Below are 53,222 nucleotides of genomic sequence, written 5' to 3' on the forward strand. Positions count from 1 at the left end.
GCACGGGGTTCGCCTCCGGCGGCGCGCAGCGTGCCGGCGGACCACAGGGCCGCGCCGCGCTCGTCGCGCATGCGGAAGGCCATCAGCGAGCCGCCGTCGTGGAGGTTGATGCCGATCCAGTCCCAGCCGCGCGCGCCCTCGGGCAGCAGTTCGCTGGACCACTCGTGGTCCAGCCAGGCGCGGCCCGTCACCGGGACGGTGGCGCCATCCACGCGCAGCGCGCCGCTGACCGCGAGCTGCGGGCGGCTGTAGTAATGGCTCGCATGTTTCGGATCGGTGGCCTTCTGGCTGAAGCCGTTGTCGCCGTTGAGCACGGGCAGCCCGGACGGATCGAATCGCAGGTCGAAGGCGAAGGATCCGGCGTCGATGCGGCTGCGGTAGTGATCCTGCGTCCATGCAAGCTGCCAGTCGCGGATCCATACGCGCGTCGCCCCGGGATCGGCGCCCGCAAGCGGGTCGAGCGCGCGTTCGCTGCGTTCGGCATGAAGGAGGCGCCCGGCGGCGGGATCGGCGATCGCCGCATGGGCGAGCACGAGCTGGCGCGGTGCGAAGCGGCTCGGGTTGTCTTCCCCGATCCCCGTGCGGACGCGGAAAAAGGTGACCTGGAAGCCGCGCTCTACGCCCCGTTCGTCGGTGATCCACCCGGTGACGTACCACCACTCGGTACGGAAGTCCGGATGGGCACCGCCATCTTCGGGAAAGCGCAGCACGGTCCCGGGCAGCACGGGCGGATAGTCGGGCTCCGCCTTCACTGCCGGCATGGCCAGCACGCCGCACACGGCGAGCGCAAGAGCGCGCCAGATCCGCCTCCAGCCCATCACCAATCCTCCCGCACGGCCAGCAGGGCCGAACCGCGCATCGCCTGATAGCCCGACACGCGCGCCGCAAGCCCCGCAAGCGCGATCACGATGGCGGCGAATGCCAGCAACCCGCCGAACGGAACGTGCAGATCCATGCTCCAGTGGAAACTCTGGCGATTGACGACTTCGATCAGGACGAAGGCCACCGCGGTTCCCGCGAGCAGGCCGAGCACGGTGCCTGCCGCCGCAGTGAGCACGCCTTCGAGCGTGATCAGCCGGCCGACCTCGCGGCGCGTCATCCCGAGATGGCGCAGCATGCCGAATTCCTTGCGCCGGGCGATCGCCAGCACCGCAAAGCTGGTGCTGACGCCGAACAGGCCGATGAGCACGGCGACCGCTTCCATCGCGTAGGTGACCAGGAAGGTGCGGTCGAAGATCGCCAGACTCCGGGCGCGAATCTCCCCGGGGCTCGCGATCCGCACGGTGTTCTCGCCGAGGATGTCGCGCACTGCCGCGGCGACCGTGTCGAAGGAAGTGCCCGCGGCGAGGAAGACGCCGACGTCGTTCGCGACCAGGTCCCCGGTCGCTGCACGGTAGTCCGCGAGTTCGATCGCGACCGCGCCCTGCTGTCGCGCGTAGTCGCGCCACACGCCGGCGACGCGGAAGGCTACCGGATTTCCGCCCAGAGGCAGGACGATGCGGTCGCCGGCGCCGAGCGCGAAGAGGTCGGCCATCGCCTCCGACACCCACGCAGGTTTCTCGCCCGCGGAGGGAGGCACGGACAGGCCGACCAGCGGGAGCAGTTTGCCGCCATCCAGCGGCCGCGCGATCAGGGACACCGGCAGATGCCGGTCGTCGAGGCGCAGGGTGTCGAAGCGCACCGGCATGGTTCGCGACACGCCCGGCAGGGCCGCGATCCGCGCCAGCGCCGCCGGATCGAGAAAGCCGCTGGTCCCCTGCGGGGAGGCGCTGACGTAAAGATCGGCGGGCAGCACGGCGGTGAGCCAGCGATCGACCGAGTCGCGGAAGGAGGCGACCATGATCGCCATCGCGACGGCGAGCGCGACGCTCGCAACGACCCCGGCGCCGGCGACGACGCCCTGCCCGGGTGCAGCCGCGAGCCGGGCGTTCGCCAGCCTCCACAAGGCCCGGCGCGGACGCGACGCGACGCGCGTAACGCCCCGCACGAGCATCGGCAGCACCAGCACGGCGCCGACGAGGATCAGGGCGACCGCGAGGTAGCCGAACACGGGCACGCCGGCTAGCGGCGGCAGCAGGCACAGCACTGCGGCGCCCGCCAGGCAGGCTGCGGCGCGGCGCGGGCGCGGATGGAAGCGGAACATGCTGGCCTCGTCGCCGGACTTGAGCGCACGCGCGGGCAGCATGTGCCGCGCCTCGCGCGCCGGCAGCCATGCCCCCGCGAGCCCGGCGAGAACGCCCAGCAGGAGATAGGTGCCGCTCGCGGCCAGGTCGAAACGCAGCGCGGGGCTCACGCCGCTGAAGTAACCCGCGCCGAGATCGCCACCGGCGACATCGAAGGCGACCGCCGCAATGCCGTGCCCGAAGGCGATCCCGAGCAACCCGCCCGCAATCCCGACCACAGCGCCTTCGATCAGCAGTCCGCGCATCAGCGCCCCGCGTCCCAGCCCCAGCGCGCGCAGGAAGGCGAATTCCTGCCGACGGCGCGCAACGGCAAGGAACTGGGTCGAAAAGACGAGGAACCCGCCGGTGACGAGGGCGATCGCGGCCAGCATCGTGAGATTCACGCGGTAGGCGCGCGAGAGGCCGGCCGCCAGTTCCTCGGCCGCGTGCGGGGTGAGCACCGCGACGCCCGCGGGCAGGTCGGCCGCGAGTGCATCGCGTGCGGCCCCGACGTCGATGCCCGGCTTCAGCCGCAGGTCGATGCGCGTGATGCGGCCCGGGCGGCCGAAGAGCTGTTGTGCGGCGGCGATATCCATGACCGCCAGCGCTCGCCCCTGACCCGCCCCGGGCACCGCGCCCGCGACGCGCAGCGACACGACCCGCGCGCCGGCCAGGACGTCCAGCCGCTCGCCGGCCGAGACGCCGAGTTCGGCCTGCGCCGCCGGGCTCAGGAACAGCGCATCGGGCTGCAGCGCGGCGAGCGCCACGTCGTCACGCCGGGCGTCGTCGACCTGCTGCGGCATCAGGGCCGGATGGACGTAAGCGACCCGCAGGGCGTCGAGACCGAATAGGGAGAGCGACCGGTCGTGCGCCGGCAGGCGGACCTCGAGTTCCACGACAGGGCTGGCATCGGCCACCTCGTCGCGCATCGCCAGCCGGCCATATAACGCATCGTCGAAGCCGTCGCGCGATCCCGCCACCTGCAGGTCCGCCTCGCCGGAAAGAAGCCGCATGCCGCGGCCGAACTCGTCGAGTGCCGCACCGTGGATGATCTGCACGGCGAGGCCGAGGGCTACGCCAAGGGCGATTGCGAACAGCGACAGTGCCGTCGCGAGACGGCGACGGGCGAGGCTCGCGACGAAGATCCGGCCGAGTACCCGGCTCACGTGCCTTCGGCCTCCGGCAGCAGACCGACGGCGGACAGGCGCAGGATGCGGTCGGCGCGCAAGGCCGCGGCACGCGAGTGGGTCACGAGGATACCCATCGCTCCCGCGTCGCGAACGCACTCGAGGAGCAGGTCGAGCACGCCCGCGGCGCGGGCGGGATCGAGGTTGCCGGTCGGTTCGTCGGCGAGCACCAGCGACGGCCGATGTACGAGGGCGCGGGCAATCGCGACGCGCTGCAGTTCGCCGCCGGAAAGCTCGCGCGGCCAGTCGCCGGCGCGATCGAGGAGCCCGACCCGGTCCAGCATTCCCCGGGCGCGCCTGTCCGCCTCGGCGTCATCGGCGTCGAGCAGCCACAGCGGCAGGGCGACGTTCTGCACCACGTCGAGGTGCGGAAGGATATGGAAGGCCTGGAACACGAAGCCGAAGCTGCGCCTGCGCAATCCTGCCAGCGCGTCGTCGTCGAGTCCGACGAGTTCGGTCCCGTCGAGACGGATGCTGCCGCCATCCACCGGCTCCAGACCCGCCATGCAGTTGAGCAGGGTCGACTTGCCGACCCCGGACTCGCCCATGATCGCGACAAACTCGCCGCGTTGCACGCGCAGAGACAGCCCCTCGAAGAGCACGCGCGCTCCGGCCGTCCCGAATCCCTTTTTCAAGTCGCAGATCTCGAACATTCCGGCCGCCTCCCCCCCCCCGGCGCGTGGTTCCCCGAACCATGACCGCAAGACATCCGCGGCTGCGGACATGCCGCAGGGCCGCGATGCAAATCCATGCTGCTTATGATGGGCAAATCCGGGATTGACTCGACCCGGCATAAATGGAAAGCTGCACCATTTGACTCGCACAGTGTATACGGCGCGCATGACGCGGATGGAAATCACCCGGGCCATAAGCCCCTCGCGCGCAGCCTCCGCAACGGGAACGAGCACACCGCTCCGACGCGAATCCCGCTGCAAGCATACGCTGCCTGGCTCCCCCGCGACGCGTGTCGCAGGCCACGGATGACATGCTGAAGCGCTTGGTGCGACTCGTCCTTACCCTGTCGGTGCTGGCGCTGCTGGCTCCGTCGGCGTTCGCGCTCGAGGCGGCGATCGTCCTGTCGAAGCGAAGCGACGCGCAGGCTGCTTTCGCGGCCACCCTGAGCAACAAAGTGTCGTCCTCGGCTTCTGTCCGCCTGAACGATGCCGGCAGCACCGGCGAATCGATCAACGAGGCGGCCCTGAAACGCGCCGACGTCGTGATCGCAGTGGGCGCGGAAGCAGCCGACGCGGTCGCCGAACGCAGCACGACCCCCATCCTGGTGGCGCTGATTTCGTCGCCCAACCTCCGGGCGCTGCAGCAACGCCATCCGCGCGCGAAGCTCGGCGGTTTCGTGCTCGACCAACCGCTCGCCCGGCACATCCGCCTGATCCGCGCAACCAACCCGAAGACGGCGCGCGTGGGCGTGCTGCTCGGACCGCAATCCGCGCCGATGCGCAGCGCACTCGCCGAGGCCGGCGCCCGCCAGGGGCTGACGATGAGCTTCGAGACCATCGAGGATATCGACGGCCTGCTGCCCGCGCTCGAACGCCTGCTCGAAGCGTCGGACGCGATTCTCGCGGTGCCCGACCCGGTCGCCTACAGCCCCAGCACCGCGCGCCCGATCCTGCTCACCACCTACCGCTACCGCAAGCCGCTGTTCGGTTATTCGCAGGCCTACGTGACGGCCGGTGCGATCGCCTCCGTCTACACCGCTCCCGAGGATGCCGCGCATCAGGTGGGCGACTGGCTCATCTCGCAGCAGGGCGCGGGTCACGTCGACCTTCCGGTGGCGGAAGCACCCCGGTATTTCAGCGTCGCGGTCAATCGCCACGTCGCCCGTTCGCTGATGTACCCGGTTCCGGACGAATCGACGCTCGTCGAGGCGATCGAGAAGAGGAGGCCGCAATGAAACCGAGCCGCCTTTCCCTGCACAACCGGCTGCTGCTGGTGGCGCTGCTGCCGGCGGCGCTGCTCGCCACGCTGGTGACGGCGCTGGTGCTGTATCGCGGCGCGCAGACCCTGGACCGGACGCTGCACGAGCACGGCAACGCGATCGTCAGCTTCCTCGCCCCCGCGGCGGAATACGGTGTCATTTCCGGCAATCGCACCACGCTGCAATCCCTGCTGCAGGCGGCGACGGCGCAGCGGGAAGTGAGCGCCGCCGCCGTCTATGACGACCGCGGCACCCTGCTCGCCAGCAGGGGGCGCATCAGCGTTCTGGAACCGGAGATGCTGCACCGCGTTCAGGATGGCGCGATTTCGCACGCAGCCCCGGAACTGCTCGCCGTGGTCGCGCCGATCAAGTCGGGCGGCATCGACATCGACGACGAACTTGTCGACGGCTGGCAGACGGGCGCCGCCCACCAGGGGATGCGGACGATCGGCTGGGTTCACGTCGAGCTCGACACCCGTCCGTCTTCTCGGGAGAAATCGCTGATCATCTGGACCTCGTTCGGAATCCTCGCCGCGGGCCTGCTGCTAACCGCGGTGATCGCCGTCAGGCTGGCTCGATCGGTGTCGCACCCCGTGGCACGCCTGGTCCGCGGGGTCGGGCAGATGGCGGCCGGCGCGCTCGACGTGGAGATTCCGGAGCACGCCACCAGCCACGAACTGTCCGCACTGGAACACGGCTTCAACACAATGGCGCGGGCGATCTCCGAGAACCATCGCACCCTGCAGTCGCGCATCGACGACGCCACGGCGCTCCTCGCATACCAGGCACAGCACGATCCACTGACCGGCCTGCCGAACCGCCGCGTGTTCGAACAGAAGCTCGACGAATGCGTCGTGGCGTCCCGGCGGGCGGGCGATCACGGGGCGCTGTGCTTTATCGACCTCGACCGCTTCAAGATCGTGAACGACACCTGCGGCCATGCTGCCGGCGACGACCTGCTGATGCGCATTGCGCTCCTGATCCAGCAGCGCGTGCGCGAACAGGACATCATCTGCCGCATCGGCGGCGACGAGTTCGCGCTGATCCTGCGCGGCTGCAGCCCGTCCGATGCGCTCAACATCGCCGAGGAATTGCGCGAGAGCATCTCCTCGTTCAACTTCGAGTGGCAGGGACGCAGTTTCTCGATCGGCGCCAGCATCGGGATGGCCCATATCGACGGAAGCTGCGTCGATCCGTCGGAAATCCTCATCGCCGCCGACGCGGCGTGCTACGACGCCAAGCGAAACGGCCGCAATCGCGTCGTGCGGTATCCGGCCGAAGCGGAGAGCCGCGAGTCGCCCGCGCTCGAAGGGCCGGACAACGGGCAGACGGCCTGACTCCACCCGGGGAGGCCGACTTCACTCGGCCAGCAACGCCCCGCCACGTGGTTCGTGCGATTACCCCGGCGCGCCATGCGGCGGCGCACGCGGCTTCGCGTATACTCGCGGCGCCCCGATCATGCCCGTCGACCACTACGAAAACTTTCCTGTCGCGTCGCTCCTGCTTCCGGCCCGCCTGCGCGAGCCCGTGGAAGCCATCTACGCGTTCGCACGCACTGCCGACGACATCGCCGACGAGGGCGACATGGCCCCGGTTACGCGCCTTGCGCGGCTCAACGACTACCGCATCGAACTGAATGCGATCGGCGCCGGCCAGCCGCCGCGCGATGCCTCGCTCGCGCCGATCTTCACCCGCCTCGCGACGAACGTCCGCGCCCACAAGCTGCCGCTGCAGTACTTCCGCGACCTGCTCGACGCCTTCAGCCAGGATGTGGGCAAGACGCGCTATGCCGACTTCGCCGAACTGCTCGACTACTGCCGCCGCTCGGCGAACCCCGTCGGGCGGCTGCTGCTGCACCTCTACGACGCAGCGACGCCCGACAACCTGCGCCGCTCCGACCTGATCTGCACGAGCCTGCAACTCATCAACTTCTGGCAGGACGTCGCGATCGACTGGCGCAAGCGGCGGATCTACCTGCCGCAGGCCGACATGACGCGCTTCGGCGTGGACGAAGCCCACATCGACAGCGGGCGCTGCGACGATGCTTGGTGCGCCCTGATGGACTTCGAAGTGCAACGCGCGCGCACGATGATGCTCGAAGGGGCGCCACTCGCACGGCAACTGCCGGGACGCATCGGCTGGGAGCTGCGCCTGATGGTGCTGGGCGGCCTGCGCATCCTCGAACGCATCGAGGCGGTCGGCTACGACGTGTTCCGCCGCCGACCCGCCCTCACCCGCAGCGACTGGCCGCGCCTCGCCTGGCGGTCCGTGCATTACCCGAGAAACCGATGAATCCGCACGATTATTGTCACGACAAGGCTGCGAAGAGCGGCTCCAGCTTCTACTACAGCTTCATGTTCCTGCCGCCGGAGCGCCGTCAGGCCATCACGGCCCTGTATGCGTTCTGCCGCGAGGTGGATGACGTCGTCGACGACTGCCACGACGTGCAGGTCGCCCAGACCAAGCTCGACTGGTGGCGCAAGGAAGTGTCGCAGGCGTATGCGGGCTCCCCCAGCCATCCGGTCGGATTCGCGCTGAAGGACGTCAGCGCGCGCTTCAACCTGCCGCGCGAACAGCTGCTCGAGATCATCGACGGCATGGAGATGGACCTTACGCAGACCCGCTACCTCGACTTCAAGGGGCTGCAGCTCTACTGCTACCGTGTCGCCAGCGTGGTCGGTCTCCTCGCCGCCGAGATCTTCGGCTACCGCGAGCGCCAGACGCTGAAGTACGCGCACGACCTCGGCATGGCCTTCCAGCTCACCAACATCATCCGCGATGTCGGCGAGGATGCGCGCCGTGGCCGCATCTACCTGCCGATCGAGGACTTGCAACGCTTCAAGGTCCCGGCGAGCCAGATCATGGAAGGCCGCCACGACGACAACTTCCGCGCGCTGATGGCCTTCCAGGCCGAACGCGCGGAGAAGTTCTACGACCAGGCGCTCGCCCAGCTCCCCGCCGCCGACCGCAAGAGCCAGCGCCCCGGCCTCGTGATGGCGGCGATCTACCGCACGCTGCTGCGCGAGATCGCCAGCGACGGCTTCCTCGTGCTCGACCGCCGCACCTCGCTGACGCCGGTGCGCAAGCTGTGGATCGCCGGCAAGACCTGGGTGCGCGCATGACGGCGCAGCGGGCCCGGTGATGAACCATCCGGTCGCGATCATCGGTGCCGGCTACGCCGGCCTGGCGTGCGCGGTCGAACTCGCCCGGCGCGGCGTGCAGGTGACCGTGTTCGAACGCTCGCACACGCTCGGCGGACGCGCGCGCGCGGTCTTCAAGGACGGCTGGCGCGTCGATAACGGCCAGCACATCCTGCTCGGCGCCTACGGCGAACTGCTGCGCCTGCTGCGCGTGACCGGCGGCTCGCCCAAGGAGCTCGCCCACCTGCCGCTCACGCTCCACACGCCGGGGCAGCTGCACCTGCAGGCCGCCCGCCTGCCCGCCCCGCTCCACCTGGCCTTGGGCCTGCTGGGTGCCAGGGGCCTGGGCTGGGGCGACCGGCTCGCGATGCTGCGCCTGATGCGGGTGCTGAAGAAGCGACGCTTCCGCGTCGACTCCACGCAGAGCGTGGCGGCGCTGCTGCACGAGCTGCGTCAGCCGCAACGCCTCGTGCATCTGGTGTGGGAGCCCCTGTGCGTCGCCGCGCTGAACACGCCGCTCGCCGAGGCCTCGGCGCAGGTGTTCGCGAACGTGCTGCGCGACAGCCTCGGGGCCGGCGCGGCGGCAAGCGAACTGCTGATCCCGCGCGTCGACCTGTCCGAACTCTTCCCCGTGCCGGCGGCGCGCTACCTCGCCGTGCGGCGCGGCAGGCTGCGCACCGGAACGCCGGTCGAAGCGATCCATCAGGTGCATGGCGGATTCCGGCTGGAAGGCGACCCCGCGCAGCGGCAGATCTATGCGCAGGTGGTGCTCGCGACGGCACCGCACCACGCCACCGCCCTGCTGAACTCTGTCGGCCACTGCGAGCGCCTGTCGGCGATGATCGCCGCGCTGCCGAGCGAGCCGATCACGACTGTCTACCTTGCGCTCGGGCCGACGGTGCGCCTGCCCTATCCGATGATCGGCCTCGCGCGCGGCCCGGCCCAGTGGGCCTTCGACCGCGGTCAGCTCGGCGGGCCGCAGGGCCTCGTCGCCTGCGTCATCAGCGCGCACGGTCCGCACGACGCGCTATCCCGCGAAGACCTGCTGCTGGCCGTGCATGCGCAGCTCGAGCAGGAACTCGGCCTGCGCCTGCCCCCCCTCGAGTGGTCGCAGGTGATCACCGAAAAGCGTGCGACCTTCGCCTGCCGTCCCGGCATCTCGCGGCCCGGCACGCAGACGCCCGTGCCGGGGCTGTGGCTCGCCGGCGACTACCTCGACTCGGATTACCCCGCGACGCTGGAATCGGCCGTGCGTTCGGGAATCAAGGCGGCGTCGCGCGTGCTGCGCCGCATCGCCAGCACCGCGGCCTGAACCCGTCGCCTCAGGCGGGCCGCAGCGCCGCCGGTTCCACGAGACGTCCCGCCTGCATGTGCAGGACGCGGTCGCAGCGCGCAGCGAGCGACTCGTCGTGCGTGACGAGGATCAGCGTGGTTCCGGATTCGCGGTTCAGCGCGAACATCAGCTCGATCACCGCTTCGCCCGTTACCGCGTCGAGGTTGCCGGTAGGCTCGTCGGCGAGGAGCAGCCGCGGGTCGGGCGCGAAGGCGCGCGCCAGCGCGACGCGCTGCTGTTCGCCGCCGGAGAGATGCTTGGGATAATGGCGCAGGCGGCTGCCCAGGCCCACGCGCTCGAGCCATTGCCGTGCCGTGGCCGCGGCATCGCGGGCGCCGGCGAGCTCGAGCGGGAGCATGACGTTCTCGAGCGCGGTCAGCGCCGGCAGCAGCTGGAAGGCCTGGAACACGAAACCGATCGCCTCGCCGCGCAGCGCCGCGCGGTCGTCCTCGCCGAGCGCGAACAGATCCCGACCAAGGATACGCACGCCGCCGCTGCTCGGAACATCCAGCCCGGCGAGCAATCCCAGCAGGGTCGATTTGCCCGAGCCGGAGGCGCCGACGATCGCGACCGACTCGCCGGCCGCGACGTCGAACGTTACATCCTGCAGAATCTTGAGCGTGCCCTGGCCGTCGGCCAGCTCGACGCTCTTCGACAGGCCCGAGACCTGCATCACCGGAACGGAGAACTCAATGCCGCTGCGATCCATCGTGACCTTCTTGTTTGCAGTCCTGTTGTCGGGTGCCGCCCAGGCGGCAACGATACTCGTGTGGGGCGACAGCCTGTCCGCCGGCTATGGCCTGCGGCCGAAGGAAGACTGGCCCACCTTGCTGCAGACGCGACTTGCACGCGAAGGGTTCCGCCATACCGTGATCAACGCCTCCGTAAGCGGCGAAACCACGGCCGGAGGCCGCACTCGCCTGAGCGCGGCCCTCGACCGCCACAAGCCCGACCTCCTCATCCTGGAGCTCGGCGCCAACGACGGCCTGCGCGGCCTGCAGCCCGCGCTGATGGGCGAAAACCTCAGCGCGATGATCCAGGCGGCGCGCGGCAAGGGCGCCAAGGTGCTGCTCGTGGGCATTCAGCTGCCGCCCAACTACGGCCCCGCCTACACGCGGCGCTTCCACCAGACCTTCACCGAGGTCGCGCGCGCCGAAAAGGTGCCACTTGTCCCCTTCCTGCTCGACGGCTTCGCCGACAAACCGGAATTGTTTCAGCCCGACGGTATCCATCCGACCGCCGAAGCCCAGCCCTTGATCCTCGAAACGGTGTGGAAGGGGCTGAGGACGCTGCTCAAGGGCTGAAGCAGCCTGCCGGGCCGGTCCGCAACCGGCCCGCATCGCGCTCATCCGACGCGCAGCACCGCTTCGCCTGCGACCATGTGTCCGATGACGTGCCCTTCGCTGCCCTGCTCCGCGCGGATCGCCGCCAGCACCGCTTCGACGCCGGACTCGGCGCAGGCGATCAGCAGGCCGCCGCTGGTCTGCGGGTCGGTGATGAGCTTGCGCTGCCACTCCGGCGCATCGGCAGCCATCGCCACGTCGTCGCCGTAGCTCGCCCAGTTGCGCGTCGAGGCCCCGGTGGCGATGCCGTCGCGCACGAGCTTCTCGGCGGCGGCGATCTTCGGCAGCGCATCGAAGTTCACGGTCGCGCCGAGCTTCGAGCCGCGGCAGATCTCGAGCAGGTGGCCGGCCAGCCCGAAGCCGGTGACGTCGGTCACCGCATGCACGCCGTCCATGCCGGCGAGGCGTGCGCCGACGCGATTGAGCAGCGTCGTCCAGCGCAGCATCTCGGTGTAGTCCGCATCCGTCAGCAGCCCCTTCTTGAGCCCCGCGGAGAGGATGCCGATGCCCAGCGGCTTGGTCAGGATCAGCACGTCGCCCGCCTGCGCGCCGGCGTTCTTCTTGACCTGCGCCGGATCGACGACGCCCAGCCCGACGAGGCCGTAGATCGGCTCCAGCACGTCGATGGAATGGCCGCCGGCGATCGGGATGCCGGCGTCGCGGCACACCGCGGCGCCGCCCTCCAAAATGCGGCCGATGACCTCGGGCGGCAGCTTGTCGAGCGGCATGCCCACGATGGCCAGCGCCATGATGGGACGCCCGCCCATCGCGTACACGTCCGACAGCGCATTGGTCGCGGCGATGCGGCCGAAATCGTAGGGGTCGTCGACGATGGGGGTGAAGAAGTCGGTCGTCGCCACGATGGCCTGCCGCTCGTTCAGCTGGTACACCGCCGCATCGTCGGCGGTTTCGGTGCCGACGAGGAGCTCGGGCGGGACGATGCCGGCCGGCGCATGCGCGAGGAGCTTCGACAGCACGGCGGGCGCTATTTTGCAGCCGCATCCGCCGCCGTGGGAGAATTGCGTGAGTTTGATCTGATCCATGGATTCCGAAGGGGAAAGACGGCCGCCCGGCGAGCACCGGCGCGCCGCGACAAGGCATGAAAAAAGGCATCGCGACCGTAGCACAGCTGGACACCTTTGACGAGTTCATCGACGCCCGCAGCCCCGCGGAATTCGAGGAAGACCGCATCCCCGGCGCGATCAGTTGCCCGGTGCTGGACAACGAGCAGCGCGCCATCGTCGGGACGATCTACAAGCAGCAATCGGCCTTCGAGGCGCGCCGCATCGGCGCCGCGATGGTCGCCGAGAACATCGCCCGCCACCTGCGCGAGCGCTTCCAGGACAAACCCAAGGACTGGCGCCCGCTCGTCTACTGTTGGCGCGGCGGCCAGCGCAGCGGCTCCTTCGTGAGCTGGCTGCGGCTCATCGGCTGGGACGCGTGCCAGCTCGAAGGCGGCTACAAGACCTGGCGCCGCATGGTCGTCACCGAACTGGAGACCCTGCCGCAGCGCTTCGACCTGCGCGTGATCTGCGGCGCAACCGGCAGTGGCAAAACGCGCGTACTCGAACAGCTCGCGGCACTCGGCGCGCAGGTGCTCGATCTCGAGGACCTCGCCGCGCACAAGGGATCGGTGCTGGGCGCCCTGCCCGACCGTCCGCAGCCGACGCAGAAATCCTTCGAAACCCGCCTGTATGAAAAGCTGCACGGCTTCGACCCCGTCCGCCCCGTCTTCGTCGAGGCGGAAAGCCGCAAGATCGGCCGCATCCACCTCCCCGAGGGCCTCATCGCGCACATGCGGGCGAGCCCCTGCGTGGCGATCGAGGCGGCCCGCGACGCGCGCATCGAGTTCCTGGTACGCGACTACGCCTATCTCGGCGACGACGTGCCCGACCTGCAGAGCCGCATCGATTTCCTGCGCGGCCTGCAGAGCAACGAGATCCTCGACCGCTGGAAGGATCTCGCCCGCCAGCACGACCTGCCCACGCTGTACGCGGAGTTCATCGACCTGCATTACGACCCGCTCTACCGGCGCTCGCAGAACCGCAATTTCGCGCGCTTCCCGGATGCCCCGAGCTTCGCCTGCGACGATCTCAGCCCCGCCGGCATCCGCGAGCTGGCGCAGAGGATCTTCGCGGCACAGGCCTGAGCGCCCTCACACGCTAGCGACCGTGAGCCCGAACTTGTCGATGCGGTAGCGCAAGGTATCGCGGCTGATGCCGAGCACGCGGGCTGCGCGCGACACGTTCCAACCGGTCTGGCGCAAGGCGTCGAGCAGGGCCCGGCGCTCCATGTCCTCGAGCGTCTGCGGCGCGGAAGGCGCGACCGGCGCTGCGGGCGCAGGCTCCGGGACGCCATGCGGCAGGGGCGGCACCGTGACCGCGGTCGACAGCGACAGCTGCGGCGCGTCGATCGTCGGCCCGGTGGCCAGCAGCACGGCCTGTTCGAGCACGTTGCGCAGCTCGCGCACGTTGCCCGGCCAGCTGTGCGCGAGCAGCACTGCGTCGGCCTCGCGCGTCAGCGCGGGCGGGCTCTTGCCGTAGCGTGCGGCGTGCAGCGCGATGAAATGCCGTGCCAGCGACAGGATGTCCGCTCCCCGCTCGCGCAGCGGCGGCAGGCTCAACTGGAACACGCACAGGCGGAAGTAGAGGTCGGCGCGGAAGCTGCCTTCACGCACCAGGGTCTCCATCGGCCGATGCGTGGCGGCGACGATGCGCACGTTGACATGCTGGTCGCGCAGGCTGCCGATGCGCCGCACCGTCTTTTCTTCCAGCAGTTTCAGCAGCTTGGCCTGCAGCGACAGATCCATGTCGCCGATCTCGTCGAGGAACAGGGTTCCGCCCTCCGCCGTCTCGACGAGGCCCAGCTTGCGCTCGCGCGCATCCGTAAATGCGCCGCGCTCGTAACCGAACAGTTCGGACTCGAGCAATTGTGCGGGAATCGACGCGCAATTGAGCTCGACGAAAGGCTTGTCGCGCCGCGGCCCGTTGAAGTGCAGCGCCCGCGCGACCAGCTCCTTGCCCGTCCCCGTTTCGCCGAGTACCAGCACCGCCGGCGCATCGGTGTCCTGCAACTGCGATTCCGCGTCGAGCAACTGGCGCAGCGTGTTCTTCAGCGCCACCATGGGCGGCGAGTCGCCGAACAGGCTGGCCAGGTCGGTCGAGTCGGCCTCGCGGCGATGGTAATAATCCAGCGCACTGTCACGCTGTTTCTCGTCGAAAGCCTTGTCGATCAACAGCTTGAGCTTGCCCAGCGCGACCGGCTTGGTCAGGAAGTCGCGCGCGCCGGACTTCATCGCCTCGACCGCGAGTTCGACCGTGCCGTGACCGGTGATCATGATCACCGGGATGCCGGAATCGAAGGCGCGCACGCGCGTCAGTGCCTCCAGGCCGTTGAGGCCCGGAAGGTTGAAGTCGAGGATCACCGCATCGGGCTTGAACACGTCGAGCAGCGCCAGCCCGTCTTCCGCGCTGCCGGCGACACGCACGTCGTAGCCGCTGCGCTCGAGGTAGATGCGGATGTTCTTGCCGAGGACCGCCTCGTCCTCGATCACCAGAATCGCGCGCCCCATAGTCCTTCTCCTGCCTCTCTGCCGCCTGATCGAACCGGTCGGTCATGCACACGTCAGCGTCAGATGCACCGCGGTACCGCAGCCGGGCGCGCTGTCGATGTCCATCGTGCCGCCATAGCGCTCGATGATCCGCCGGGCGAGCGCCAGGCCGACACCCAAGCCCTGCGTCTTGGTCGTGTAGAACGGTTTGCCCACCCGCTGCAACTGCTCCGAGGTCATGCCGGGACCGCTGTCGCGCACAGTAAGCACCACCTGGCGTCCGCCGCGCACGCTCTCGCAGCCGATCTCCAGGCGCCCGTCGGCCTGGATCGCCTCGATGGCGTTCGCCACCAGGCTGTGCAGGACCTGCGCCAGCAGCAGCGCATCGCCACGCACCGCACACATCTGGGGAGGCACCTGCAGCGACGCGGTGATGTGCCGCCGGTGCAGCTCGCGCCCGAACTCGTCGACACAGCGCGCCACAATCGGCGCGAGCGACACCGCGCCGGCCTTCTCGTCCAGCGGGCGCGAGTACGAGAGCAGCTCGCGCACCCAGGCTTCGAGCCGGTCGGATTCGGAGATGATGTCGCCCGCCGCCTCGCGCCCCGTCTTCTCGTCGGTGACCAGGATCAGCTCGGCGGAGCTGCGGATCGACGCGAGCGGATTGCGTATGCCGTGGGCGACCGCGGAACTCATTTCCCCGACCACGGCCAGCGTCTCGGCATCGACCAGGCGGCGCTGCTGCTCGGAAATCAACAGGTCCGCCCGCCGCACCATGCCGAACAGGGCGGCATACAGGAAAAGCCCGGCCAGCGCGGCGCCGACAGCGATGTTGCGGTTGAGCTGCTGCAGGGCGTTGAACAGCGCGACGGGATTCTTGTAGAACTCGATCGCACCCAACACCCTGCCGTCCGTGTCCCGCACCGGCAGGTAGATCTCGACGAAGAAGTTGGCCGCACGTGCCAGATGCATGTGCTCAGCCTTTTCCTTGACCTCGTGGCGCTTGCCATGTGCGACGAGCCTCCCCGCGAGGGCTTCGTCGAGCTCCTCGTTGGCGCCGAACTGTTGTCCGATCATCTCCATCTCGCTCGACCACAATATTCGGCGCGACGTATCGTAGAGATTCGCCCTCAGCACCCCTGGCATCAGCGCGAGATGGGAAAACGCCCCGCCCGGCTCGTCCGTGCTGACCGGTTCGCGCTCGACGAGGAGCCTGCGCACGGACTGCTCGGTCATGACCAGATTTTCGACCATTTCCATGGTCAGCTGGCCTTCCTGCCGCACCATGCGCTCGGTCACGAAATCCGAGATCAGGTAGCCCGCAATCGCCGAGATCGACGCGATCGACAGCAGCCCGATCAGCGCAAACCAGCGACTCAGGTTGAACGGCCGCAACTGTGCGGGCGTCGCACGTCTTTCGCGTCTGGTTCCGGTCATCGCACCATCCCCTCCACCCGCATTCACGCCCGCGGACAATTCGCGCCCCCATGCATCGCCCGTCGAAGCGGGAACGACACATGCGCATGTTAGACGCATGGCGAGGAAATCGGCACTCATTGCGCGGCCCTCCCTTCAGGTTCCGCAGAGGACTTGCTCAGCGACGCCGCGGCCGGCGCCGCGTTCTCCGCAAGCCCGAACAGGTGGCCGAACACCCGTTGCCCCAGGTCGCCGCGGCGCATGCTGCGCCGGAAGGAATGCGGCGAGCGCGGCAGCAGCTCGAAACGCACCGGCGCCGCAAGCCCCAGTTCGACCGCCCTGGCGTTGACCGCGTCCACCCAGCGCAGCCCGCGCTCCATCCGCGACAATCCCTGCTCGAGCATCACGCGCTCGGTCTTGCGCATCGCCGAGCCCTCATGCACGTCGCGCTCGCCCACCAGCACCCATCCCGGCACTGCAAGGAACCGGCCCAGTTCGAAGCCGCCCATCTGCAGGCGCCGGCTGTATCGCAACCCGTAGGGATAGCGTCGCTGCGCGTCGGGAAAGGTATACCAGCCGGCCGAGCCGACCACGTAGCCGGCCACCCGGTCCGGATGGGCCATCGCGTAACGATGCACGAACTGGCCGCCCCCCGAGAAACCGAAGAGGTGCAGTCGCTCGCCACTGGCGCCGGTCGTACGCGCCACTTCGGCAACCATCGCCTCCAGGACCGCGATCGGACTCTCGCCACGCTCGTTCGTGGTCAGGCGCTGGTAGCGCGGAAATCGTCCGTGCTCGTACAGCGGCGCCACCAGCACGACGCCCGCGCGCTCCGCGTACGGGGCGAACATGCTCACCTGCTCCCAAGCGTTGCGCGAGATGCCATGCACGGTCACGAGCACGGGCGCGCCCGCACCGCCGCGCGACGGCATGTACGTGACGTATTGCAGGCTCCCGTCGGATTCGAGAGCGCGCTGCTCGATCCGCCCCGCCAGCGGAGCACCCATCCTTGCCGCGCTCGCATGGCTGCCCTCGATTGCGGGCCTCCCGTCCCGCCGACCGGCCAGGGACGCGGCCGGGGAGACGCGCGCCCGCTCGCAAGGCGCAAGGACCGGCATCGCAGGCGGATCGTTCGGGGGCGCAATCGCGGACGAGATCATGTGCTCACCCTGCCGCGTTGGCTTCACGCTGGAACAGGCGCCGCGTTCGGCTCACCCGGCGCATCAGCTCTTCCGGCGTGCCGGATTCGAGCAATCGCCCGGCCTCGACGTACCACACGAGGTCAGCCTGGATCATCCGCGCATAGCTGTGCGTCACCATCAGCGCGGTCCCCTCGAAACTGTCGAGAATCCGCCCCAGACCGCGCGCCGAGGCCGGATCGAGGTTTGCGTCGGCCTCGTCCAGCAGCAGCACGGACGGATTTCCGAGCAGCGCCCGCGCCCAGGCGATGCGCTGACGCTGGCCATATGACAGATTCACCCCTGCGTCCGCGACGCGCGTGCGCGCGCCGTCCGGCAAATCCGCCAGCAGTTCGTCGATGCCGCACAGGCCGGCAACGCGGGCGACTTCGGCATCCGGCGCGTCGGGCCAGCGATAGCGCAGATTTCGCTCGATCGAACCGCGCAGCAGCGGCAGGTCGGGCATCACGACGCCGAACGCACGGCGCAGTTCGGACAGCCGATAGTGTCCGATCGGCGCCCCGGCGATGCGAACCTCCCCGCTGTCCGGTTCGAGCAGGCGGGCCGCCATGCCGAGGACGGTCGACTTGCCCGCCCCGCTCGGTCCGACGATCGCGACCATCGCCCCCGCGGGAGCGCGGGCGCTGAAGTTTCGCAATGCGGTCCCGCTCGACACGTCGCAGAACTCGATATCGACCGCCCCGCCGCACGCCACGAGCGGCCGCGGAGAGGCATGGCCATTGTCCTGCAGCGATGTCGCGAAGCGAGGCGCAGCAAGGAAGGCGGCGAGCTTCTCCATCGACACGCGCGCCGAGCGCCAGTAGCCCAGGGCCTGGCCGAAATCGCGGAACGCCGGCGAGATCAGGCCGACCGCGGTGATCGCGCCCACGACCTGCGAAGTCTTCAGCTCACCCGTCGCCACCTCGATCGCCCCCGCGAGGAGCACCCCGGCGGTCGCGAAGGACGAGCTGAATTCAGCAGCCGATTTCAGCAGCGCCATGCCGCGCGTCTGCGCGACCATGGCGTCGGCGAGACCCGCCCCCTGCCGCTCGATCAGGGCGCGCTCGCGCTCGACCTGATCGAACACCTGCACCACGGCGATACCGCCGATCTTGTCATTCACGTTCGCCGCGAGGCGCGCCTGCCGCCGCCGCGCCTCGCGCACGGCGGGATCGACGCGCTCGCTGAGGAGCGCCAGCGTGACCGCCGCGCCGATGAAACCCGCGCTCGCGGCGAAGGCCATGACACCATTGACCAAGGCCAGCACGGACAAGGCCACGCTCGCGCTCAACACGCCGACCGCAATTTTCGGCATACCAAGGCTGATCCAGCGCCGGACCCCTTTTACATCGCCGACGAAACGCAGGATCGTGGCGCCGCGGCTGCGCGCCTGCATTCGCCGCGGCGACTGCCCGGCCATGCTGTCGTACAGTGCGAGCCGCAGTTCCGAAGCGTAATCCTGCCCCAGACGCTCGGCCTGCACCCGCTCCATCACGCGCAGGGCGGCGAGCACTGCGCCCGCGCCCAACAGCCCGCCAATCAGCGCGAGTGCCAGCCCCGAGCCCCCGGTGCGCTGATCGATCACGACGTCGAAGAAACGATGCGTCAACCACGCGCAGGCCAGCGCCGCGACCGCCTGTGCGATGCCGTTGAGGGCCAGCCCCGCCAGCATCGCGCGTCGCGCCCCGGCCCACATGCGTGGCACGGCCGACGCTGCGCCCGGCATCACATCGCTCCCACTGCGAGGCTTTCCGCAGGCCGAAACCCGATGAAGTCGAGGATGCCGGGACTGCGCAGCGCATCGAGATCGAGCACTTCGAGCCCGGTCGCATGCGCGGCCTCGCGCATCGCCAGCGGCGAAGCCGTCAGCAGGCCGCTTGCGGCGACCACGGGCAAGCCCATCGCGCGCAAGGATTGCACGCCGCCGGCCGAACCCATTGCATCGCCGGCCGCAAAGACCACCGCGTCGACCGCCCGTGCAAATGCCTGCGACTTCAGCAGCTGCGCCGTCTCGCGCTGGTACAGGCCGTCCGCGACTTCGAACACCACCACGTCGACGCCGCTGGCATACAGGACGTCCAGCAACGTGCCCATCACCCGTTCCACCTCCCGCGGCTCGGCGAGGTAGGTGGACGGCAGCCCGGCATCCGTGAAATCCAGCACCGACTGCGCGCCCGCATCGACCATCATCCAGACGTCGCAACCGGCCCCCGTGCCCGTCACCTTCGCCGCCCCGACGCGCAGTCCGGCACTCGCAAAACCGCGGATCAGGTTCGATGCCGTCTCGGTCTTGCCGGCGTTCATCGAGGTTCCCACCACGGCGACCGTGAAGGCCCGGCGTCCGTCGGTACGCGGCGCTTCGAGCGCGAAGTCGGCGAGATTGAGCGGCCGGCCGCTGCGGTCGCCCAGCAACCCCAGCGGCTGCACCACCGTCGCACCGCGCATCTTGTCGTGACGCGTGATCACGCGCGCTGCCACGCCGCCACCGGCGACCATGTGGCAGGGGCCGAGGTCGGACGGCACCTCCGCCTCGAACTGGTCGGGCGCGTAGCGGTTGCCGTAGGCCAGGACGATCTCGTCGCCCTGGTACAGGCGCGCCCGCCGTCCGCAGGCGAGCTCCAGGTGGCGGTGCTGCCCGAGCTTGTCGACACGTGCAAGGATCAGGTCGCCGACGCGCGGTACGCGCGGGCCGCCGAGCAGGGTCACGAACGCCGACGTCGGGACGCGGCGGGTCGCATAAGGCGTCTTCAGTCCGGCGACACGGTTGGCATTGAGCAGGGTGACGTTGGGGGTAGTCATTTTCGGCCTCCGGGGCGGTTGGCTGCTTATCCCCGGACTCGAGTGCCGGGTTCGCTACTGCCTATGCACGCGCCGTGCCACCATGGAAAAATTTCCCACCCTCAATGACCACGCCCCTTCGCCGCCGATTCGGCCATTTCGCGGCCTAAAGGGAAAAGCCCCACATGGGGCATATCCCCCATTTCCTGCAACAAGTTCGGGGGATGCTACCCACGCACTCCCTCACTCCGACGCAGGCGGCAGCGCGACCGCATCTGCCGGCCGCCTGACCGCACACACGCGCTGCACGACCGCCGCCTTCGGCCGCTCCACGACGCCCTGTTCGAACGCCAGCACCGTGAACCCCGTCCCCAGGCACTCGAGCAGCTCGCCCGGCCGCAGCAGGAACTCGGGACTCGACGGGCGCCCGAAGCGCTCGTTGCCCAGCATGAACGTCTCGTAGATCAGCACGCCCCCCGGCGCCACGCAGGCGAGCAGATCGGGAAAGCGCGGACGGAACAGGTAGTTCGTGACGACCACCGCGTCGAAAACCTCATCGACCAGCGGCCACGGGCCATCCTCGAGATCCTCGCAGCGCGGCTCGATGCGCGGCACTCCCTCCAGCGTCGCGAGGGCCTCGGCGTTGCGGTCCACCGCCACGACGCGAAAGCCGCGTGCCGCAAACAGGCGCGCATGACGTCCGCCGCCGCAGGCGTAATCGAGCACCGTGCCACCCGGCGCCACCAGCGGCAGGAAGCGCCGCACCCACGCCGAAGTCTCCGTCGGCTGCGGGTGCCCGGGCGCGATCGCCTCGCTCATCGATCGATGCCCGCCACGCAGATCGACTTGATCTCGAGATAATCCTCGATGCCGTATACCGACCCCTCGCGCCCGAGCCCGGACTGCTTGATGCCGCCGAAGGGCGACACCTCATTCGACATCAGTCCGGTATTGACGCCGACCATGCCGTACTCGAGTTCCTCCGAGACGCGGAAGATGCGCCCGACGTCGCGCGAGTAGAAATATGCCGCGAGCCCATACTCGGTGTCGTTGGCCATGCGGATCGCCTCCTCCTCGGTGTCGAAGCGGAACAGCGGCGCCACGGGACCGAAGGTTTCCTCGCGCGCGACGCGCATCGCCGGCGTCACGTCGGCCAGCACCGTGGGCTCGAAGAAGGATCCGCCCAGCGCATGGCGCCGCCCGCCGGTCATTACCCGCGCGCCCTTCCCGACCGCGTCCGCAATGTGGCTCTCGACCTTGGCGACGGCCGCGTCGTCGATCAGCGGTCCGACATTCACCCCGTCCGCGGTTCCCGGGCCGACCCGTAGCGCCTTCACCGCCTCCGCGAGGCGCTCGGCAAAGCGGTCGTAGACACCCGACTGGATCAGCAGGCGGTTGGCACACACGCAGGTCTGGCCGGCGTTACGGTATTTCGACCCGATCGCGCCCTCCACCGCGGCATCCAGGTCCGCGTCGTCGAAGACGATGAAGGGCGCGTTGCCGCCGAGTTCCAGCGACAGCTTCTTCAGCGTCGGCGCGCACTGCCCCATCAGCAAGCGGCCCACCTCGGTGGAACCGGTGAAGGACAGCTTGCGCACGACGGGGCTGGACGTGAGCTCGCCGCCGATCGCCACCGCATCGCCGGTGACGACGTTGAACACCCCCTTCGGGAAACCCGCCTTCTCGGCCAGCGCCATCAGCGCCAGCGCCGTCAGCGGCGTCTGCTCGGCGGGCTTCACGATCACCGTACAGCCAGCGGCAAACGCCGGCGCGACCTTGCGCGTGATCATCGCCGCGGGGAAATTCCACGGCGTGATCGCCGCGCACACCCCCACCGGCTGGCGGATTACCAGCAGGCGGCGGTCCTGGCCCACGGTCGGAATCACGTCGCCCATGGTGCGCTTCGCCTCCTCGGCGAACCACTCGACGAAGGACGCCGCATACGTCACCTCGCCCTTCGCCTCCGCCAGCGGCTTGCCCTGCTCCGCGGTCATGATCGCAGCCAGTTCGTCGGCGGCGTCCACGATCAACGCGAACCAGCGTCGCAGCAGCGCCGCGCGCTCCTTAGCCAGCGTGCGTCGCCACGCAGGCAGAGCCGCATTCGCCGCGGCGATGGCGCGCGCCGTCTCGGCGGCGCCCATGTCGGGAACCTGTGCGATCGTTTCACCGGTTGCCGGATCGCGCACGGCGAAGGTCGCGCCCGAATCGGCATCCGACCAGCAGCCATCCATATAGGCCTGGCGGCGGAAATTGGGGTAGTCGGCGATATCTTTCATCATGAAAAGTGTGTCCGTGTAACCCGAAAAGCCCTGAGGAACGTTGATTCTAGTCGCGCAGCCGCGCGTGCGCACGGGCGGGCCTCGCTGCACGCTGCCAGCGCTCCGCCGGCCCTGCGGTTCGTACTGATCCGATATCGTTAGCGTTTATGTCACAATAAGAATTGTGCACTGCGGTAAACTTGAGTTTCACGTACGGTGAACCAGACTGCATCACCACGGACACGATTCACACGGCATGACCGGCGATGTGCCGCAACAAGCCGACGGCCATTGGCGAACCTGGATCCAGGCAAATGACAATGAAAGAAAAGCACTACCTCAGCCCGCTGCTCGAACCGAAATCGGTCGGGGTCATCGGTGCCAGCGAGCGCGAAAACTCGATCGGCCACGTGGTCGTGCGCAACATGCTCGACGCCGGCTTCCGCGGGCGCCTGTTCGCGGTCAACCCCAGGCACGAATCCGTGCTCGGTGTGCCGTGCCACAAATCGGTCGAGGACGTACCGCACCGCCTCGACCTGGCCGTCATCGCCGTGCCGGCAGAGAAGGTCCTCACCGTCGTCGAAAGCTGCGGCCGCGCCGGGGTCAAGGCGATCATCATCCTGTCCGCCGGCTTTTCCGAAAGCGGCCCGCGCGGCGCCACCCTCGAGCGCCACGTCGTCGAGGCCGCACGCCGCTACCGCATCCGCCTGCTGGGCCCCAACTGCCTCGGCATCATGCGCCCGGAACTCGGCCTGAACGCCACCTTCGCGCATGTCAGCGCACTGAAGGGCACGATCGGCCTGATCTCGCAGTCCGGGGCGCTGGTCACCTCCATCCTCGACTGGGCCAAGCCGAACAACATCGGCTTCTCCACCGTCGTCTCGCTCGGCTCGTCGAGCGACATCGACTTCGGCGAAATCCTGGAATTCATGATCTCGGACCCACGCACCGAGAGCATCATCATGTACGTCGAAGGCATTCGCGATGCGCGCCGCTTCATGAGTGCGCTGCGCGGCGCCGCGCGCGTCAAGCCCGTACTGCTGATCAAGGTCGGCCGCCATCCGCAGGGCGCCCGTGCAATCCGGTCGCACTCGGGCTCGGTGAGCGGCGACGACACGGTGTTCGACGCCGCCCTGCGCCGCGCCGGGGTGATCCGCCTGTACAACATGGGCCAGCTCTTCGCCGCCGCGAACGCGCTGTTCTCGCACTTCCGCCCGCGCGGCAACCGTCTCGCGATCATCACCAACGGCGGCGGACCGGGCGTCATGGCGGTCGACCGCGCTGCCGACCTCGGAATCCCGCTCTCGGAATTCTCCGACGGGACGATGGAAAAGCTCAATACGATCCTGCCCAACGGCTGGTCGCGGGCCAATCCCATCGACATGCTCGGCGATGCCGACGTTGAGCGCTACACGAAGACGCTGCAGGCGGTCCTCGAAGGCCCGAACGTCGACGGCGTGCTCGTCATGCTCACGCCGCAGGCAACCACCGATCCCACCGCCGTTGCCCAAGCCATCGTCGAGGTGGAAAAGACCGCGGACAAGCCGGTCGTCACCTGTTGGATGGGCGACGACCTCGTGCGCGACGGCCGCAAGGCCTTTGAAGTCGCGGGGATTCCGACCTTCCGCACGCCCGAACCGGCCGTCGAACTTTTCAGCCACCTGTCCGCGTACTACCGCAACCAGAAGCTGCTGATGCAGACGCCGGCCTCGCTGTCGCATCTGAAGCCGCCGAGCATCGAAAGCGCCCGTCTAGTCATCGAGACCGCGCTGGCCGAGCGCCGCAAGGTGCTCAACGAGATGGAATCCAAAGCGCTGCTCGCGGCCTTCCGCATCCCCATCGCGCAGACCGTCGTGGCCCGCTCCGCGACCGAGGCGATGGTGCTGGCCGAAGAGATCGGCCTGCCCGTCGTCATGAAGATCGACTCGCCGTCGATCATCCACAAGGCCGACTCGGGCGGCGTGCGCCTGAACCTCGGCAGCCTCGCCGCGGTACGCACCGCCTACCAGGAAATCCTCGAGGACGTCCGCCGCAACAAGCCCGACGCCGCCATCAACGGCGTTGCGATCGAGCCGATGATCATGAAGCGCAACGGCCGCGAGCTGGTCGTCGGCGTGCGCCGCGATCCCGTCTTCGGCCCGGTGATCACCTTCGGCGAGGGCGGCAACCGCGTCGAAGCCAACAAGGACCTCGCGGTCGCGCTGCCACCGCTGAACAACTACCTCGTGCACGACCTCATCAAGTCGTCGCGCGTCGCCAGCCTGCTGGGCGAATTCCGCACCATGCCGCCCGTCGACATGGAGGCGCTGGAATTCGTGCTGCTGCGGGTGTCGGAAATGGTCTGCGAATTGCCGTGGATCACGACGCTGGAGATCAACCCCCTCATCGTCGACGAACACGGCGCCGTCGCCGTCGACGCACGCGTCACGGTCGAGAACATCTCGCCGTCGGTGGACCGCTATGCCCATATGGCGATCCACCCCTATCCGTCGCAGCTCACCAGCACCTGGACGCAGCCCGACGGCACCATCGTCACGATCCGCCCGATCAAGCCGGAGGACGCCGAGCTCGAAGTCGAGTTCGTGCGCACGCTCTCGTCGGAGTCGAAGTATTACCGCTTCATGAACACGATGCGCGAACTGCCGCCCGCGATGGTGGCGCGCCTCACGCAGATCGACTACGACCGCGAAATGGCATTCCTGGCGACGATCCCCGGCGAAGGCGGCGTAACCGAGGTCGAGGTCGGCGTGTGCCGCTATGCAGTCAATCCCGACGGCGAATCGTGCGAGTTCGCGGTCGTGGTCGCGGACGACTGGCAGCACCGCGGCCTCGCGCGCAAGCTCATGGGCGTGCTCATCGACACCGCGCGCAATAAGGGTCTGCTTTACATGAACGGCGTCTTCCTCGCCAGCAACGAGCGCATGCTCAAGTTCGTGCAGGGCCTCGGCTTCGTACTCTCGAGCGACCCCGAGGACAGCACCGTCAAGCTCGGCGTGCTCGCGCTGCAGGACTGAAGGCCAGCAATGCCAGCCACCATCGAAACCATCGACTTCAACGGCCAGCCGGCGCTCGCGCTCGCCACCCAGGCGGGCTCCCGCGCCGTCGTGTCGCTGTTCGGCGCCCAGATCCTGTCGTGGATCCCTGCCGGCAGCGAGGAACGCCTCTACCTCAGCCCCGCCGCCGTCTACGACGGCAGCACCCCAATCCGCGGCGGCATCCCGGTGTGCTTTCCGCAGTTCGCAGGACTCGGCAAGCTCCCGAAGCACGGCATCGTGCGCACCCGCCCCTGGGTCGTGGGCGAGCAACGCACCGGCGACGACTACGCACTCGTCACGCTGCGCTTCACCGAGACCGACGAGACCTGGGCGATCTGGCCGCAGAACTTCGTCGCCGAGCTGACTGTGGTCGTCGAGGGCGAGCGTCTCGACGTCGAACTCGAGGTCGAGAATACCGGCCACGCCCCCTTCGCCTTCACCGCGGCGCTGCACACCTACCTGCGCGTGCGCGAAGTCGAAAATGCGCGCCTCGAAGGCCTCTACGGCCACGAATACCGCGACTCGGCCGACCACAACCGCATCAGGCGCGACTCCGGTGACATGGTGGTCGTCGAGGATGAAACCGATCGCGTCTACCATGACGTGAAGCGGCCGCTCCTCCTGCGCGACAGCAACCGCAACCTCGGCATCAACGCGGAAGGCTTCCCCGACGTCGTCGTGTGGAACCCCTGGGAAGAGCGCTGCGCCGCGCTCGCCGACCTGCCCGCCAACGGCTTCCGCCACATGCTGTGCGTCGAGGCCGCCGCCGCGCGCCAGCGCATCGAGCTCGACGCCGGCGAAAGCTGGGCCGGGCGCCAGAGCCTGATCGCGCTCTGACGCGATACGCCCTGCAACCGGGCGGTGCTTGCACAGGCAAGCCCGCCTGTTGCACCATCGCCCCCCTCTCTCCAGACAAACGGCGCTGCCCGCGCACGCGCCCGCCAGAATCCATGCTTCCCCCGATCGAACATCGCATCGCCGCCGAACTCGCCGCCCAGCCCCGCCAGGTCGTCGCCGCCATCCAGCTCCTCGACGAAGGCGCCACCGTGCCCTTCATCGCCCGCTACCGCAAGGAAGTCACCGGCGGCCTCGACGACACCCAGCTGCGCAACCTCGAAGAACGCCTCGGCTACCTGCGCGAACTCGAGGATCGCCGCACCGCCGTGGTCGCGTCGATCACCGAACAGGGCAAGATGACCGACGCGCTGGCCGCCGAGATCGCCTCCGCCGAAACCAAGCAGCGCCTCGAAGACCTCTACCTGCCGTACAAGCAGAAGCGCCGCACCAAGGCGCAGATCGCCCGCGAGGCCGGCATCGAGCCGCTCGCGCTGGCCTTGCTGGACGACCCCACCCTGACCCCCGAGGCCGAAGCCGAACGCTATTTCAATGCGGATGCGGGCTTCGCCGACGTCAAGAGCGTGCTCGACGGCGCGCGCCAGATCCTCATCGAGCGCTTCGCCGAAGACGCCGAACTGCTCGGCACGCTGCGCACCTGGCTGCAGGAGAACGGCCAGGTCAGCTCGACGGTGATCGAAGGCAAGGAAACGGAGGGCGCGAAGTTCCGCGACTGGTTCGACTTCCGCGAGCCCGTCGCCACCATGCCCTCGCACCGTGCGCTGGCGCTGCTGCGCGGCCGCAACGAAGGCATGCTGCGCCTCGCCCTCACTGTCGACCAGCCCGACCCGGACGCACCGCATCCCTGCGAAGGCCGTATCGCCGCACGCTTCGGCATCCGCGACCAGGGCCGCCCGGCCGACCGCTGGCTGCGCGACAGCGTGCGCTGGGCGTGGAACGTGAAGATCTCCCTGCACCTCGAGCTCGAACTGATGAACGAGCTGCGCGAGCGGGCCGAAGAGGAAGCGATCCGCGTGTTCGCACGCAACCTCAAGGATCTGCTGCTCGCCGCCCCGGCCGGCGCGCGTTGCACGATGGGCCTCGACCCCGGCATCCGCACCGGCGTCAAGGTCGCGGTCATCGACCGAACCGGCAAACTCGTCGATACCGCGACGATCTACCCCTTCGAGCCGCGTCGCGACCGCGAAGGCTCGCTCGCGACGCTGGCCGCCCTGGCGAAGAAACACGCGGTAGACCTGGTTGCCATCGGCAACGGCACCGCCTCGCGCGAAACCGACAGGCTTGTCGCGGACCTGATGGAAGCGCTGCCGCAACTACGCCTGACGCGGGTCACGGTATCCGAGGCCGGCGCGTCCGTGTATTCCGCCTCCGAACTCGCGGCACGCGAATTTCCGGATCTCGACGTGTCGCTGCGCGGCGCGGTGTCGATCGCCCGCCGCCTGCAGGACCCCCTCGCCGAACTCGTCAAGATCGACCCGAAGTCGATCGGCGTCGGCCAGTACCAGCACGACGTTAACCAGTCGCGCCTCGCGAAGAGCCTGGACGCGGTCGTCGAGGACTGCGTGAACGCCGTCGGCGTAGACGTGAACACCGCCTCGGCGGCGCTCCTCGCCCGCATCTCCGGCCTCAACGCCACGCTCGCCGGCAACATCGTCGAGCACCGCGACGCCAACGGCCCCTTCCCGAGCCGCGACGCACTGAAGAAGGTGCCGCGCCTCGGCCCCAAGACCTTCGAGCAGGCCGCCGGCTTCCTGCGCATCCCCAACGGCGACAATCCGCTCGACGCCTCCTCGGTGCACCCGGAAGCCTACCCGGTCGTCCAGCGCATCCTCGCCAAGGTGAGCAAGAACGTGCGCGAGCTGATGGGCAACGCGAGCTTCCTGAAGACGCTGCGCCCGGTCGAATTCACCGACGAGCGCTTCGGCCTTCCGACCGTGCAGGACATCCTCGCCGAACTCGAGAAGCCCGGCCGCGACCCGCGCCCGGAATTCCGCACCGCCTCGTTCCGCGACGGCGTCGAGACCCTCAAGGATCTCGCTCCGGGGATGATGCTCGAAGGCGTCGTGACCAACGTGACCAACTTCGGGGCCTTCGTCGATATCGGCGTGCATCAGGACGGCCTCGTGCATATCTCCGCGCTGTCCGAGCGCTTCGTGAAGGATCCGCACAGCGTCGTGAAGGCCGGCCAGGTCGTCAAGGTGAAGGTGCTGGAGGTCGACCTGCCGCGCAACCGCATCGCGCTGACGATGCGCATGAGCGACGAACCGAGCGCAACCCGCCCGGCCGGCGGAGCGCGCGACAACGCGCCACGTGGCCGCAGCGACGCGCCGCGCCAGGACCGCAACGCGCAGCGCAGCCCATCGCGCGGCAACGACCGGCCCGCCGCCGCCGGCGCGATGGCCGACGCGCTCGCGCGCGCGCTGCGCAAGTAAGCGCCGCCCCACCGAAAGCACGAACGATGAACACGACGATCTACGGCATCAAGAACTGCGATACGATGAAGAAGGCCTTCGCCTGGCTCGACGCGCGGGGCATCGCCTACACTTTCCACGATTACCGCAAGTCCGGCATCTCCCCCGATACGCTCGCGCGCTGGTGCGAGCGCCTCGGCTGGGAGGCACTGGTCAACACGCGCGGCACCACCTGGCGCAAGCTCGATCCCGCGCAGCAGGCCATCGCCTGCGCCGCGGACGCCATCGCACTGATGGCCGCGCACACCAGTGTCATCCGCCGGCCGGTAATCGAGACCGCATCGGGCGAGACCATCGCCGGATTCGACCCCGAACGCCTCGTGGCGCTGTTCGAAGGAGCCCGCCCATGAAGGACCACAAGAGCTACGTACGCCGTTTCCTGCTCGAAGACCTCGACATCCGGGGCGCCGTCGTGCGCCTGGACGACGTCTGGCAGGCGCTGCAGAAGGGCCGCGACTACCCGCGCAACGTCGGCACCCTGCTCGGCGAGATGAGCGCCGTGTCCGCGCTGATCTCCGCCAACCTCAAGCAGGCGGGCCGCCTCACCTTCCAGGTGCAGGGCCACGGCCCGGTGCGCCTGCTCGTCATCGACTGCGACGAGGCCCTGAACCTGCGCGGCTTCGCGGCCTTCGACGATCACGTTCCCGCCGGCGACCGCCTGTCGGAACTGGTCGGCGACGGCATCCTGCAGCTCACGCTGGACGTCGAGGGCATGGACCAGCCGTACCAGAGCCTCGTTCCGCTCGAAGGCAACAGCATCGCCGCGGTATTCGAGCACTACCTGCAGCAGTCCGAACAGCAGCCGGCCGGCCTGTGGCTCGCGTGCAGCAAGGACGCCGCCGCCGCGCTGTTCCTGCAGAAGCTGCCCGGCGCAGATGCGCGCGACGAGGACGGATGGTCGCGCGCGCACCAGTTCGCGCAGACCGTCACGCGCGAGGAGCTCCTCGCGCTCGATCCCGAGACCCTGCTCGGCCGCCTGTTCGCCGAGGAAACGGTGCGCCTGTATGACGCGCGCCCGGTGATCCACGACTTTCCGCCCGACCGCGACAAGATCATCGCGATGCTGCGCGCACTGGGCGAAAGCGAAGTCCGCAGCATCTACGCCGAGCACGGCGAACTGATCGTGCGCGACGACCTGTCGAACCACGAATACCGCTTCGAACCCGACGAGATCGACGCATTCTTCGAGTCCGGACCCGGCAGCACCGAGTCGCCCCCGACCCTGCACTGAGCCGCCCCGCAAGGCGCTGACGGCGCATGCCAGCATGCGCCGCGAGAGCCTTGCCCGATTCCCCTGTCGTCAGTAGACTTTGAAGCTTTTCGGCCTCTGCACCCATGTCCGCACCCAACGCCGTCCGTTCGATCGAGTTCCGCAACGCAACGCTCGGCGCCACCATCGCGGTCCTGCGCGAAACCGAACCGGCACGGCTCGCCGACGCCCTGCACCTGATGCTCGGCGGCATGCCCGATTTCTTCAACGGCGAAGCGGCCGTGCTGGATTTCTCCGGCGTCAGCGCGCATCCCGAACGCATCGACTGGGTCGGCCTCGCGAGCCTGTTCCGCCGCTACCGGCTGCAACCCGTCGGCGTGCGCTGCCTGCCCGAGACTCTCGCCGCGTCGGCGCGTCAGGCAGGCTTGGCGATCCTGGATGGCGCCGAACTGCGCGAGCGCCAGGGCGCCGCCGCCCCTGCCCCGCAGGCACGTCCGGAACCTGCGCCCGCCGCAACGCCCGCACCCGCTCCCGCCGCGGCGCCGGCTCCCGGCGGGAACACGCTCTACATCGACCGCCCGCTGCGCTCCGGCCAGCAGGTGTATGCCCGCGGCGGCGACCTCGTACTCCTCGCAGGCGTCAGCAACGGCTCCGAAGTCATCGCCGACGGCAGCATCCACTGCTACGGCCCGCTGCGCGGCCGCGCACTGGCCGGAGCCCACGGAAACACCGAGGCCCGCATCGTGACGACCAATTTCGGCCCCGAGCTGGTATCCATCGCGGGCATCTACCGCACCTTCGAACAGGGCATTCCCGCCTCGGTCGCGGGCCGGGCGGCACTCGTGCGGCTGACGGCCGGCGGCACCGAACAGAAACTTGACATCGAATCGCTGCAGCTCGGTTGAGCGCAGTGCAAACTTTCAGGAAGGACATACCGTGACTCGTGTCGTCGTCGTAACTTCAGGCAAGGGTGGCGTGGGCAAGACCACCACCAGCGCCGCCTTCTCCTCCGGCCTGGCCCTGCGGGGATTCAAGACGGCCGTCATCGACTTCGACGTCGGTCTGCGCAACCTCGACCTCATCATGGGCTGCGAGCGCCGCGTCGTGTATGACCTCATCAACGTCATCAACGGCGACGCCAAGCTCAACCAGGCGCTCATCAAGGACAGGCACTGCGACAACCTCTTCGTGCTGCCCGCATCGCAGACGCGCGACAAGGACGCACTGACCGAGGAAGGCGTCGAGAAGGTCATCCACGACCTCGAGCACATGGGCTTCGACTACATCGTGTGCGACTCCCCCGCCGGCATCGAACGCGGCGCGGTGCTCGCGCTGACCTTCGCCGACGAGGCGATCGTCACGACCAACCCGGAAGTCTCGTCGGTGCGCGACTCCGACCGCATCCTCGGCATCCTGCAGTCCAAGTCCCGTCGCGCCGCGGAAGGCAAGGAGCCGGTCAAGGAACACCTGCTCGTCACCCGTTACTCGCCCAAGCGCGTCGATGACGGCGAGATGCTGTCGTACAAGGACGTGCAGGAATTGCTGCGCGTGCCGCTGATCGGCGTGATCCCGGAATCCGAGTCCGTGCTGCAGGCCTCGAACCAGGGCACGCCCGCCATCCACCTGAAGGGCTCCGACGTTTCGGAGGCCTATACCGACGTGGTCGCGCGCTTCCTCGGCGAGACCCGCGAACTGCGCTACGTGAATTACGAGAAGCCGGGCCTCATCAAGCGCCTGTTCGGAGGCAAGTAAGATGTCCTTCCTTGCCCGCCTCTTCGGCGAAAAGAAGAAGACGGCGGAAATCGCCAAGAACCGCCTGTCGCTGCTGATCGCGCACGAGCGCAGCGGCGACGCGGCCAAGGCTGATTTCCTGCCCGCACTGCAGCGCGAGCTGATCGAGGTGATCTCGAAGTACGTCGCCGTCAATCCGGACGACATCAAGGTGCATCTCGACAAGCAGGACAACTACGAGGTCTTGGAAGTCAACATCGTCCTGCCCGAACAGGCACGCTGACCCCAAGTCCACGGCGTTCGCCGCGACTCACCGGGCACCGCGGGGCGCCCGGTGTTCATTCACTCAGCGTTCGGCGAGCAGCGCCTCGGCCGGCACGCCAACCCGCACATTCCCCCAGTGACGACCGCCGACCATGACCGGCATCGCCATGTCGCACAGGATTTCTCCCGTATCGCGCAGGAAGGTCTGCAGCAGCAGGGGGTCGGCGTTCTTCGCTGCGCGCAGCTCTGCGTGGCTAACGAACTTGCGACAGGTACGGTTGCCGACCAGATCCGAGTCCTTGTTGCCGGTGAGCGGCTTGGAGTACTTGAGATTGTGGGCTGACAGGTAACCGTCGGTGTTCACCGCCACGGCGTAGGTGCAGCCGGGAATCGAGGACAGGCAGTCCTCCAGCAGTTTCTGGCAGCGCCGCGTGTATTCGTCCCCCCACGACACCTTGAACTTCTGCGGAAAGGTATCCGGTACGGGTTGGTAGCGCTTGTCGAACACATCGACCCGGTTGTTCTTCATCTCCTCGAGTTGGGACTGCACTCGGTCACGGAAGGTCCTGGCCTGCTCAACGGCGTGATCGAACTCGCCTTTGCCAATCTTGAAGCGCGACACCAGCTCCTGTACCGATTCGGTCGCACGAGCGAGTTTCTGCGTGCATGCCTCCGACTCGTCCATCTGCGCGGCAACCGTGCCCGAAAGATCGTGAATCGCCGTCACGTTCTCATGCACTTGCGCATTGGTCGCCGACAGCTGCTCCATCGCGGTTGCGATCTGCAGTAGTTGCTCCCCGGTCGTCTCGAATTCGCCGACCATGAACTGGAACTGCGTCGCCGAGTGCGCGACCACCTCGCGCGCCTGCAGCACATCGACGTTGATGACCTCGTTTTCTGCGCGCGTGTTCATCACGCGGCCGATCATGCCGTCGATGTTGCCGGTGATCTCCACGGCCGCGGTATTCACGCGCTCAGCAAGCTTGCGCACCTCGTCCGCGACGACAGCGAAGCCGCGGCCCGCCTCGCCGGCACGCGCGGCCTCGATCGCAGCATTGAGCGCGAGAAGGTTGGTCTGATCTGCGATCTCGCGAATTAACGAGGCGATCTGCTTGACGCTCTCGGAACGCTTCGACAGATCATCGACGGTCGCATTGAAATGCATCACTTTTTCGCTCACCGCGTTGATCTTTTCCGAGATCTCGTGCATTTCGCCCAGCGAAGCGCGCGCAATCTCCAGATTCTTGGTCGTCGACGCCGAAATTTGCTGCGTGCTCGCCGATACGCTGTCGATGGCCGAGGTCGACTCGGTACTCGCGCTGAACACGACCTCGGTAAGCTGCCCCTGCCGGCGTGCGTTGTTCGCCGCCCCCTCCACGCGCGACTTCACGACTACGGCGTCGCGGGCGATGCTGACGCTCATCGTGCGTACGTCGCCGATGATCTGGCGCATCTTGTCGGCGAAATGGTTGTAGCTGACCGCGAGATCTCGCAGCTCGTCGTGCGTGACGAGCGGGAGGTTGCGCGAGAAATCGCCCTCGCCGCGCGCGATCTCGTTGAAGATGCCGGTGATGACGCGCACCGGTCGGACGATGAGGTGCCGGATAAAGAGGATCTGGCCGACGTTGATCGCGAGCGCCACGAACGTCAGCATCAGCATCAGGTACAGACCGCCCTCGAGGGAGCCTGCAACCTGTTGAGCGAGTTCCGGCGAAACCTTCCCCTCGACAAGCAGCGACTGGATCGCCGTCTTCTGGTTCAGGTAGATCCCGAGATACACCACGTCGATAAAGAACAGCAGCAGGAAGCTGCACAGCTTCTTCGTGAGCGAATTCCAGAAGGTCTTCTCGATTGTTTCGTACAGGCTTTCGGACGAGCCCATTTTTTCCTCTCCGTCATCGGATTTGTTCAAATATAACGCGACTATCGGCGGCGACCGGCCGACACTTTAGCGCCTTGGCAAAAATTCATGCTCTGCCCCGGCACATGGCGGCATACAGTCCGAATTTGCCGGGTACCTTCCGGCATGCCACAATTGCCCTTTTTCGCCGCAACCAGCCGATTCGATTCATGAGCGACCATAACAACAACCCCGCCACCGCGCCCGACGAGAACCACATCATCGCCGAGCGGCGTGAAAAACTGGCCGCGTGGCGCGCCACCGGCCGCGCCTTCCCGAACGATTTCTCGCGCGAAAACACCGCCGGCAAGCTCGACGAACTGTACGGCGACAAGGAACCCGAAGCGCTCGACGCCAACCCCGTCGAAGTGCGCGTCGCCGGCCGCGTGATGCTCAAGCGCGTCATGGGCAAGGCGAGCTTCATCACCATCCAGGACCTGTCCGGCCGCATCCAGCTCTACGTCACGCGCGATGCCGTCGGCGAAGAGGTCTATGCCGACTTCAAGCACTGGGACATCGGCGACATCGTCGGTGGGGTCGGCACCGTATTCAAGACGCGCACCGGCGAACTGTCGGTGAAGGTGTCGGAAGTGCGCCTGCTCACCAAGAGCCTGCGCCCCCTGCCCGACAAGTTCCACGGCCTCACCGACGTCGAGCAGAAGTATCGCCAGCGCTACGTCGACCTCATCATGAACGAGCAGACGCGCTTCACCTTCGTCGCGCGCAGCCGCATGGTGCAGTCGATCCGCAACTACATGGTCAACCACGGCTTCCTCGAAGTCGAAACGCCGATGATGCACCCCATCCCCGGCGGCGCGGCGGCCAAGCCCTTCACCACCCACCACAACGCGCTGGACATGGAACTGTTCCTGCGCATCGCGCCCGAGCTCTATCTCAAGCGCCTGGTAGTCGGCGGCTTCGAGAAGGTGTTCGAGGTCAACCGCAACTTCCGCAACGAAGGCCTGAGCCCGCGCCACAACCCCGAGTTCACGATGATGGAGTTCTATGAGGCGTATGCGGACTACCGCAGCCTGATGAACTTCACCGAAGGCCTGCTGCGCCAGGCGGCGCGCGAGGCGCTCGGCACCGAGGTGTTCGTGTACCAGGGCCGCGAGCTGGACCTGTCCAAGCCGTTCGCGCGCCTGACCATCGTCGAGGCGATCCGCAAGTACCACCCGGGCTACACCGTCGAGCAGCTCAACGACGCCGAGTGGATGCGCAACAAGCTCAAGGAACTCAAGGCCGAGGCGCGTGCCGGTGCCGGCCTCGGCACGCTGCAGCTGATGCTGTTCGAAGAGACCACCGAGGCCGAGATGTGGGAACCGACCTTCATCATCGACTACCCGGCCGAAGTGTCGCCGCTTGCACGCCGCAATGACGCGAACCCGGAGATCACCGAGCGCTTCGAGCTCTTCATCGTCGGCCGCGAGATCGCCAACGGCTTCTCCGAGCTGAACGACCCGGAAGACCAGGCGGCGCGCTTCCTCGAACAGGTCAAGGCGAAGGAAGCCGGCGACGAGGAGGCGATGTACTTCGACGCCGACTACATCCGCGCGCTCGAATTCGGCCTGCCCCCGACCGGCGGCTGCGGCATCGGCATCGACCGCCTCGTCATGCTGCTCACCGACAGCCCCAGCATCCGAGATGTGATCCTCTTCCCGCAGATGCGGATGGAGTAAACCGGACGCTGCAACGAATACAGGGCGCCGAAAGGCGCCCTGTGTCTTTCGAGGCCCCTTTTTTCGTCACCGTTCCGCTCGATGCCGATGCCCATCGACCCTGCCACCCTGAACTTCGCCCCGGACGGCACGCCCTGCTCGGTCGCCTTCGGCGACGTGTATCACTCGCGTGGCGGCGGGCTCGAACAGGCGCGGCATGTGTTCATCGGCGGCAACGGCCTGCCGGAGCGCTGGCAGGGGCGCGAGCGCTTCACGATCGTCGAGACCGGCTTCGGCCTCGGGCTCAACTTCCTCGCGACCTGGGCGGCGTGGCGTGAGGACGCGCGGCGCTGCGACCGGCTGCACTTCGTGTCGGTCGAGCGCCATCCCTTCCGTGCCGCGGATCTCGCCGCACTGCATGCCCGCTGGCCCGAACTCGCGCCGCTCGCGGCGGAGTTGCAGGCAAACTGGCCGGTGCTGACGCCGGGCATCCATCGCCTGCATCTCGACGGCGGCCGCGTCATCCTGACGCTGCTGTTTGGAGACGCGCCGGAACTGATCCCCGAACTGCAATGCTGCGCCGACGCCTACTACCTCGATGGATTCTCGCCAGAGAGGAATCCCGATCTGTGGTCAGCCGAACTGCTGCGCGGGCTGTCGCGCCTGGCCGCGCCGGGCGCGACCCTCGCGACCTGGTCGGTGGCGGGCGCGGTGCGGCGCACACTGGGCGAACTCGGTTTCCGCTGCGAGAGGGCTGCCGGCATCGGCGGCAAGCGCGCGATGCTGCGTGCCCGGTTCGGCAACGCCGGCGAAGTTGCCGCGGCGGACTCGCCCCGCCACGCGCTGGTGATCGGGGCCGGCCTCGCCGGCAGCAGCATCGCGAACCGCCTCGCGGAGCGCGGCTGGACGGTCGACGTCGTGGACGCGGCCGCGGAGCCTGCGCAAGGTGCATCGGGCAACCTCAGCGGCGTGCTGCGCCCGCTGCCCAGCCTCGACGACAACCGCCTCGCCCGCATCACCCGTGCCGGCGCCCTGTATGGCCTGCGCCATCTGCAGCGCCTCAGCGCCCGCGGCCTGCCGCTGCGTTGGGATGCGTGCGGCGTGCTGCACCTTGCGCGCGACCCGATGCACGAGGAAAAGCAGCGGCGCGTCGTCGAAGCGCAACGGGCACCCGAGGACTACCTGAGATTCGTCGACCGCGACGAAGCATCGCGCATCGCCGACTGGCCGCTGCCGCTGGGCGGGTGGTGGTTTTCCGGCGGCGGCTGGGTCAATCCGCCCAGCCTGTGCAGGGCGAACCTGGCCGCCTTCCCGGAGGCGATTCGCTGCCACTTCGGCCGCGGTGTCGCCGCGCTGGAATCCGGAGCCGGGGGCTGGCGCGCCCTCGACGCGAACGGCGACGTGATCGCCGCGGCGCCGGTCGCGATACTCGCGAACGGCGTCGGCATCCGCCCGTTTCCGCAGGCCGCCGCCCTGCCCGTGCGCAGCGCGCGCGGCCAGGTGAGCCACCTCCCGGCACAGGCGGACAGCGCGCCGCGCGTGGTCGTGTGCCGCCTCGGCTACGTCAGCCCCGCCATCGACGGTGTGCGCTGCGCAGGCGCGACCTTTTCGGTGGACGACGAGGATCCGTCGCTGCGCGTCACCGATCACCGCGAGAATCTCGCCAAGCTCGACTTCATCCTGCCGGGCTTCGCCGCCGGCTTCGACCCGGCCCGGCTCGACGGACGGGTCGGTTTCCGCCCCGCGTCGCCGGACCGCTTGCCGATGGTCGGCGCCGTTCCGTCGGTACGCCAAGCCGACCGTGCGAGCCCGCTCTCGTCCATCCCGCGGCACCCCGGCCTCTACGCCGTCGAAGGCTTCGGCGCGCGCGGACTCGTGTGGGCGGCGCTTGCCGCCGAACTGCTCGCGAGCGAACTCGCGGGCGATCCCCTGCCGCTGGAGCGTTCGCTGGTGGAGGCGCTCGATCCGGCACGCTACCTGATCCGCCCGCCGCGCCGCGCGATGTCGGAAGAGTAAGACAACTGCCGCATGTAACTTTACGTTACATCCTGGTACAGGGTTCCGGGTATAGGTCCGAAATACTCCCGCCGGTATGATCGACCGCTTCGAAATCTCGTGTAGACGCCGTTTTCGACCATGCCGTCAGAATGACGACGAAACGCGCCCCGCGGGTCGTGCCCCGCACGCAAGACGGTCCGTGGCGCACAGGCGCAGATTGTTCCCGATGTTGAAGATGATACGGTTGGGCCCGAACTGCCGACCGCGAGCGTGTCACGCCCGTATCGTCCGGCTGCGACGAACGAATCGGCAGGAGACCCGATCGAGTGCTTTGGACGAATGCAATTCTTATAAATATTCCTGACCGGCACACTAGAATGGTAGTGATACCCCCGGATTTCGCACCGCCCGGAGGCGCGCACGCGAATGTCCCCGCGCGCGCGGATCGGAGCGCGGTGCCTTGCGTCTTTCTGTCCCCTGCGTCGATTTCCACGCAGTGAGGTTGTAATGCCCCGGGAGATTCCGGACCCGCCCAATACCGAAGAGGTTCTGCGCGCAAGCGAGGCTCGCCTGCACGAAGCGCAGGCCGTCGGACGCATGGGCGATTGGGAACTGGATCGCGACACCGGCGCGATGAGCTGGTCGCCGCAACTGTTCCGTCTTTTCGAGCGCTCCAGTGCGCAGGGCACGCCCGACCTGAACGAGGCACTCGGCTATTACTCGCTGGAGTCCGTGGAGCACACCCGTGCCGCGTTCTGGGAGGCAATCGACCTCGGCGCGCGGCAGGAACTGGAACAGTCCGTACTCCTGCCGTCGGGCGCCCAACGCTACCACGCGACGACGATCGTTCCCGTCAGGGATCTCCGTGGGCGCGTGTACAAGCTTTACGGCACGACGCAGGACATCACCGAACGAAAGCTCGCGGAACAGGAACTGCGGCGCAAGACCTTCGAGATCGAGGACCTCTATCAGAATGCGCCCTGCGGCTACTACTCGCTCGACGCGGACGGAATGATCATCCGCGTCAACGACACGCTGCTGCGCTGGTTGGGCTATGAACGTGAAGAGATCGTCGGCCACATGCGCGCCTTCGAATTGTTCAGCCCTGCGAGTCGCGCGCTGTTCGGACAGGTCTTCCGCACCTTCAAGAGGACCGGCGTCCTGCGCAACATGGATATCGAGTTGTTGCGCAAGGATGGCTCGTCGATGCAGGTGCTGCTCAGCTCGACGGCCATCCTGGACGCGCAAGGCCGGTTCGTCGCGAGCCGGACGGTGCTGTCCGACAACACCGACCGCAAACGGCTGGAACTCGAGCGTGCCGCCCACGCGACGCGCCTCGCCGAGCTCTCGCGCCATATGGTGGACGTGCAGGAGAACGAGCGACGCAAGTTCGCCGCGGAACTGCACGACCACACCAGCCCCAATCTGGCAGCACTGCAGCTCACGCTCGCGAACCTGGCGCGCGCGCTGCCTGCGCCCGTCCTCAGCGAACTCGAACCGCTGCTCGACGACGCTCAGGCCCTGCTGCTCGACACCACCACGGGCATTCGCGACATCTGCACCAACCTTCGGCCGGCGACGCTGGATTACGCAGGCCTGATTCCGGCCGTGCAGGACTACGCGCAGCAGTTCGGCCTGCGAACGGGCATTACCGTGCACCTAGACACCACCCATTTCAACATGCAACTGCCTTCCAACGTCCAGTCGCTGCTCTTCCGCATCACCCAGGAGGCGCTCACGAACTGCGCGAAGCACGCGCGCGCGCGGAACGTCCGCATCCATCTCGAGAATGGCGACAGCCGCCTGCTGATGGCGGTCGCCGACGACGGCATCGGCTTCGATCCCCACCAGCTCGGCGAGTCGGGCACGACGCCGGGACTGGGTCTGATCACCATGAAGGAGCGCGCAGAATTCGCCGGCGGAACGTTCGCGCTGAAATCCGACCCACAGACGGGCACCGAGATCCGCGTCAGCTTCAATCTCCAGGCAGGCGAGTTCCGCAAGCACCCTCGCGGGGCGCGAAGCTTCGCACATGAAGCAACCACAAGCGCGGGGCCAGCATGAACAGTCCGAAAGTGCATATCGCCCTGGCGGACGATCACCGCATGTTCCTGCATGCGTTGCGTGCGCTGCTGGAGAAGGAGCCCGACATCGACGTGATCGGCGTCGCGGGCACCGGCGACGAACTGCTGGCCCTTGTCGCGGACAAGCCGGTCGACATTGCGTGCGTAGACATCGGCATGCCCGCGATGAACGGGATCGAGACGACCAGGCGCTTGCTGACCCTGCGTCCGAACATCAAGGTCATCGGACTGTCGGCCTTCTCGGATAGGCAGTTCGTGCTCGACCTGCTCAACGCCGGCGCACGCGGTTACGTCACCAAGGCCGAGGCGGGCGAGGAGCTGTTGCGGGCGATCCACACCGTGCAGCTCGGCAAGACCTATCTCTGCCCCGACGTCGCCGCGACGGTCACGAACGCGCTGCTGGACAACACGCCGCGCGACACCTCGGTGCCGCGCATCACCGCGCGCGAACGCCAGGTGCTGCAGCTGATCGCCGAGGGGCATACCTCGGGACGCATCGCCGACCGCCTGCATCTCGCCCCCTCGACAGTCGAGGTACACCGCCGCAACATCATGCGCAAACTCGATCTGCATAGCGTGGCCGAACTCACGAAGTATGCCATCCGCAACGGCATCACGACGATATCCGGATAGGCCCCACGGCGGGGAAAATACCTGAAACACGGTATCCAAAACACGCGGAAAGATGTATGTCACCGGCAATGCCCACAACGTAGCATTCGGGTTCCGTAATGCCTGGCGCCCAGACGACGGAGATCGGATCGCGCCCACGATCACACACAGACGAGGAGAGCTGGACATGAACAACATGGTAAACACCCAGAAGCTGGCGAAAGCAGCGAACGGCAACATCGAAGCCTTCCAGTCCCTCGCGGACACCATCCTGAACGCGACGGAACGCCTGCTGGCGCTCAACATCGACGCCGCGCGCAATGCCTGCGCATACGTGTCGGTGGCGGCCGCTCCGGTGGCCGAGGGTGATCTGCGCGAGCAGTTCTCGTCGCGCCTCGCCGCCCAGAACAAGTCGCTGGAACAGGCCGCCGACTACTTCCGCAACGTGAACGAGCTGTTCATCCAGACCCAGGGCGAGATCACCGCCTTCGGCACCCGCCAGTTCGACGAGGCCTCGCGCAGCCTGGGCGAATTCGTGGAGCACTTCGCCCACACCGCCCCCGCCGGCACCAACGACTTCGTCAATGCGGTCAAGACCGCAATGAGCAACGCCAGCGCCGCCTACGAAAGCTTCGTCAAGACGAGCCGCGACGTGGCCGAAACCAATCTGGCCGCGGCCAGCAACGCGCTGCAGCCCATGCTGACGACGCCGCCGAGCGGCACCAAGAGCCGCAAGGCTGCGTGACGCTGCGCAGACGCCCCGGGCGCCTGCAGCGGAATCGACACGAGGGGGCCGCCGGCCCCCTTTTTCATGCGCGGCGTCTGCCCGCGCCCTCAGCCCCGGGACGAACCGCCCGCCGCATCGAGCTTCAGCAGCTCGATGCGGAAGGTCGGCTCGTAGGGCGGGACGTTGCATTCGACGACGTCCGGCGGCGCGACCTGCAGGCGGATCCCCACCACATCCGCGTGAATCGGCAGGCGCGTGACGCAGCGGTCCGCGAGCGTGACGACAATGATCCGCTGCGGCTGTTTCTGCGCCAGCCACGCCACCGCGCGCAGCATCGAATTGCCGGTGTACAGCACGTCATCGACGACGACGACGGTGTAGCCCTTCAGTTCCAGCGCGCGCTGTTCCTCGTTCTCGTCCAGGCGGGTTTCGGGGTGCAGCAGCGTGAGGTCGTCTTCGTAACGCTTGATCCTGAGATCCAGGCGCAGCGGCGCCGGCATGCCGTGATGGCGCTGCAGGGCGGCGACGAGCCGGTCCGCGAGCGGGGCACCACGACGCAGGATGCCGACGACCGCCACGGGATCGGCGCGATCCAGGCGCGCGGCAAGCCCTTGTGCCATGTCTGCGAGGACCAGTTCGAGCTGGGTCTCGTCGTACAGGCAGGTCCGCAATCCACGTGGGCGTTCCATGGGCGTCTCCGGACAGGCCGCCCGCGGATGCCGCAGGCGATGCGAATACTATAGCGCCGCCCGCACAGCGCTGCGCGCCGTCATCGCCGCGGAGCCGGAGGCCCGACTTTTTTACTTGACGTCAAACTGTTTCACTTCCATCCTGCAAGCATTCCGTGACACTTCCGCAGGATCTGCATGAAGACCCTCGACAGCAGGACGGCGCTGGCGCTTCTCGCCGGCTGCCTCGCCTCGGCCCAGGTCGGCAAGGTGCCTCCGGCACTCGCTGCGATCAGGGATCAGCTCGGGGTGGGCCTGATCCACGCGGGCTGGATCGCGACGGCGATCAATGCCGCGGCCGCCATGCTCGGCGTGCTCGTCGGGCTGGCGCTCGCCCGCATCGGGGCGCAGCGCGGACTTCTGGCGGGGCTGCTGTTCCTGGGGCTGGGCTCCGCACTCGGCGCGGCCGCCGCCGACGGCATGACCCTGATCGCCGCACGGGCGTGCGAGGGCGCCGGCTTCGTGCTGCTCGTCGTCGCGGCCCCTTCGCTGCTGGCCACCGCCGCGGCGGACAACCCTGCGCGGCGCAGGCGGCTGCTGACGCTGTGGAGCTGCTACATGCCGGCCGGGATGGGGCTGATGATGGCGGTCGCGCCGTACATCCTCGAACATCACGGCTGGCGCGGCCTGTGGTCGGCGAATGCATTCGCGATCGCCGCGTGCCTGCTCCTCGCGCTGGCCCTGCACCGCGGGGCGGAACGGGCAAGCGGCCCGCGTCCGGTACCGGTGGCGATGTTCACGCGCGCGCGCCTCGTGCAGCCGGCGCCCTGGCTGATGGGGGTGTGCTTCGGGTGTTATGCGGCGATCTGGTTCATGATCGCGACCTGGCTGCCCTCGTTCGCGGTCGAGCACATGGGTTACACACGCGACGGCGCGACCTGGCTCACCGCCCTCGCCGTGGGCGGCAACATCCTTGGCAACCTGACCACCGATTTCTGGCTCGCGCGGGGCGTTCCGCGGTGGGCGCTGCTCGCCGGCGTCATGATCATGATGGGCGCGTTCGGCTGGTTCGTGTTCACGTCCGGCTACGACCCGGTGCTGCGCTCGGTCGCGGCAGTGTTCGCGTGCAGCGCGGGGGGCTTGCTGCCGGCCGCGACGATGGGAGGGATTCCGCTGGTTGCGCGCACGCCGTCCGACATCGCAATCGCCAACGGCATCCTGATGCAGTGCTCGAACATCGGCACCTTCGTGGGAGTCCCGGCCATCGCTGCGCTGGCGAGCACACTCGGCGGCTGGGGTGGCGGCCGCTGGCTGATCCCCGTGCTCGCGGGCATCGGGGCGCTGGCAGCGTGGGCGTTTCGCGGGGTCGAGCGGCAATCTGCCGAAGATTCGGTCCGGGAGTCGCCGGCGGGGATGCTGGCCGAGCAAACCTGAGACGCAGCGTCCTGCCCCGGGAAATGCGATATTCCCGTTCGGGCCGGGCTTGTCGAGGCCCCACCCCTGCCCTTCGACAAGCCCAGGGCGAACGCAGCTGGCTTCTCGCCTGCCTGGTAGGCTAGGCGCCTACGGCAGGTTGCCGCACTCGACGGCTTCGCGGCGGCCGAAGCCGGCCGAGTTGTCGATGAAGTAGAGGTTTTCGGGCTCGAAGCGGTACCAGCGCACCTTCGCCAGCGCCTTGACGATGAAGGGGGGCGCCTGGGCGATCTTGCCGACAACCGGATACTTGTCTCCGTAGAGCTCGCGCGCGCGGCTTTCCTCGGCGCCGCCGATTTCGAGCGCCCGCCCCTCGGCCTGGATGCCCTTGATCTCGGGCCAGTCCGCACAGTCTTCCTGGATGGTGATCGCGATCCGGCCGTCGTGGGCGATGTTGCGGCTGTGGCGCGTGGTCGGCGCGGAGAGGAAATACAGCCGGAAACCGTCGTTCACATAGAACACCGTCGCAGCCCAGACGCCCTCCTCGCCATGCGAGGCGATGGTCATCGAATGATGCGCCTTCAGGTAGTCGAACACCCTCTGCTGCAGGTCGGTCATGCTCCATTATCCCCCCGGGGGGGCGCTTGTCGCCGCGTCGCGTGACGTGGCCTCTTCCTGCAGGCGCTTGAGGCGGTAGGCGAGCTGGGGCCGGGTCAGGCCGAGCAGGCGCGCGGCCGAGGACAGATTGCCGCGCGCCTTGTCCATCGCCGCTTCGAGCAGCATCGCCTCGACCTCGTCGAGCGTCATCGCGCCGTCGCACACGGCTTCGCACAGCGCACGGCCGGCGTTCGGGCCGTTGATGTCGAGCTTGCCCTCGGAGTCGAGGCCCAGTTCCTGCACCTCGTCGTGGTTGCGGGACAGGAACAGGTGCTCGATCTCGATGCGGCCGCCGTGGGGCGCGAGAATCACGCCGCGCTCGATGGTGTTCTGCAGTTCGCGGATGTTGCCCGGCCAGGCGTAGCCGACCAGTGCCTTCTTGGCCTTGTCGGTGAAGCCGAGCAGCTTTTTGCCGTTGATCGCGGCGTATTTCTCGAGGAAGTGCCTGGCCAGCGGCGAGATGTCGTCGTGCCGCTCGCGCAGCGCCGGGATGTCGATCTGGAAGGCGTTGAGGCGGTAGTAGAGGTCGGCACGGAAACGCCCTTCCTTGACGAGCTGCGCGAGGCCGGCGTTGGTCGCGGCGACGAGGCGGACGTTGATCTTGCGCACCTTGTCGTCGCCGAGGCGCTCGACCTCACCTTCCTGCAGCACGCGCAGTAGCTTGCTCTGCGCGGTGAGTGGCAGGTCGCCGATCTCGTCGAGGAACAGGGTGCCGCCGTCGGCGCGCTCGAAGCGGCCCGGGCGCGAGACCTGCGCGCCGGTATAGGCGCCCTTCTCGACGCCGAAGAGTTCGGATTCGACGAGGTCGTGCGGGATCGCGGCGCAGTTGATCGCCACCAGCGGCTTGTCGCGGCGGTTGCTCATCTCGTGCAGCGCGCGGGCGAAGAGCTCCTTGCCGACGCCGGTTTCGCCCAGCAGCAGCACCGTGATCTGGCCCCCGGCGGCCTGCTTGAGGAGGTCGAGCGCGTGCCGGAAGCCCGGGGAATTGCCGATCATGTCGGCGGGAAGGTTCTCCTTCTCGGCGATCGTCGAGCGCAGCTGCACGACCTGGGTCTGCAGGTCGATGAGCTGGTCGGCGATGGGGTCCGGCGCGAAGTAGCGCATGTGTTCGTCGGCGTCCTCCCATTCCTCGATGGGCTTGCCGACGATGCGGCAGCAGTCGTCGCCCATGCCGGCGCATTCGACTTCCTTGAACAGGATCCTGCGCCCCATGAAGGCGGAGGAGTAGCCGCAGGCGTAGCCGATCTGCGTCCAGCACACGGGTTCGTGGTGGGTGCCGAAATGGCGCCGGTGCGAATGGCCTTCCCACGAGTTGATCCAGCGGAACTCGCAATCGAATTTCCCCGCATCGCGGTCGACTTCGACACGGATCGGGATCACGCCGACGATGCCCTCGAGCGAGTGCAGCTGCGGGCCCGTCATGAAGGCGTCCGTCTCGCTGAGTTCGGGCATGCGCGTGCGCACGAGCTCGGCGTCGCGCATGCCCGACGCGTAGCCCATGCGCAGCAGCAGGCCGCGCGCACGGTTCATGCCGAGCGTGTCGATCAGCTCCTTGCGCAGCGAGGACTGGGCTTCGGCGTGCACGAGCAGCATGCGGTGTTCGTGAAGCCAGATCTGGCCGGTTTCGGCGCAGAAATGGACGCGCGCGCGCAGGTCGTCCGCCTTGATGCACGGCTTGGCATGGGCCCTGGTCATTGCCTGGTCCTCATTGGCTGTCTCCTCCTGGATCGTTCCTTCTACGCGCCGCCGCCGGGGGGTGTATTGACAAAGATCAAACGATTGGAAGTCGTCCAATAACACCGGTCGCGGAGAGGCCATCCGCGGTTTTGACCAAATGATGAGATCGCTCCGGAACGAGCGGAAAAACTCATCAAATGATCAATCCACGCGTATCGGCGGCGAGCCTGAACCCCGCATGTTCGCTGGCGAAAGACGCGATTTTCGATGTGATTTTCCGCACCTGCACCAAGCACGCAAGCTCCCCGGCGACAGCGGATTCATACGCCCCGACTCATCCCGTTTGCATCGACATTTGCTGCGCTGCGCGATGGCGTGGTGGCACAGCGATTGCGATGGCTGTCCGGCAACCGGCCGCAAAACGAGTCCGGCCACACCCAAAAACCTACAGCACGAGGGGACACACGATGAAGTTTCCTGTTCCGCACGACGTGAAGGGCAAGACGATCCCGGGGACCGAGGGTTGGGAGCGGATGTATCCGTACCAGTACCAGTTCGTCACCGACGATCCGCAGCGCAACCAGTACGAGAAGGAGACGTTCTGGTTCTACGACGGCCTGCATTACCCGGAGCCGCTCTACCCCTTCGACACGATCTGGGACGAGGCCTGGTACCTCGCGCTGTCGCAGTTCAACAACCGCATCTTCCAGGTGCCGCCGGTGCGCGGCGTCGACCACCGCATCATCAACGGCTACGTCTATATCTCGCCGGTGCCGGTGAAGGACCCCGAGGAGATCGGCCGCCGCGTACCGAACTTCATGGAGCGCGCCGGCTACTACTACAAGAACTGGGACGAGCTCGAGGCGAAGTGGAAGCTGAAGATGGAGGCGACGATCGCCGAGCTCGAGGCGCTGCAGATCCCGCGCCTGCCGGAGGTCGAGGAGCTGCGCGTGGTGACGGACGGGATCGGCGAGTCGACCGCCTATCACCTGATCAAGAACTACGACGACCTGATCAACCTCGGCATCAAGTGCTGGCAGTACCACTTCGAATTCCTGAACCTGGGCTACGCGGCCTACGTGTTCTTCATGGACTTCACGCAGAAGCTGTTCCCCAGCATCCCGCTGCAGCGCGTGACGCAGATGATCTCGGGCATCGACGTGATCATGTACAAGTCCGACGACGAGCTGAAGGAGCTGGCGAAGAAGGCCGTCGCGCTGGAAGTCGATGACGTCGTGACCGGCCACCGCGACTGGGCGGACGTGAAGGCGGCGCTGCAGGGCCGGCGCCACGGCGACGAGTGGCTGGCGGCCTTCGAGAAGGCGCGCTACCCGTGGTTCAACATCTCGTCTGGCACCGGCTGGTTCCACACCGACCGCAGCTGGAACGACAACCTCAACATCCCGCTCGACGGCATCCAGACCTACATCTCGAAGCTGCGCACCGGCGTGGCGATCGATCGGCCGATGGAAGCCGTGCGCGCCGAACGCGACCGCGTCACCGCCGAGTACCGCGACCTGATCGACAACGACGAGGACCGCAAGCAGTTCGACGAATTGCTGGGCTGCGCGCGCACGGTGTTCCCCTACGTGGAGAACCACCTGTTCTACGTGGAGCATTGGTTCCACTCGGTGTTCTGGAACAAGATGCGCGAAGTTGCCGCGGTCATGCAGGAACACGGCCTCATCGCCGAGATCGAGGACATCTGGTACCTGCGCCGCGACGAGATCAAGCAGGCGCTGTGGGACATCGTCACCGCCTGGGCCACCGGCGTGACCCCGCGCGGCACCGCGACCTGGCCGACCGAGATCGAATGGCGCAAGGGCGTGATGCAGAAATTCCGCGAGTGGGCGCCGCCGCCGGCGATCGGCATCGCCCCGGAGGTGATCCAGGAGCCCTTCACGATCGTGCTGTGGGGCGTCACCAACAGCTCGCTCTCCGCCTGGGCCTCGGTGCAGGACGTCGCCGATCCCGACAGCATCACCGAATTGAAGGGCTTCCCCGCCAGCGCCGGCATCGTCGAGGGCAAGGCGCGGGTGTGCCGCAGCGCTGAGGACATCCGCGACCTGCTGGAAGGCGAAATCCTCGTCGCCCCGACCACCTCGCCGTCCTGGGCGCCCGCCTTCGCGAAGATCAAGGCCTGCATCACCGACGTCGGCGGCGTCATGAGCCACGCCGCGATCGTGTGTCGCGAGTACGGCATGCCGGCGGTCGTCGGTACCGGCCATTCCACACGGGTGATCAAGACCGGCATGACGCTGCGCGTCGATGGTTCGTCCGGCGTCGTGACCATTGTCCAGTAAGCGGGAGACCAGCATGGGAAGCGCTCTGATGGTCGAGGAAGCTTGCCTCGCGCCCGGCATCGACAGCCGGGCCCCGAAGGTGTGCTTCTTCGAGGACTGCAACAAGGACTCGGTGCCGCTCGTGGGGGGCAAGTGCGCCTCGCTCGGCGAGCTGATCAACGCCGGCGTGCGGGTGCCGCCCGGCTTCGCCCTGACCACCGCCGGCTACGGGCAATTCATGCGTGACGCCGGGATCCAGGACGACGTGAACGGGCTGCTGCAGGGGCTCGACCACGACGACATGGACAAGCTCGAGACCGCTTCCCGCACCATTCGCGACATGATCGAGTCGCGGCCGATCTCGATCGAGCTGGAGGACCTGATCGCGGAGGCCTACCGCAAGCTGTCGGTGCGCTGCTACCTGCCGGCAGTGCCGGTGGCGGTGCGCTCCAGCGCGACGGCCGAGGACCTGCCGGGCGCGAGCTTCGCCGGGCAGCAGGACACCTACCTGTGGATCCGCGGCATCGACGACGTGATGCACCACGTGCGCAAGTGCATCTCCAGCCTGTACACCGCACGCGCCATCGCCTACCGCATCCGCATGGGCTTCCCGCACGAGCAGGTGGCGATCAGCGTGGGCGTGCAGAAGATGGCGAACGCCTATACCGCGGGGGTGATGTTCACGCTGCATCCCTCCACCGGGGATCGGTCGGTCATCGTGATCGACTCGAACTTCGGCTTCGGCGAATCGGTGGTGTCGGGCGAGGTGACGCCGGACAACTTCGTGGTCAACAAGGTCACGCTGGACATCATCGACCGCACGATCTCGACCAAGACGGTCTGCTACACGGCCGACCTCAAGCTGCAGCGCTCGGTCGCGATGGAGGTGCCGGTCGAGCGCCAGAACATCCAGTCGATCCTCGACGACGAGATCACCGAGCTCGCGTGGATGGCCAAGAAGATCGAGAAGCACTACGGCCGTCCGATGGACATCGAGTGGGCGATCGACAAGAACCTGCCGGCCGGCGGCAACGTTTTCATCCTGCAGGCCCGTCCCGAGACCATCTGGAGCAACAGGCAGAAGGCGCCGGCGACGACCGGGGCGACTTCGGCGATGGATTACATCGTCTCGAATCTGCTCGTCGGCAAGCGTCTGGCCTGAGGAGGACTCAACCGTGATCGTACGCAACTGGATGCAAGCCAACCCCGCGGTGCTCGGCAGCAACACGCTGCTGTCGGAAGCGAAGCGGATCCTCTCCGAAACCAACCTGCATGCGCTGCCGGTCGTCGATGACGGCCGCCTGCGCGGACTGATCACTCGCGCCGGCTGCCTTCGCGCCGCCCACGCCGCGATTCGCAGCCAGAGTCCGGACGAGCTGAACTACTTCTCGAACCACGTGAAGGTGAAGGACGTCATGGTGCGTAACCCGGCCACCATCGATGCCAACGACACGATGGAACGCTGCCTGCAGGTCGGCCAGCAAGCCGGTGTCGGCCAATTGCCGGTGATGGATGACGGCCACGTCGTCGGGATGATCTCGGCGATCGAGATGTTCTCGCTCGCGGCGCACTTCCTCGGCGCATGGGAGCGGCGCAGCGGCGTGACGCTAGCGCCTACGCGCATCGGCCCCGGCACGATCGGCCGCATCGCCGACATCGTCGAGGGTACCGGCGCGGAAGTGCATGCGATCTATCCCATCAGCCTCGGCCCGAAGGGCGTCGCGAGCGGTGACCAGGAGCGCAAGGTCATCGTCCGCTTCCATCACGCCGATACCGCCGAAGTCACGCGCGCGCTCACTGCCGCCGGCTACGAGGTCATCGAGTCGGTGCAGGCCACGCACTGATTCCCGTCACTTTCAAATCCCGCTTTCCCGCCAAGGAGTCATCCGAATGGATCTGAGATATTTCATCAATCAGTGCGCCGAAGCCCATGAACTGAAGCGCGTCACGACCGAGGTCGACTGGAATCTGGAGCTGTCGCACGTTTCCAAGCTGACCGAGGAGAAGAAAGGCCCGGCGCTGCTGTTCGAGAGCGTCAAGGGCTATGACACACCGGTGTTCACGGGCGCCTTCGCGACGACCAAGCGCCTCGCGATCATGCTGGGCCTGCCCCACGACCTGACGCTGTGCCAGTCGGCGCAGCAGTGGATGAAGAAGACGATCACCTCCGAGGGCCTGATCAAGGCGAAGGAAGTGAAGGACGGCCCGGTGCTGGAAAACGTGCTGACCGGCGACAAGGTCGATCTGAACATGTTCCCGGTGCCGAAGTTCTTCCCGCTCGACGGCGGGCGCTACATCGGCACGATGGTGTCGGTGGTGCTGAAGGACCCCGAAACGGGCGAGGTGAACCTCGGCACCTACCGCATGCAGATGCTCGACGACAAGCGCTGCGGCGTGCAGATCCTGCCCGGCAAGCGCGGCGAGCGGATCATGAAGAAGTACGCCAAGATGGGCAAGAAGATGCCCGCGGCGGCGATCATCGGCTGCGACCCGCTGATCTTCATGGCCGGCACGCTGATGCACAAGGGAGCGTCCGACTACGACATCACCGGCACGGTGCGCGGCCAGCAGTCCGAGTTCCTGATGGCGCCGCTGACCGGGCTGCCGGTGCCGGCGGGTGCTGAGATCGTCCTCGAGGGCGAGATCGACCCGAACAACTTCCTGCCGGAAGGCCCGTTCGCGGAATACACCGGTTACTACACCGACGAGCTGCATAAGCCGATCCCGAAGCCGGTGCTGGAAGTGCAGCAGATCCTGCACCGCAACAACCCCATCCTGTGGGCGACCGGCCAGGGCCGGCCGGTGACCGACGTGCATATGCTGCTCGCCTTCACGCGCACGGCCACCTTGTGGACGGAGCTCGAGCAGATGCGCATCCCGGGCGTGCAGTCGGTGTGCGTGCTGCCCGAATCGGCGGGACGTTTCTGGACGGTGGTGTCGTTGAAGCAGGCCTATCCCGGCCATTCGCGTCAGGTCGCGGACGCCGTGCTCGGAACGAACACCGGCAACTACGGCATGAAGGGCGTCATCACGGTCGATGAGGACATCCAGGCTGACGACCTGCAGCGCGTGTTCTGGGCGCTGTCGTGCCGCTACGACCCGATGCGCGGCACCGAACTCATCAAGCGCGGGCGCTCGACGCCGCTGGATCCGGCGCTCGACCCCGACTCCGACAAGCTCATGACCTCGCGCATCCTGATGGACGCCTGCATTCCGTACGAATGGAAGCAGAAGCCGGTCGAGGCGCGCATGGACGAGGAGACGCTCGCGAAGATCCGCGCGCGCTGGCACGAGTACGGGATCGGGATCTGAAAAGGAAACGGAGACATGGAAAAGGCCAAGAACATCAAGCTGGTGATCCTCGACGTCGACGGCGTCATGACGGATGGCCGCATCGTCATCAACGACGAGGGCGTCGAGTCGCGCAACTTCGACATCAAGGACGGCATGGGCGTGATCGTGCTGCAGCTGTGCGGCGTCGAGGTCGCGATCATCACGTCGAAGAAGTCCGGCGCGGTGCGCCATCGCGCCGAGGAGCTGAAGATCAAGCGCTTCCACGAAGGCATCAAGAAGAAGACCGAGCCCTACGCACAGATGCTCGAGGAGATGAACATCTCCGACGCCGAGGTCTGCTACGTCGGCGACGACCTCGTGGACCTGTCGATGATGAAACGCGTGGGGCTGCCAGTCGCGGTCTGCGATGCGGTCGCGGACGTCAAGGAAGCGGCCGCCTATGTGACGACCGCGCGCGGCGGCTACGGGGCGGTGCGCGAGGTCGCGGAGCTGATCCTCAAGGCACAGGGCAAGTGGGACGCGATGCTCTCGAAGATCCACTGATTCACCCGAACGACATTCACCAGCAAGGAGATCGACGTGGGAAAGATTTCGGCACCGCGGAGCAACCGCGAATTCATCGAGGCGTGCGTCAAGTCCGGCGACGCCGTGCGCATCAAGCAGGAAGTGGATTGGGACAACGAGGCCGGCGCGATCGTGCGCCGCGTGTGCGAGCTCGGCGAAGCCGCGCCCTTCATGGAGAGCATCAAGGACTACCCGGGTTTCAGCTACTTCGGCGCGCCGCTGTCGACCTACCGGCGCATGGCGATCGCGCTGGGCATGGACCCGGCTTCCACCTTGCCGCAGATCGGCGCGGAATACCTCAAGCGCACCAACAGCGAGCCGATTGCGCCGGTCGTCATCGACAAGCGCGACGCGCCGTGCAAGGAGAACATCCTGCTCGGCGACGACGTCGACCTGTGCAAGCTGCCGGTGCCGCTGGTGCATGACGGCGACGGCGGGCGCTACGTCGGCACCTGGCACGGGGTCATCACCAAGCATCCGGTGCGCGGCGACGTGAATTGGGGCATGTACCGCCAGATGATGTGGGACGGCCGCACGATGTCGGGCGCGGTGTTTCCGTTCTCGGACCTCGGCAAGACGCTGACCGACTACTATCTGCCGCGGGGCGAGGGCTGCCCGTTCGCCACCGCGATCGGCCTGTCGCCGCTCGCCGCGATGGCCGCGTGCGCGCCCTCCCCGATCCCCGAGCCGGAACTCACCGGCATGCTCGCCGGCGAGGCGGTCCGCTTGGTCAAGTGCGAGACCAATGACCTCGAAGTGCCGGCCGATGCGGAAATCATCATCGAGGGCATGATCCTGCCCGACTACAAGGTCGAGGAAGGTCCGTTCGGCGAATACACCGGCTACCGCACCAGCCCGCGCGACTTCCGCGTGACCTTCCGCGTCGATGCGATCACCTATCGTAACAACGCGACGATGACAATCTCGAACATGGGCGTGCCGCAGGACGAGGGGCAGCTGCTGCGTTCGTTCTCGCTCGGCCTCGAACTCGAGAAGCTGCTGAAGAGCCAGGGCATCCCGGTGACGGGTGTCTACATGCACCCGCGCTCGACGCACCACATGATGATCGTCGGCGTGAAGCCGACCTACGCCGGCATCGCGATGCAGATCGCGCAGCTCGCGTTCGGCTCGAAGCTCGGACCGTGGTTCCACATGGTGATGGTGGTCGACGACCAGACCGACATCTTCAACTGGGACGAGGTCTATCACGCGTTCTGCACGCGCTGCAATCCGGAGCGCGGCATCCATGTGTTCAAGAACACGACCGGCACGGCGCTCTACCCGCACGCGACGCCACATGACCGCAAGTACTCGATCGGCTCGCAGGTGCTATTCGACTGCCTGTGGCCGGTCGATTGGGACAAGACCAACGACGTGCCGACGCTCGTGAGCTTCAAGAACGTCTATCCCAAGAACATCCAGGAACGGGTTCTCAACAGCTGGGCCGATTACGGCTTCCGCGGCGCGAAGAAATAAGGAGGGGTTGCTATGACTAACAAATGGGAAGTGTTCGTGATGGACCTTGGGGAACTGGCCGAGGGCAAGGAGCTGGAGCTGACGATCCGCACGCTTAATGACGGGCTGCACAAGTACACCTACCAGCGCGCGAAGGTGGAGGTGTCGAGCAAGCTCGACCAGTTCCCCGACAGCCTGCAGGTGCGGCTGGGGCGTGGGCAGCTGAGTGACCGTAAGTTCTCGATCCGCGTGATCGAGCGCGTCGAGCGCATGCCGGCGCGGTATCTGTAAGTGCTCCCTCCCCTTCAAGGGGGCGGAGGCGGGGTCTCGCGGAGCACCGCTCCGCACCGCCGAAGCGGCGGAGCGAAGCGGAGACTCCCGGGTTGGGG

Annotated in this window: 44 protein-coding genes (1 of these 44 running past the window's edge); 28 read left to right on the forward strand and 16 right to left on the reverse strand. The window is 67.5% G+C overall.

The features are described 5' to 3' along the window. The 3 genes in view from GPA27_RS07180 to GPA27_RS07190 are tightly spaced (each overlapping or abutting the next) and all read right to left on the reverse strand, a layout consistent with a single transcriptional unit that may run on beyond the window. Positions 1-818: the 5' portion of a lipocalin-like domain-containing protein gene (locus tag GPA27_RS07180; protein WP_169138992.1), read on the reverse strand. The gene continues 265 nt to the left of window position 1, outside the view; only the first 818 of its 1,083 coding nucleotides appear in the window; its start codon is at positions 816-818; the stop codon falls past the left edge of the window. Beyond that, on the reverse strand, positions 818-3,328 hold the full coding sequence (locus GPA27_RS07185) for an FtsX-like permease family protein (RefSeq protein WP_169138994.1): 2,511 nt from the start codon (positions 3,326-3,328) through the stop codon (positions 818-820). Before GPA27_RS07185 ends, GPA27_RS07180 begins: the two co-directional genes overlap by 1 nt. Beyond that, the gene (locus tag GPA27_RS07190) at positions 3,325-4,002 is read right to left on the reverse strand and encodes an ABC transporter ATP-binding protein (RefSeq protein WP_169138996.1); all 678 of its coding nucleotides are present in this window, start codon (positions 4,000-4,002) and stop codon (positions 3,325-3,327) included. Before GPA27_RS07190 ends, GPA27_RS07185 begins: the two co-directional genes overlap by 4 nt. Positions 4,003-4,334: 332 nt before the next feature. Here GPA27_RS07190 and GPA27_RS07195 point away from each other — a divergent pair, with 332 nt between their 5' ends. The 5 genes from GPA27_RS07195 to hpnE all read left to right on the forward strand — a co-directional run bounded on the left by GPA27_RS07195 (position 4,335) and on the right by hpnE (position 9,734). Beyond that, positions 4,335-5,258: an ABC transporter substrate-binding protein gene (locus tag GPA27_RS07195; RefSeq protein WP_169138998.1), complete on the forward strand. Its 924-nt coding sequence runs from the start codon at positions 4,335-4,337 to the stop codon at positions 5,256-5,258. Next, on the forward strand, positions 5,255-6,619 hold the full coding sequence (locus GPA27_RS07200) for a sensor domain-containing diguanylate cyclase (RefSeq protein ID WP_169139000.1): 1,365 nt from the start codon (positions 5,255-5,257) through the stop codon (positions 6,617-6,619). Before GPA27_RS07195 ends, GPA27_RS07200 begins: the two co-directional genes overlap by 4 nt. Before the next feature lie 121 nt (positions 6,620-6,740). Continuing rightward, positions 6,741-7,574, forward strand: coding sequence for a squalene synthase HpnC (gene hpnC / locus GPA27_RS07205; RefSeq protein ID WP_169139002.1), 834 nt, complete (start codon positions 6,741-6,743; stop codon positions 7,572-7,574). Beyond that, the gene (hpnD, locus tag GPA27_RS07210; RefSeq protein ID WP_050416300.1) at positions 7,571-8,404 is read left to right on the forward strand and encodes a presqualene diphosphate synthase HpnD; all 834 of its coding nucleotides are present in this window, start codon (positions 7,571-7,573) and stop codon (positions 8,402-8,404) included. The genes hpnC and hpnD overlap by 4 nt, the downstream gene beginning before the upstream one ends. A 19-nt stretch (positions 8,405-8,423) precedes the next feature. After that, on the forward strand, positions 8,424-9,734 hold the full coding sequence (hpnE, locus tag GPA27_RS07215; protein WP_169139004.1) for a hydroxysqualene dehydroxylase HpnE: 1,311 nt from the start codon (positions 8,424-8,426) through the stop codon (positions 9,732-9,734). Positions 9,735-9,744: 10 nt separating this feature from the next. Here the strand turns inward: hpnE and GPA27_RS07220 are convergent, their stop codons facing one another. Beyond that, on the reverse strand, positions 9,745-10,464 hold the full coding sequence (locus GPA27_RS07220; protein WP_169139006.1) for an ABC transporter ATP-binding protein: 720 nt from the start codon (positions 10,462-10,464) through the stop codon (positions 9,745-9,747). Between GPA27_RS07220 and GPA27_RS07225 the strand changes: the two genes are divergently transcribed. After that, complete coding sequence (locus tag GPA27_RS07225; RefSeq protein ID WP_169139008.1) at positions 10,448-11,059, forward strand: arylesterase; 612 nt, start codon at positions 10,448-10,450, stop codon at positions 11,057-11,059. The genes GPA27_RS07220 and GPA27_RS07225 overlap by 17 nt on opposite strands. Positions 11,060-11,100: 41 nt before the next feature. Here GPA27_RS07225 and selD read toward each other — a convergent pair whose 3' ends face one another. Further along, positions 11,101-12,141, reverse strand: a complete 1,041-nt coding sequence (gene selD / locus GPA27_RS07230; protein WP_169139010.1) for a selenide, water dikinase SelD — start codon at positions 12,139-12,141, stop codon at positions 11,101-11,103. 56 nt (positions 12,142-12,197) lie between these two features. Between selD and mnmH the strand changes: the two genes are divergently transcribed. Next, positions 12,198-13,247, forward strand: coding sequence for a tRNA 2-selenouridine(34) synthase MnmH (gene mnmH / locus GPA27_RS07235; RefSeq protein ID WP_169139012.1), 1,050 nt, complete (start codon positions 12,198-12,200; stop codon positions 13,245-13,247). A 6-nt stretch (positions 13,248-13,253) separates the two neighbouring features. Here mnmH and GPA27_RS07240 read toward each other — a convergent pair whose 3' ends face one another. From GPA27_RS07240 to GPA27_RS07270, 7 genes are all read right to left on the reverse strand, one after another. Next, positions 13,254-14,669, reverse strand: coding sequence for a sigma-54-dependent transcriptional regulator (locus tag GPA27_RS07240; protein WP_169139014.1), 1,416 nt, complete (start codon positions 14,667-14,669; stop codon positions 13,254-13,256). Between the two features lie 42 nt (positions 14,670-14,711). Next, positions 14,712-16,085, reverse strand: a complete 1,374-nt coding sequence (locus tag GPA27_RS07245) for a sensor histidine kinase (RefSeq protein WP_169139016.1) — start codon at positions 16,083-16,085, stop codon at positions 14,712-14,714. Positions 16,086-16,201: 116 nt separating this feature from the next. Then, entirely contained in the window at positions 16,202-17,071 is an 870-nt protein-coding gene (locus GPA27_RS07250) for an alpha/beta hydrolase family protein (protein WP_169139018.1), read from the reverse strand. A gap of 157 nt (positions 17,072-17,228) precedes the next feature. Further along, positions 17,229-18,968: an ABC transporter ATP-binding protein gene (locus GPA27_RS07255; protein ID WP_169139020.1), complete on the reverse strand. Its 1,740-nt coding sequence runs from the start codon at positions 18,966-18,968 to the stop codon at positions 17,229-17,231. Beyond that, the gene (locus GPA27_RS07260) at positions 18,968-20,041 is read right to left on the reverse strand and encodes a P-loop NTPase family protein (RefSeq protein ID WP_169139022.1); all 1,074 of its coding nucleotides are present in this window, start codon (positions 20,039-20,041) and stop codon (positions 18,968-18,970) included. The genes GPA27_RS07255 and GPA27_RS07260 overlap by 1 nt, the downstream gene beginning before the upstream one ends. Before the next feature lie 222 nt (positions 20,042-20,263). Then, a complete protein-coding gene (locus tag GPA27_RS07265; RefSeq protein WP_169139024.1) occupies positions 20,264-20,839 on the reverse strand; it encodes a class I SAM-dependent methyltransferase in 576 nt (191 codons plus the stop codon). Next, positions 20,836-22,296 carry an NAD-dependent succinate-semialdehyde dehydrogenase gene (locus GPA27_RS07270; protein WP_169139058.1) on the reverse strand — a complete coding sequence of 487 codons (1,461 nt, stop codon included), beginning with the start codon at positions 22,294-22,296 and terminating at the stop codon, positions 20,836-20,838. The genes GPA27_RS07265 and GPA27_RS07270 overlap by 4 nt, the downstream gene beginning before the upstream one ends. A gap of 302 nt (positions 22,297-22,598) precedes the next feature. On the opposite strand from GPA27_RS07270, the gene GPA27_RS07275 reads away from it, so the two are divergent. The 8 genes from GPA27_RS07275 (at position 22,599) to minE (ending at position 31,863) form a co-directional block, all read left to right on the forward strand. Beyond that, the gene (locus GPA27_RS07275) at positions 22,599-25,292 is read left to right on the forward strand and encodes a bifunctional acetate--CoA ligase family protein/GNAT family N-acetyltransferase (RefSeq protein WP_169139060.1); all 2,694 of its coding nucleotides are present in this window, start codon (positions 22,599-22,601) and stop codon (positions 25,290-25,292) included. A gap of 9 nt (positions 25,293-25,301) precedes the next feature. Next, complete coding sequence (locus tag GPA27_RS07280; RefSeq protein ID WP_169139026.1) at positions 25,302-26,150, forward strand: D-hexose-6-phosphate mutarotase; 849 nt, start codon at positions 25,302-25,304, stop codon at positions 26,148-26,150. A gap of 113 nt (positions 26,151-26,263) precedes the next feature. Beyond that, the gene (locus GPA27_RS07285) at positions 26,264-28,600 is read left to right on the forward strand and encodes a Tex family protein (RefSeq protein WP_169139028.1); all 2,337 of its coding nucleotides are present in this window, start codon (positions 26,264-26,266) and stop codon (positions 28,598-28,600) included. Positions 28,601-28,626: 26 nt separating this feature from the next. Then, entirely contained in the window at positions 28,627-28,989 is a 363-nt protein-coding gene (locus tag GPA27_RS07290; RefSeq protein WP_169139030.1) for an ArsC family reductase, read from the forward strand. Further along, on the forward strand, positions 28,986-29,870 hold the full coding sequence (gene hslO / locus GPA27_RS07295; RefSeq protein ID WP_169139032.1) for an Hsp33 family molecular chaperone HslO: 885 nt from the start codon (positions 28,986-28,988) through the stop codon (positions 29,868-29,870). Before GPA27_RS07290 ends, hslO begins: the two co-directional genes overlap by 4 nt. Positions 29,871-29,974: 104 nt before the next feature. Further along, positions 29,975-30,754 (forward strand): septum site-determining protein MinC, encoded by a 780-nt coding sequence (gene minC / locus GPA27_RS07300; RefSeq protein WP_169139033.1) that lies wholly within the window; start codon positions 29,975-29,977, stop codon positions 30,752-30,754. 31 nt (positions 30,755-30,785) lie between these two features. Beyond that, the gene (minD, locus tag GPA27_RS07305) at positions 30,786-31,601 is read left to right on the forward strand and encodes a septum site-determining protein MinD (RefSeq protein ID WP_050416317.1); all 816 of its coding nucleotides are present in this window, start codon (positions 30,786-30,788) and stop codon (positions 31,599-31,601) included. 1 nt (position 31,602) lies between these two features. Further along, positions 31,603-31,863, forward strand: coding sequence for a cell division topological specificity factor MinE (gene minE / locus GPA27_RS07310; RefSeq protein ID WP_169125577.1), 261 nt, complete (start codon positions 31,603-31,605; stop codon positions 31,861-31,863). A 63-nt stretch (positions 31,864-31,926) separates the two neighbouring features. Here the strand turns inward: minE and GPA27_RS07315 are convergent, their stop codons facing one another. Further along, entirely contained in the window at positions 31,927-33,726 is a 1,800-nt protein-coding gene (locus tag GPA27_RS07315; protein WP_169139034.1) for a methyl-accepting chemotaxis protein, read from the reverse strand. 188 nt (positions 33,727-33,914) lie between these two features. On the opposite strand from GPA27_RS07315, the gene lysS reads away from it, so the two are divergent. From lysS to GPA27_RS07340, 5 genes are all read left to right on the forward strand, one after another. Next, on the forward strand, positions 33,915-35,423 hold the full coding sequence (gene lysS, locus GPA27_RS07320; RefSeq protein WP_169139035.1) for a lysine--tRNA ligase: 1,509 nt from the start codon (positions 33,915-33,917) through the stop codon (positions 35,421-35,423). Between the two features lie 87 nt (positions 35,424-35,510). After that, a complete protein-coding gene (mnmC, locus tag GPA27_RS07325) occupies positions 35,511-37,418 on the forward strand; it encodes a bifunctional tRNA (5-methylaminomethyl-2-thiouridine)(34)-methyltransferase MnmC2/FAD-dependent 5-carboxymethylaminomethyl-2-thiouridine(34) oxidoreductase MnmC1 (protein WP_169139036.1) in 1,908 nt (635 codons plus the stop codon). Positions 37,419-37,907: 489 nt separating this feature from the next. Next, positions 37,908-39,464, forward strand: a complete 1,557-nt coding sequence (locus GPA27_RS07330) for a PAS domain-containing sensor histidine kinase (RefSeq protein ID WP_169139037.1) — start codon at positions 37,908-37,910, stop codon at positions 39,462-39,464. Continuing rightward, positions 39,461-40,117, forward strand: a complete 657-nt coding sequence (locus tag GPA27_RS07335) for a response regulator (protein ID WP_169139038.1) — start codon at positions 39,461-39,463, stop codon at positions 40,115-40,117. Before GPA27_RS07330 ends, GPA27_RS07335 begins: the two co-directional genes overlap by 4 nt. A 166-nt stretch (positions 40,118-40,283) precedes the next feature. Beyond that, complete coding sequence (locus tag GPA27_RS07340; protein ID WP_169139039.1) at positions 40,284-40,841, forward strand: phasin family protein; 558 nt, start codon at positions 40,284-40,286, stop codon at positions 40,839-40,841. An 89-nt stretch (positions 40,842-40,930) separates the two neighbouring features. On the opposite strand, the gene GPA27_RS07345 is transcribed toward GPA27_RS07340, so the two are convergent. Then, a complete protein-coding gene (locus GPA27_RS07345) occupies positions 40,931-41,512 on the reverse strand; it encodes a phosphoribosyltransferase family protein (protein WP_169139040.1) in 582 nt (193 codons plus the stop codon). Positions 41,513-41,689: 177 nt separating this feature from the next. Here GPA27_RS07345 and GPA27_RS07350 point away from each other — a divergent pair, with 177 nt between their 5' ends. Continuing rightward, the gene (locus GPA27_RS07350; protein WP_169139041.1) at positions 41,690-42,925 is read left to right on the forward strand and encodes an MFS transporter; all 1,236 of its coding nucleotides are present in this window, start codon (positions 41,690-41,692) and stop codon (positions 42,923-42,925) included. 129 nt (positions 42,926-43,054) lie between these two features. Here the strand turns inward: GPA27_RS07350 and GPA27_RS07355 are convergent, their stop codons facing one another. Both GPA27_RS07355 and GPA27_RS07360 read right to left on the reverse strand, forming a co-directional pair. Beyond that, the gene (locus GPA27_RS07355) at positions 43,055-43,522 is read right to left on the reverse strand and encodes a pyridoxamine 5'-phosphate oxidase family protein (protein WP_169139042.1); all 468 of its coding nucleotides are present in this window, start codon (positions 43,520-43,522) and stop codon (positions 43,055-43,057) included. A 6-nt stretch (positions 43,523-43,528) separates the two neighbouring features. Beyond that, positions 43,529-45,256 carry a sigma-54-dependent Fis family transcriptional regulator gene (locus GPA27_RS07360; protein WP_169139043.1) on the reverse strand — a complete coding sequence of 576 codons (1,728 nt, stop codon included), beginning with the start codon at positions 45,254-45,256 and terminating at the stop codon, positions 43,529-43,531. A 449-nt stretch (positions 45,257-45,705) separates the two neighbouring features. Here GPA27_RS07360 and GPA27_RS07365 point away from each other — a divergent pair, with 449 nt between their 5' ends. The 7 genes from GPA27_RS07365 to ppcG are packed head-to-tail and all read left to right on the forward strand — an operon-like array spanning position 45,706 to position 53,124. Beyond that, positions 45,706-47,541 carry a PEP-utilizing enzyme gene (locus GPA27_RS07365; RefSeq protein WP_169139044.1) on the forward strand — a complete coding sequence of 612 codons (1,836 nt, stop codon included), beginning with the start codon at positions 45,706-45,708 and terminating at the stop codon, positions 47,539-47,541. 13 nt (positions 47,542-47,554) lie between these two features. Beyond that, the gene (locus tag GPA27_RS07370) at positions 47,555-48,682 is read left to right on the forward strand and encodes a PEP/pyruvate-binding domain-containing protein (RefSeq protein WP_169139045.1); all 1,128 of its coding nucleotides are present in this window, start codon (positions 47,555-47,557) and stop codon (positions 48,680-48,682) included. 13 nt (positions 48,683-48,695) lie between these two features. Continuing rightward, on the forward strand, positions 48,696-49,364 hold the full coding sequence (locus GPA27_RS07375) for a CBS domain-containing protein (RefSeq protein ID WP_169139046.1): 669 nt from the start codon (positions 48,696-48,698) through the stop codon (positions 49,362-49,364). Between the two features lie 46 nt (positions 49,365-49,410). Beyond that, positions 49,411-50,832, forward strand: a complete 1,422-nt coding sequence (gene ppcB / locus GPA27_RS07380) for a phenylphosphate carboxylase subunit beta (protein WP_169139047.1) — start codon at positions 49,411-49,413, stop codon at positions 50,830-50,832. A 15-nt stretch (positions 50,833-50,847) separates the two neighbouring features. Then, positions 50,848-51,357: a phenylphosphate carboxylase subunit delta gene (gene ppcD / locus GPA27_RS07385; protein WP_169139048.1), complete on the forward strand. Its 510-nt coding sequence runs from the start codon at positions 50,848-50,850 to the stop codon at positions 51,355-51,357. A gap of 36 nt (positions 51,358-51,393) precedes the next feature. Continuing rightward, complete coding sequence (gene ppcA / locus GPA27_RS07390; protein ID WP_169139049.1) at positions 51,394-52,854, forward strand: phenylphosphate carboxylase subunit alpha; 1,461 nt, start codon at positions 51,394-51,396, stop codon at positions 52,852-52,854. Positions 52,855-52,866: 12 nt separating this feature from the next. Continuing rightward, positions 52,867-53,124: a phenylphosphate carboxylase subunit gamma gene (gene ppcG / locus GPA27_RS07395; RefSeq protein WP_169139050.1), complete on the forward strand. Its 258-nt coding sequence runs from the start codon at positions 52,867-52,869 to the stop codon at positions 53,122-53,124. Positions 53,125-53,222: the final 98 nt, after the last annotated feature.

Source organism: Aromatoleum toluolicum, assembly GCF_012911005.2.
Taxonomy (GTDB): domain Bacteria; phylum Pseudomonadota; class Gammaproteobacteria; order Burkholderiales; family Rhodocyclaceae; genus Aromatoleum; species Aromatoleum toluolicum.

Bases quoted from the DNA above. Each gene is read 5' to 3' on its own strand.
- lysS (WP_169139035.1), top strand. From the start codon at position 33,915: ATGAGCGACCATAACAACAACCCCGCCACCGCGCCCGACGAGAACCAC.
- GPA27_RS07285 (WP_169139028.1), top strand. From the start codon at position 26,264: ATGCTTCCCCCGATCGAACATCGCATCGCCGCCGAACTCGCCGCCCAG.
- GPA27_RS07340 (WP_169139039.1), top strand. From the start codon at position 40,284: ATGAACAACATGGTAAACACCCAGAAGCTGGCGAAAGCAGCGAACGGC.
- GPA27_RS07335 (WP_169139038.1), top strand. From the start codon at position 39,461: ATGAACAGTCCGAAAGTGCATATCGCCCTGGCGGACGATCACCGCATG.
- ppcB (WP_169139047.1), top strand. From the start codon at position 49,411: ATGGATCTGAGATATTTCATCAATCAGTGCGCCGAAGCCCATGAACTG.
- GPA27_RS07220 (WP_169139006.1), bottom strand. From the start codon at position 10,464: ATGGATCGCAGCGGCATTGAGTTCTCCGTTCCGGTGATGCAGGTCTCG.
- GPA27_RS07350 (WP_169139041.1), top strand. From the start codon at position 41,690: ATGAAGACCCTCGACAGCAGGACGGCGCTGGCGCTTCTCGCCGGCTGC.
- GPA27_RS07345 (WP_169139040.1), bottom strand. From the start codon at position 41,512: ATGGAACGCCCACGTGGATTGCGGACCTGCCTGTACGACGAGACCCAG.
- GPA27_RS07370 (WP_169139045.1), top strand. From the start codon at position 47,555: ATGGGAAGCGCTCTGATGGTCGAGGAAGCTTGCCTCGCGCCCGGCATC.
- selD (WP_169139010.1), bottom strand. From the start codon at position 12,141: ATGGATCAGATCAAACTCACGCAATTCTCCCACGGCGGCGGATGCGGC.
- GPA27_RS07240 (WP_169139014.1), bottom strand. From the start codon at position 14,669: ATGGGGCGCGCGATTCTGGTGATCGAGGACGAGGCGGTCCTCGGCAAG.
- GPA27_RS07245 (WP_169139016.1), bottom strand. From the start codon at position 16,085: ATGACCGGAACCAGACGCGAAAGACGTGCGACGCCCGCACAGTTGCGG.
- GPA27_RS07190 (WP_169138996.1), bottom strand. From the start codon at position 4,002: ATGTTCGAGATCTGCGACTTGAAAAAGGGATTCGGGACGGCCGGAGCG.
- GPA27_RS07260 (WP_169139022.1), bottom strand. From the start codon at position 20,041: ATGACTACCCCCAACGTCACCCTGCTCAATGCCAACCGTGTCGCCGGA.
- GPA27_RS07250 (WP_169139018.1), bottom strand. From the start codon at position 17,071: ATGGGTGCTCCGCTGGCGGGGCGGATCGAGCAGCGCGCTCTCGAATCC.
- ppcD (WP_169139048.1), top strand. From the start codon at position 50,848: ATGGAAAAGGCCAAGAACATCAAGCTGGTGATCCTCGACGTCGACGGC.
- GPA27_RS07355 (WP_169139042.1), bottom strand. From the start codon at position 43,522: ATGACCGACCTGCAGCAGAGGGTGTTCGACTACCTGAAGGCGCATCAT.
- hpnD (WP_050416300.1), top strand. From the start codon at position 7,571: ATGAATCCGCACGATTATTGTCACGACAAGGCTGCGAAGAGCGGCTCC.
- GPA27_RS07315 (WP_169139034.1), bottom strand. From the start codon at position 33,726: ATGGGCTCGTCCGAAAGCCTGTACGAAACAATCGAGAAGACCTTCTGG.
- mnmH (WP_169139012.1), top strand. From the start codon at position 12,198: ATGAAAAAAGGCATCGCGACCGTAGCACAGCTGGACACCTTTGACGAG.
- ppcG (WP_169139050.1), top strand. From the start codon at position 52,867: ATGACTAACAAATGGGAAGTGTTCGTGATGGACCTTGGGGAACTGGCC.
- GPA27_RS07265 (WP_169139024.1), bottom strand. From the start codon at position 20,839: ATGAGCGAGGCGATCGCGCCCGGGCACCCGCAGCCGACGGAGACTTCG.
- GPA27_RS07280 (WP_169139026.1), top strand. From the start codon at position 25,302: ATGCCAGCCACCATCGAAACCATCGACTTCAACGGCCAGCCGGCGCTC.
- minC (WP_169139033.1), top strand. From the start codon at position 29,975: ATGTCCGCACCCAACGCCGTCCGTTCGATCGAGTTCCGCAACGCAACG.
- GPA27_RS07195 (WP_169138998.1), top strand. From the start codon at position 4,335: ATGCTGAAGCGCTTGGTGCGACTCGTCCTTACCCTGTCGGTGCTGGCG.
- minE (WP_169125577.1), top strand. From the start codon at position 31,603: ATGTCCTTCCTTGCCCGCCTCTTCGGCGAAAAGAAGAAGACGGCGGAA.
- GPA27_RS07365 (WP_169139044.1), top strand. From the start codon at position 45,706: ATGAAGTTTCCTGTTCCGCACGACGTGAAGGGCAAGACGATCCCGGGG.
- GPA27_RS07255 (WP_169139020.1), bottom strand. From the start codon at position 18,968: ATGCCGGGCGCAGCGTCGGCCGTGCCACGCATGTGGGCCGGGGCGCGA.
- mnmC (WP_169139036.1), top strand. From the start codon at position 35,511: ATGCCCATCGACCCTGCCACCCTGAACTTCGCCCCGGACGGCACGCCC.
- GPA27_RS07275 (WP_169139060.1), top strand. From the start codon at position 22,599: ATGAAAGAAAAGCACTACCTCAGCCCGCTGCTCGAACCGAAATCGGTC.
- GPA27_RS07200 (WP_169139000.1), top strand. From the start codon at position 5,255: ATGAAACCGAGCCGCCTTTCCCTGCACAACCGGCTGCTGCTGGTGGCG.
- hpnC (WP_169139002.1), top strand. From the start codon at position 6,741: ATGCCCGTCGACCACTACGAAAACTTTCCTGTCGCGTCGCTCCTGCTT.
- GPA27_RS07360 (WP_169139043.1), bottom strand. From the start codon at position 45,256: ATGACCAGGGCCCATGCCAAGCCGTGCATCAAGGCGGACGACCTGCGC.
- GPA27_RS07290 (WP_169139030.1), top strand. From the start codon at position 28,627: ATGAACACGACGATCTACGGCATCAAGAACTGCGATACGATGAAGAAG.
- GPA27_RS07225 (WP_169139008.1), top strand. From the start codon at position 10,448: ATGCCGCTGCGATCCATCGTGACCTTCTTGTTTGCAGTCCTGTTGTCG.
- GPA27_RS07270 (WP_169139058.1), bottom strand. From the start codon at position 22,296: ATGAAAGATATCGCCGACTACCCCAATTTCCGCCGCCAGGCCTATATG.
- GPA27_RS07330 (WP_169139037.1), top strand. From the start codon at position 37,908: ATGCCCCGGGAGATTCCGGACCCGCCCAATACCGAAGAGGTTCTGCGC.
- hpnE (WP_169139004.1), top strand. From the start codon at position 8,424: ATGAACCATCCGGTCGCGATCATCGGTGCCGGCTACGCCGGCCTGGCG.
- hslO (WP_169139032.1), top strand. From the start codon at position 28,986: ATGAAGGACCACAAGAGCTACGTACGCCGTTTCCTGCTCGAAGACCTC.